47 protein-coding genes (1 of these 47 running past the window's edge) are annotated in these 56,702 nt (G+C 67.1%); 10 read left to right on the forward strand and 37 right to left on the reverse strand.

Going from position 1 to position 56,702, the window contains the following annotated elements:
* A complete protein-coding gene (locus ACYQ2W_RS07230; RefSeq protein WP_459864740.1) occupies positions 1–804 on the reverse strand; it encodes an ATP-binding protein in 804 nt (267 codons plus the stop codon).
* Positions 805–1,078: 274 nt separating this feature from the next.
* Here ACYQ2W_RS07230 and ACYQ2W_RS07235 point away from each other — a divergent pair, with 274 nt between their 5' ends.
* Positions 1,079–1,282: a putative motility protein gene (locus ACYQ2W_RS07235; RefSeq protein ID WP_459864742.1), complete on the forward strand. Its 204-nt coding sequence runs from the start codon at positions 1,079–1,081 to the stop codon at positions 1,280–1,282.
* Between the two features lie 177 nt (positions 1,283–1,459).
* Here ACYQ2W_RS07235 and ACYQ2W_RS07240 read toward each other — a convergent pair whose 3' ends face one another.
* Genes ACYQ2W_RS07240 through ACYQ2W_RS07250 form a run of 3 tightly spaced genes read right to left on the reverse strand, consistent with a single transcriptional unit; the run spans position 1,460 to position 3,376 of the window.
* Complete coding sequence (locus ACYQ2W_RS07240; protein WP_459864866.1) at positions 1,460–2,200, reverse strand: class I SAM-dependent methyltransferase; 741 nt, start codon at positions 2,198–2,200, stop codon at positions 1,460–1,462.
* A gap of 29 nt (positions 2,201–2,229) precedes the next feature.
* Positions 2,230–2,826 carry an SCO family protein gene (locus ACYQ2W_RS07245; RefSeq protein ID WP_459864745.1) on the reverse strand — a complete coding sequence of 199 codons (597 nt, stop codon included), beginning with the start codon at positions 2,824–2,826 and terminating at the stop codon, positions 2,230–2,232.
* A 10-nt stretch (positions 2,827–2,836) separates the two neighbouring features.
* A complete protein-coding gene (locus tag ACYQ2W_RS07250) occupies positions 2,837–3,376 on the reverse strand; it encodes a hypothetical protein (protein WP_459864747.1) in 540 nt (179 codons plus the stop codon).
* Between the two features lie 210 nt (positions 3,377–3,586).
* Here ACYQ2W_RS07250 and ACYQ2W_RS07255 point away from each other — a divergent pair, with 210 nt between their 5' ends.
* Positions 3,587–5,200 carry a response regulator gene (locus tag ACYQ2W_RS07255; RefSeq protein WP_459864750.1) on the forward strand — a complete coding sequence of 538 codons (1,614 nt, stop codon included), beginning with the start codon at positions 3,587–3,589 and terminating at the stop codon, positions 5,198–5,200.
* A gap of 158 nt (positions 5,201–5,358) precedes the next feature.
* On the opposite strand, the gene ACYQ2W_RS07260 is transcribed toward ACYQ2W_RS07255, so the two are convergent.
* Together ACYQ2W_RS07260 and ACYQ2W_RS07265 are read right to left on the reverse strand one after the other, a co-directional pair.
* Entirely contained in the window at positions 5,359–5,607 is a 249-nt protein-coding gene (locus tag ACYQ2W_RS07260) for a type II toxin-antitoxin system HicA family toxin (RefSeq protein WP_459864752.1), read from the reverse strand.
* Positions 5,604–5,813: a 2-oxoisovalerate dehydrogenase gene (locus ACYQ2W_RS07265; protein ID WP_459864754.1), complete on the reverse strand. Its 210-nt coding sequence runs from the start codon at positions 5,811–5,813 to the stop codon at positions 5,604–5,606. Before ACYQ2W_RS07265 ends, ACYQ2W_RS07260 begins: the two co-directional genes overlap by 4 nt.
* A 294-nt stretch (positions 5,814–6,107) precedes the next feature.
* On the opposite strand from ACYQ2W_RS07265, the gene ACYQ2W_RS07270 reads away from it, so the two are divergent.
* From ACYQ2W_RS07270 to ACYQ2W_RS07280, 3 genes are all read left to right on the forward strand, one after another.
* The gene (locus ACYQ2W_RS07270) at positions 6,108–8,207 is read left to right on the forward strand and encodes a TonB-dependent copper receptor (protein ID WP_459864756.1); all 2,100 of its coding nucleotides are present in this window, start codon (positions 6,108–6,110) and stop codon (positions 8,205–8,207) included.
* Positions 8,208–8,268: 61 nt separating this feature from the next.
* Positions 8,269–8,772: a copper chaperone PCu(A)C gene (locus ACYQ2W_RS07275; RefSeq protein WP_459864758.1), complete on the forward strand. Its 504-nt coding sequence runs from the start codon at positions 8,269–8,271 to the stop codon at positions 8,770–8,772.
* 430 nt (positions 8,773–9,202) lie between these two features.
* A complete protein-coding gene (locus ACYQ2W_RS07280; protein ID WP_459864761.1) occupies positions 9,203–15,280 on the forward strand; it encodes an ATP-binding protein in 6,078 nt (2,025 codons plus the stop codon).
* Positions 15,281–15,646: 366 nt separating this feature from the next.
* Here the strand turns inward: ACYQ2W_RS07280 and ACYQ2W_RS07285 are convergent, their stop codons facing one another.
* Positions 15,647–15,871, reverse strand: a complete 225-nt coding sequence (locus ACYQ2W_RS07285; RefSeq protein ID WP_459864763.1) for a DUF6471 domain-containing protein — start codon at positions 15,869–15,871, stop codon at positions 15,647–15,649.
* Positions 15,872–15,971: 100 nt separating this feature from the next.
* Between ACYQ2W_RS07285 and ACYQ2W_RS07290 the strand changes: the two genes are divergently transcribed.
* Positions 15,972–16,244 carry a hypothetical protein gene (locus tag ACYQ2W_RS07290; protein WP_459864765.1) on the forward strand — a complete coding sequence of 91 codons (273 nt, stop codon included), beginning with the start codon at positions 15,972–15,974 and terminating at the stop codon, positions 16,242–16,244.
* A gap of 156 nt (positions 16,245–16,400) precedes the next feature.
* Here the strand turns inward: ACYQ2W_RS07290 and ACYQ2W_RS07295 are convergent, their stop codons facing one another.
* From ACYQ2W_RS07295 to ACYQ2W_RS07360, 14 genes are all read right to left on the reverse strand, one after another.
* Positions 16,401–17,741 carry an MFS transporter gene (locus ACYQ2W_RS07295; protein ID WP_459864767.1) on the reverse strand — a complete coding sequence of 447 codons (1,341 nt, stop codon included), beginning with the start codon at positions 17,739–17,741 and terminating at the stop codon, positions 16,401–16,403.
* Positions 17,738–18,226 (reverse strand): hypothetical protein, encoded by a 489-nt coding sequence (locus ACYQ2W_RS07300; protein ID WP_459864769.1) that lies wholly within the window; start codon positions 18,224–18,226, stop codon positions 17,738–17,740. Before ACYQ2W_RS07300 ends, ACYQ2W_RS07295 begins: the two co-directional genes overlap by 4 nt.
* Positions 18,227–18,232: 6 nt before the next feature.
* Positions 18,233–18,730 carry a DNA-binding transcriptional response regulator gene (locus ACYQ2W_RS07305; RefSeq protein WP_459864772.1) on the reverse strand — a complete coding sequence of 166 codons (498 nt, stop codon included), beginning with the start codon at positions 18,728–18,730 and terminating at the stop codon, positions 18,233–18,235.
* Between the two features lie 40 nt (positions 18,731–18,770).
* Positions 18,771–20,750, reverse strand: coding sequence for a sensor histidine kinase (locus ACYQ2W_RS07310; protein ID WP_459864774.1), 1,980 nt, complete (start codon positions 20,748–20,750; stop codon positions 18,771–18,773).
* A gap of 12 nt (positions 20,751–20,762) precedes the next feature.
* Positions 20,763–21,686, reverse strand: coding sequence for a fatty acid desaturase family protein (locus ACYQ2W_RS07315; protein ID WP_459864776.1), 924 nt, complete (start codon positions 21,684–21,686; stop codon positions 20,763–20,765).
* Complete coding sequence (locus ACYQ2W_RS07320) at positions 21,676–24,291, reverse strand: hypothetical protein (protein WP_459864778.1); 2,616 nt, start codon at positions 24,289–24,291, stop codon at positions 21,676–21,678. Before ACYQ2W_RS07320 ends, ACYQ2W_RS07315 begins: the two co-directional genes overlap by 11 nt.
* Entirely contained in the window at positions 24,288–26,726 is a 2,439-nt protein-coding gene (locus ACYQ2W_RS07325; RefSeq protein WP_459864780.1) for a hypothetical protein, read from the reverse strand. Before ACYQ2W_RS07325 ends, ACYQ2W_RS07320 begins: the two co-directional genes overlap by 4 nt.
* Before the next feature lie 246 nt (positions 26,727–26,972).
* On the reverse strand, positions 26,973–27,386 hold the full coding sequence (locus ACYQ2W_RS07330; protein ID WP_459864782.1) for a type II toxin-antitoxin system VapC family toxin: 414 nt from the start codon (positions 27,384–27,386) through the stop codon (positions 26,973–26,975).
* Positions 27,374–27,637, reverse strand: a complete 264-nt coding sequence (locus tag ACYQ2W_RS07335; RefSeq protein ID WP_459864784.1) for a type II toxin-antitoxin system Phd/YefM family antitoxin — start codon at positions 27,635–27,637, stop codon at positions 27,374–27,376. The genes ACYQ2W_RS07330 and ACYQ2W_RS07335 overlap by 13 nt, the downstream gene beginning before the upstream one ends.
* Before the next feature lie 204 nt (positions 27,638–27,841).
* On the reverse strand, positions 27,842–28,255 hold the full coding sequence (locus tag ACYQ2W_RS07340; protein ID WP_459864787.1) for a type II toxin-antitoxin system VapC family toxin: 414 nt from the start codon (positions 28,253–28,255) through the stop codon (positions 27,842–27,844).
* Positions 28,255–28,509, reverse strand: a complete 255-nt coding sequence (locus ACYQ2W_RS07345) for a type II toxin-antitoxin system VapB family antitoxin (RefSeq protein WP_459864789.1) — start codon at positions 28,507–28,509, stop codon at positions 28,255–28,257. Before ACYQ2W_RS07345 ends, ACYQ2W_RS07340 begins: the two co-directional genes overlap by 1 nt.
* 177 nt (positions 28,510–28,686) lie before the next feature.
* Complete coding sequence (locus tag ACYQ2W_RS07350; RefSeq protein ID WP_459864791.1) at positions 28,687–29,067, reverse strand: MerR family transcriptional regulator; 381 nt, start codon at positions 29,065–29,067, stop codon at positions 28,687–28,689.
* 336 nt (positions 29,068–29,403) lie between these two features.
* Entirely contained in the window at positions 29,404–31,701 is a 2,298-nt protein-coding gene (locus ACYQ2W_RS07355; protein WP_459864793.1) for a di-heme-cytochrome C peroxidase, read from the reverse strand.
* Between the two features lie 266 nt (positions 31,702–31,967).
* Positions 31,968–33,347, reverse strand: a complete 1,380-nt coding sequence (locus ACYQ2W_RS07360; protein WP_459864795.1) for a ribulose-bisphosphate carboxylase — start codon at positions 33,345–33,347, stop codon at positions 31,968–31,970.
* A gap of 418 nt (positions 33,348–33,765) precedes the next feature.
* Here ACYQ2W_RS07360 and ACYQ2W_RS07365 point away from each other — a divergent pair, with 418 nt between their 5' ends.
* Positions 33,766–34,674 carry a LysR family transcriptional regulator gene (locus ACYQ2W_RS07365; protein WP_459864798.1) on the forward strand — a complete coding sequence of 303 codons (909 nt, stop codon included), beginning with the start codon at positions 33,766–33,768 and terminating at the stop codon, positions 34,672–34,674.
* A 263-nt stretch (positions 34,675–34,937) separates the two neighbouring features.
* On the opposite strand, the gene ACYQ2W_RS07370 is transcribed toward ACYQ2W_RS07365, so the two are convergent.
* The 8 genes from ACYQ2W_RS07370 to ACYQ2W_RS07405 form a co-directional block, all read right to left on the reverse strand.
* Entirely contained in the window at positions 34,938–35,876 is a 939-nt protein-coding gene (locus ACYQ2W_RS07370) for an AMIN domain-containing protein (RefSeq protein WP_459864800.1), read from the reverse strand.
* Between the two features lie 282 nt (positions 35,877–36,158).
* Positions 36,159–36,719: a YfiR family protein gene (locus ACYQ2W_RS07375; RefSeq protein ID WP_459864802.1), complete on the reverse strand. Its 561-nt coding sequence runs from the start codon at positions 36,717–36,719 to the stop codon at positions 36,159–36,161.
* Complete coding sequence (locus tag ACYQ2W_RS07380; protein WP_459864804.1) at positions 36,707–38,695, reverse strand: TonB-dependent receptor plug domain-containing protein; 1,989 nt, start codon at positions 38,693–38,695, stop codon at positions 36,707–36,709. The genes ACYQ2W_RS07375 and ACYQ2W_RS07380 overlap by 13 nt, the downstream gene beginning before the upstream one ends.
* Before the next feature lie 220 nt (positions 38,696–38,915).
* On the reverse strand, positions 38,916–41,186 hold the full coding sequence (locus tag ACYQ2W_RS07385; RefSeq protein ID WP_459864806.1) for a nitric oxide reductase activation protein NorD: 2,271 nt from the start codon (positions 41,184–41,186) through the stop codon (positions 38,916–38,918).
* A 119-nt stretch (positions 41,187–41,305) separates the two neighbouring features.
* On the reverse strand, positions 41,306–42,112 hold the full coding sequence (locus tag ACYQ2W_RS07390; RefSeq protein WP_459864808.1) for a CbbQ/NirQ/NorQ/GpvN family protein: 807 nt from the start codon (positions 42,110–42,112) through the stop codon (positions 41,306–41,308).
* 1,263 nt (positions 42,113–43,375) lie between these two features.
* Positions 43,376–44,263, reverse strand: a complete 888-nt coding sequence (locus ACYQ2W_RS07395; RefSeq protein ID WP_459864811.1) for a HEPN domain-containing protein — start codon at positions 44,261–44,263, stop codon at positions 43,376–43,378.
* Positions 44,264–44,303: 40 nt separating this feature from the next.
* Positions 44,304–44,642 carry a type II toxin-antitoxin system HicB family antitoxin gene (locus tag ACYQ2W_RS07400; protein WP_459864813.1) on the reverse strand — a complete coding sequence of 113 codons (339 nt, stop codon included), beginning with the start codon at positions 44,640–44,642 and terminating at the stop codon, positions 44,304–44,306.
* Positions 44,639–44,893, reverse strand: a complete 255-nt coding sequence (locus tag ACYQ2W_RS07405; protein ID WP_459864815.1) for a type II toxin-antitoxin system HicA family toxin — start codon at positions 44,891–44,893, stop codon at positions 44,639–44,641. Before ACYQ2W_RS07405 ends, ACYQ2W_RS07400 begins: the two co-directional genes overlap by 4 nt.
* A 731-nt stretch (positions 44,894–45,624) precedes the next feature.
* Here ACYQ2W_RS07405 and ACYQ2W_RS07410 point away from each other — a divergent pair.
* Positions 45,625–46,422: a M15 family metallopeptidase gene (locus ACYQ2W_RS07410; RefSeq protein WP_459864817.1), complete on the forward strand. Its 798-nt coding sequence runs from the start codon at positions 45,625–45,627 to the stop codon at positions 46,420–46,422.
* A gap of 328 nt (positions 46,423–46,750) precedes the next feature.
* Here the strand turns inward: ACYQ2W_RS07410 and ACYQ2W_RS07415 are convergent, their stop codons facing one another.
* The 5 genes from ACYQ2W_RS07415 to ACYQ2W_RS07435 all read right to left on the reverse strand — a co-directional run bounded on the left by ACYQ2W_RS07415 (position 46,751) and on the right by ACYQ2W_RS07435 (position 52,839).
* Complete coding sequence (locus tag ACYQ2W_RS07415) at positions 46,751–49,000, reverse strand: hybrid sensor histidine kinase/response regulator (RefSeq protein WP_459864819.1); 2,250 nt, start codon at positions 48,998–49,000, stop codon at positions 46,751–46,753.
* Positions 49,001–49,062: 62 nt separating this feature from the next.
* Positions 49,063–50,106, reverse strand: a complete 1,044-nt coding sequence (locus ACYQ2W_RS07420) for a hypothetical protein (protein ID WP_459864822.1) — start codon at positions 50,104–50,106, stop codon at positions 49,063–49,065.
* A gap of 33 nt (positions 50,107–50,139) precedes the next feature.
* A complete protein-coding gene (locus tag ACYQ2W_RS07425; RefSeq protein WP_459864825.1) occupies positions 50,140–50,730 on the reverse strand; it encodes a hypothetical protein in 591 nt (196 codons plus the stop codon).
* A gap of 385 nt (positions 50,731–51,115) precedes the next feature.
* Positions 51,116–51,877 carry an ABC transporter permease subunit gene (locus ACYQ2W_RS07430; RefSeq protein WP_459864827.1) on the reverse strand — a complete coding sequence of 254 codons (762 nt, stop codon included), beginning with the start codon at positions 51,875–51,877 and terminating at the stop codon, positions 51,116–51,118.
* Complete coding sequence (locus ACYQ2W_RS07435) at positions 51,874–52,839, reverse strand: ABC transporter ATP-binding protein (protein ID WP_459864830.1); 966 nt, start codon at positions 52,837–52,839, stop codon at positions 51,874–51,876. Before ACYQ2W_RS07435 ends, ACYQ2W_RS07430 begins: the two co-directional genes overlap by 4 nt.
* Positions 52,840–52,961: 122 nt before the next feature.
* On the opposite strand from ACYQ2W_RS07435, the gene ACYQ2W_RS07440 reads away from it, so the two are divergent.
* Both ACYQ2W_RS07440 and ACYQ2W_RS07445 read left to right on the forward strand, forming a co-directional pair.
* Complete coding sequence (locus tag ACYQ2W_RS07440; RefSeq protein WP_459864832.1) at positions 52,962–54,929, forward strand: hydantoinase/oxoprolinase family protein; 1,968 nt, start codon at positions 52,962–52,964, stop codon at positions 54,927–54,929.
* 7 nt (positions 54,930–54,936) lie between these two features.
* The gene (locus ACYQ2W_RS07445) at positions 54,937–55,407 is read left to right on the forward strand and encodes a hypothetical protein (RefSeq protein ID WP_459864835.1); all 471 of its coding nucleotides are present in this window, start codon (positions 54,937–54,939) and stop codon (positions 55,405–55,407) included.
* Positions 55,408–55,437: 30 nt separating this feature from the next.
* Here ACYQ2W_RS07445 and ACYQ2W_RS07450 read toward each other — a convergent pair whose 3' ends face one another.
* The 3 genes from ACYQ2W_RS07450 to ACYQ2W_RS07460 form a co-directional block, all read right to left on the reverse strand.
* A complete protein-coding gene (locus ACYQ2W_RS07450) occupies positions 55,438–55,743 on the reverse strand; it encodes a helix-turn-helix domain-containing protein (protein ID WP_459864838.1) in 306 nt (101 codons plus the stop codon).
* Entirely contained in the window at positions 55,740–56,006 is a 267-nt protein-coding gene (locus tag ACYQ2W_RS07455; RefSeq protein WP_459864840.1) for a type II toxin-antitoxin system RelE family toxin, read from the reverse strand. Before ACYQ2W_RS07455 ends, ACYQ2W_RS07450 begins: the two co-directional genes overlap by 4 nt.
* A gap of 151 nt (positions 56,007–56,157) precedes the next feature.
* Positions 56,158–56,702: the 3' portion of a YbhB/YbcL family Raf kinase inhibitor-like protein gene (locus ACYQ2W_RS07460; protein ID WP_459864843.1), read on the reverse strand. The gene runs 358 nt beyond the window's last position; the window shows 545 of its 903 coding nt (coding positions 359–903); its start codon lies beyond the right edge, outside the window — the gene reads right to left on this strand; the stop codon is at positions 56,158–56,160.

The raw sequence follows: 56,702 nt of genomic DNA on the forward strand, positions 1-56,702 counted from the left end.
TTAGGAAAGGGGACGGCTGGAGAAGTGGTTGAAGAACTGCTTGGCGGTGCGTCCGCTGCGGGCGCCGCCGCGTTCGTGGGCGAAGCGGATCGCCTCGGCGTGGAGTTCCGCCCGGTCGCCGTCGTAGCCGGCGAAGTAGCTGTCGACCATCGCCAGGTAGCCGGGCTGGTCGGCGGGGTGGAAGGAGAGCCACAGGCCGAAGCGGTCGGAGAGCGAGATCGACTCCTCGATGGCGTCGGCGTAGTGCAGCTCGCCGTCGACGATGTGGCTTGCGCGGTTGTCCTCCATGTACTCCGGCCGCAGGTGGCGGCGGTTGGAGGTGGCGTAGACCAGCACGTTGCGCGGCGGCCGTTCGATGGAGCCCTCCAGCACGCTCTTCAGCGATTTGTAGACCGGATCGCCGCTCTCGAAGGTGAGGTCGTCGCAGAAGATGACGAAGCGCTGGGACAGGTCGCGGATCTCGTCGACGATCTCCGGCAGGTAGATCAGGTCGTTCTTGTCCACCTCGATCAGCCGCAGACCGCGCCCGGCGTAGGCGTTGAGCAGCGCCTTGATCAGCGACGACTTGCCGGTGCCCCGCGAGCCCCACAACAGGGCGTTGTTGGCGGGGTACCCCTCCAGGAACCGTTCGGTGTTGCGCACCAGCGCCGCTTTTTGTCGCTCGACCCCGACCAGCGAGTCGAGGGTGATCGGGTCGATGTCGCCCACCGCGCGCAGCGCCTGGCGGTGGTGGCGCCAGATGGCGGCGACGGTGGTGTTCCAGTCGATGCTGGACGGCGCGAACGGCGGATCGTTGGGGGGCATGGGGAGCGATCTCCGAGGAGGCGGAAGGGGCCTGCGCGAGGGGGTGACGGTCACGTCGGTATCGTCCCGCTTTGCGGGCACGGGATCAAGGTCGCCCGCGGCAGGCGGGTGCCGGCTCACGACGGGTGGCGAAGCGCCTGACGAATTCGTTCCCACCCTGTGCTCCTTCGGGCTTTATCGGCGTGAAAAAAGATCGCTCAAGATCCCGGCGGGCTGGCCGATAAATGGCAATGAGGACGTGAATCCGTACGTTCAACGACCATTGGAGGGACCTATGGACACTTCCGGCATCGCCAGCGATTCGATGCTCGGCGCGCAGATGGTGAAGATGGCCCTGGACATCCAGGCTTCGAACGTGGCCCAACTGCTCGACGCGGTCCCCAAACCGCCGCAGGCAGGGGCGGTCGCCTCGCAGCCCGAGCCGGTGGCCCCGGATCCGAGTTCGCGACTGGGACAGAACATCGACGTGAGGGCGTAACCCCGGTGGAATCGCTGACGCGATTCCACTTTTTCGTTTTTCGAAAAAGGGCCGCGATGCGGCCCTTTTTTATTTGCGAAACGCGGCGCAGCCCACGATTGCCGGTGGCGGCCGCATTTTCTTCACAAATTTTGGTTTCGCGGTGAGCGCCGGGAGGAACCTCGGCGTCACCGCATGTCACGTCCCTTCGGGACCACCCGGGGCGAAACCGATGTGCAGCGCGGCGATGCCGAGGGTGAGGTTGCGGTAGGTCACCTCGCGCAGTCCCGCCGCTTCCATCACCCCCTTCAGCGTCTCCTGATCGGGAAAACGGCGGATCGACTCCACCAGATAGCGATACGCCCCCGGCTCGTTGGCCATCAGTGCGCCGAGGCGCGGGATCACCAGGTAGGAGTAGAGCCGGTAGAAGGGGCGGATCGGCGCCCACGGCCGGGAGAATTCCAGGCAGAGCAGCCGTCCGCCGGGCCTGAGCACCCGCACCGCCTCCTTCAGGGCCGTCTCCAGGTGGGTCATGTTGCGGATGCCGAAGGCGACGGTGAGGGTGTCCACCGAGGCGTCGGCCAGGGGTATCCGCTCCCCGACGCCCGCCACCAGGGCGACGTGGTTGAGCCCTTTGCGGCGGCCGGCCGCCATCATCTCCAGACCGGGGTCGATCAGCAGCACCGCGCGGTCGGCACCGGCCAGGGCGCGGGCCACGTCGCCGGTGCCGCCGGCCAGGTCGACCAGGGTCTGGCCGGTGGCGGCGGCCGCCTCGCGCACCAGCCGCCGTTTCCACAGGCGGTGGATGCCGAAGCTCATCAGGTCGTTCATCAGGTCGTAGCGCGGCGCCACCGCACGGAACACCCGCCGCACCAGCGCCTCCCGCTCGGCGGGCTCCACCGTCCGGTCACCGAACTGGCGGGCGTGGTCCTCGGACATCGCGTTCATTTGCGGACCCTCTTCTTTTTTCAGGGGTTCAGCGCGGCGCGGGCGGCGGCGGCGATCTTTTCGGGGGGAGTGCCGTAGGGGAGGGTCTCCACCCAGCGGCCGTCGGCGGTGATGACGTAGATGTTGGCGGTGTGGTCCACTTGATAGCCGCCGGCCGAGTGGTGGTCGACCACCCGGTAGGCCGCGCCGTAGCGCCCCACCGCCCGGTCCACCTCCTCCTTGCTGCCGGTGCGGCCGAGGATGGCGGGGTGGAAGTAGGCGGCGTACTTCTCCAGTGCCGGTGGCTGGTCCCGCGCCGGATCGACGCTGACGAACACGCCCTGCACCTGCGCCAGCTCCTCGGGGCTGAGCGACTTCAGCGCCCGCCCCATGTCGGAGAGCGAGGTGGGACAGATGTCGGGGCAGCCCATGTAGCCGAAGTAGAGCAGCACCACCTTGCCGCGCAGCGTGGCGAGGTCGAAACCGCCGACGGTGAAATCGCCGCCGGGGGGCGTCTCCACCGCGGGTGGGGTGAGCACGGTGTGCTCCGGTGGCTGCGGCTGCCAGAAGAGCAGCAGCCAGGCGAGCAGGGCGGCCAGGGCGAGCAGCGCGGCGACGGCGAGGTTTTTCGATTTCACGGCGTACTCCCTAACGGCTGGCGACGAAACGGAAGGGGGCGTCGATCAGCCCGTCGGCGGTGCGCATCAGCAGGCGGGCCTCCCACTCCATCGCGTCGAGGACGCAGACCGGCAGCAGGATACCACCCTCGAAGCGCCCTGCCGTCCCCTGCAGGGCGGTACGGTTGAAGCCCATGTTCATCTCCACCCCCTGGAAGTCCGCCTCCACCGCCTCCACCGCGCGCCCCTCCAGCACCGCGCTGAGGGTGAGTTGGCGCATCGGCTGGATCGGCGTCGGGGCGATCGCGAAGGTGACCCGCCCGCCGCCGGGGAGTGACGAGGTGCAGGGGCCGTGGTTGAGGTTGCAACCGGGGTCCAGCGGGGCGCTCGCGGCGACCGGCGGGTGGAGCAGCGGCCACGCCTTCCAGGCGGCGGTGCCGATCGTCGCGGCGGCGAGCAGGGCCACCGCGCTCCATAGGTGTTTGCTGTTCATCGGGCCGCCGGGGTGAGGGGGGAGCGGTTCATGGGGGCGGATCTCGGCCGGGGTGTTGCGGAATAGCCACGGGAGCATACCTCAGGCGGCGCAGCGGCGTGGCCCGGATTTCACAAAGCGGTTGTGGAATCCATTTCAACTCATTGATGACCAAGATCTAATGGGGGTGTTCACGGAGGCGGAGGGTGAAACGGTCATGATTTTCGTCGGGGGACCGTTTAGAATTTCCGCCCCCACTTCCCCAGCAGCCGGTCCCCGGACTGGAAGGCGCAAATACCCGGTGATGGAATGAGCCTCAACCTCAGCCTGAAAAAGATCCTCGTCGTCGACGACTTCCCCGAGATGCGCTCCGCCATGAAGCGGATGCTGCTGTCGCTCGGCGCGAAGGACGTGGATGCCGCCAAGAACGGCCGGGAGGCGCTCGCCCTGATCACCCGCAAGGCCTACGACCTGGTGCTCTGCGACTACAACCTGGGCGAAGGCAAGGACGGCCAGCAGGTGCTGGAGGAGGCCAAGCACAAGGAGCTGGTCGGTTTCTCCACGGTGTTCATCATGGTCACCGCCGAGAACGCCATGGACACCGTGATGGCGGTGGTGGAGTACGGCCCCGACGACTACCTGACCAAGCCGTTCGCCAAGGACGTCCTCGCCTCCCGCGTCGAGAAGGCGTTCAACAAGAAGATGGATCTCAACGAGATCGAATCGGCGATGGCCAAAAAGGACTATCGCCGGGCGCTCGAGCTGTGCGACGAGAAGATGGCCGGCAAGCCGCGCAACCTCGGCGAGCTGCTGCGCCTGAAGGGCGAGATCCTGATCAAGGTGGGGCGCTACCCGGAGGCGGAGAAGCTCTACGAGGGGGTGCTCGCGATCCGCAGCGTGCCGTGGGCCGAGCTCGGTCTGGGGCGGGCCAAGTTCCTCGCCACCAAGTACCTGGAGGCGCGCGACGTCCTCTCCGACCTGAGCAAGAAGAAGCGCGACTACGTGCAGGCCTACGACTGGCTGGCCAAGACCCAGGAGGAGGTGGGCGCCACCCGCGAGGCACAGGCCACCCTGGAGGCGGCGATCGAACTCTCGCCGAAGGCGATCCAGCGGCAGAAGGCGCTGGCCCAGGTGGCGATGAAGAACGAGGACTTCCAGGCCGCCGAGAAGGCCTTCCGCAAGACCGTCTTCCTCGGCAAGGAGTCGATCTACCGCGACCCCGCGGACTACGCCGGCCTGGCCAAGGTGCTGACCATCAACAAGTCCAGCGGCGAGGCGATGAAGGTGCTCAACAACGCCAAGCAGGAGTTTCAGAACGACCGCGCGGCGAATCTCCAGATCGCGCTCGCCGAGGGCGACGTGATGCGCCGCCTGGAGCGGGAGAAGGAGGCCAACGACGCCTACGGCCGGGCGATGGAGATCCACGAGACGGTGACCGAGGACCTCCCCTATCAGGTCTCGGTGGACGCCGCCAAGGCCGCCTTCCTGATCGGCGACAGCGACAAGGGCAGCGCCCTGATGCGCGACATCGTCCTCAACTACTCCGAGGACCCGCGGGCGATGGCGGCGGCCCAGCACGCCTTCGAGGAGGCGGGCCTGGGGGCCGACGGCAAGGACCTGATCACCGCGGTGAAGGGCGAGCTGGTGAAGCTCAACAACCAGGGGGTGCAACTGGTCAAGGAGGGCAAGCTGGAGGACGCCACCCGCTTCTTCCTCGACGCGGTCAAGGGCATGCCGAAGAACAAGACCGCCAACCTCAACGCCGCCCAGGTGATGCTGATGTCGATGCAGAAGAGCGGGCCCGACAACCGCTACCTTTATAAGGTGCGCGAGTGCCTCGACCGCGCCCGCGAGATCGACCCCAACGACAAGCAGCTGCAGAAGCTGAGCGACCTCTTCTTCCACCTCAGCGGCCAGCACTGACATTATTTTTCTAGCGAAAAATAATGCATTGGTTTTTTGGGGTGGACTGTGTCCGCGGTGATGTCGGGGTTTTCTACCGACGCTGATTTCGGGCATAGGGCGGGCCGCGCCCGCCGTGATGCTGAGGTTCACTGCCGACGACGGTGCCAGCCGAAAGGTCAGCCGTCCGTCAAACGTTCCAGCAGCTCTTCTTTCGTGATCGAAAGGTGCTGGGCAGCATCTCCCAGGATGTGGTTGAGGGTGCCCATTCTGAGCGGGTTGTGGAGTGGAATGGTGAGGTGATGTTGGCCATTGTCCGTCTCGCGGGTGAGGCGAACGTGGCTGCCGGTCTGTCGGGTGGGAGCATAGCCGAGCGGCGCAAGGCGCCGGATCAGATCGCGTCCGGTCCAGTCTCGCGGCAGCCTCATGCGGCAAGAATCTCCTCTCGCACGAAGTGCAGGCGAATCAGTTTCGGCCGCTGGGATTCGTCGAAGTGGCAGGCGACCGCATCCTTGACCATCTCCCTTAGCTCTTCCAGCGTGTCCGCTTCGGTGTAGATGCTTTGGCCGGCGGCATGGGCTTCGAACCCCCCTTCGGGAGATTCGTTCACCAGGAAGAGAATTTCGGTTTCCATCGAGGACTCCGGTGGCTGAAAGGCGGGTGAAATCCGTTTCATTCTAGCCTGATTCCTCGCTCGTTCCGCATATATCGCTTCGCGCTGACCCATTCCCGGCGACGGTGCCTGCGGAGAGGTCACGGCGCCCGCGGGGAGCCCTGCGAAGTGTGTCATATGGCTCGGTGGATCGGTGATTTGCCGTATCGGCTCTCCAGTAGTGACTGTATTTTATTGTTTTTATTAATTGTTTTTTCTGGCTCGCGAATTGCCTCCGCTGCCCGGTTTTCGGTGAGTGATTCTGAGGAGTCGGGAATGCAGCAGCAACGTGGTTGGGTGGTCGGTCTCGCCGGCCTGTTTTCGATGACCCTGGTGGCCCAGGCGGTGGCCGAGGAGACGGCGACCATCACCGTGGAGGCGGCGCCGCTGCCGCTGCTCGGCGGCAACCGGGTGATCCCCGCCGAGGGGCGCGGGGTGGCCGCCGACGGCGGTGAGCTGCTCCGCGAGGTGCCCGGCGTCTCGCTGATGCGCCTCGGCGGCAAGGGGCTCGATCCGGTGATTCGCGGCCAGCAGCAGAACCGCCTCAACATCCTGATCGACGGCGCCTACGTCTTCGGCGGCTGCCCCAACCGCATGGATCCCCCCGCCTCCTTCGCCAACATCGAGGCCTACGACCGGGTCACCGTGCTGAAGGGAGTGCAGACCCTGCAATACGGCGGCGGCGGACCCGGCGGCACCGTGCTGTTCGAGCGCGGCGTGCCCACCTTCACCGCCGACGACAGCGTCCAGGGCAAGGCGGCGGCCAGCTACGCCGCCAATGGCGGCCGCGGCTCGCTGTTCGGCGACCTGGCGGTGGGCGGCGAGCAGGGCTACCTGCGCTTCCAGGCGAGCAAGGCCACCTCCGACAACTACGAGGACGGCGACGGCAACGAGGTGCGCAGCGGCTACGACGAGCGGGGTGGCACGCTGGTCGCCGGCTGGACCCCCGACGCCGCCACCCGGCTGGAGCTGAGCCTGGAGGACACCAGCGCCGATGACGTGCTCTACGCCGGCAGTATGGACGCCCCGGTGGACGACAACCGCACGGTGCGCCTGAAGGGCCGGCGCGACCTCCAGGGGGGCGTTTTCCGCGGTGTCTCCGCCGAGCTCTACCGCACCCGCGTCGACCACGTCATGGACAACTATTCGTTGCGCACGGCGCCGACCATGATGGGGGCGCCGATGCTGATGGTGGTGGAGTCCGACTCGATCACCCGCGGCGCGCGGCTCAACCTGGAGGCCACCTTCGCCGGTGCCGACTGGCTGCTCGGCATCGATCGCATGGACAGCGAGCGCGACGCCACCCGCCGCTCCAACCGCACCATGAGCGGCGCGCTCGCCGCGCCCACGGTGGTCGATTCGGTGATGTGGCCCGGTAGCGAGATCGATCAGCTGGGGCTGTTCGGCGAGGGCGAGTGGCGCATCGATGAGGCTGCCGCGCTGAAGGCGGGGTTGCGCTACGACCGGGTCGACGCCTCCGCCTCGCGGGCCAACGAGATGCCCGCTATGGGGATGACCCGGATGAGCGCCAACGCCCTCTACCGGAGCTACTATGCCACCGCCGACGGCAACACCGACCACGACGAGAACAACTGGGGCGGCCTGCTGCGCTACGAGCGCGACTTTACCAATGGCACCTGGTTCGTCGGCTTCAGCCGCTCGGTGCGCACCGCGGACGTCACCGAGCGCTACCTCGCCGCCAACAGCGCCACCACCGCCCTGCGCTGGGTCGGCAATCCCAACCTCGACCCGGAGCGCCACCACCAGCTCGACCTCGGCGTCTCCGTCGGCGAGGGGCGCTGGAGTCTCGGAGGCGTGGTCTACACCGATTGGGTCGACGACTACATCCTGCGCGACCGCGCCCACGGCCAGAGCGGTATCCTGCTCGCCGACAACGCCACCATCTACCGCAACGTGGAAGCGCGCCTGTATGGCTTTGAGATGGACGGCCGGCTGCGCATCGACGACCACTGGAGCCTGTCGGGCAACCTCGCCTACGTGCGCGGCGAAAACGAGAGCGACAACCGTGACCTGGCGCAGATCCCGCCGCTGGAGCTGCGCGCCGCGCTGGACTACGTAGGGGGGCCGTGGAGCGCCGGTGTGGCGCTGCGCGCCGCCGACCAGCAGAGCCACGTCGACGACAACATGGCCACCGGCAGCGGCCTCGACGTCGGTCCCACCGACGGCTGGGCGGTGCTCGACCTGCATGGGCGCTACCGCATCACCAAGGCCGCCGCCGTCGAGTTCGGAGTCGACAACCTGTTCGACGAGACCTACGCTACCCACCTCAACCGCGCCAACGCCTTCGACCCCACGACGGTGCAGATCAACGAACCCGGCCGCAACGTCTGGGCGAAGGTCAGCTACCGGTGGTGAGGGACGCGGAAGGGATGGATGACCACAAACTCACTTGTCTCGCCCAACGGAGAACAAAACGATGATGAAGAGCCTGCTTTCCGCCGCCCGCCTGCTGGTGCCGCTCCCGCTGCTCGTTGCCGCCCTGACCGCCTCCGCCGGCGAGATCACCGTCGAGGACGCCTGGGTGCGCGCGGTGCCGCCCAGCTCGCGGATGTCGGCCGCCTACATGAAGCTGGAGAACCACGGGGCCACCGCCGACCGCCTGGTGGGCGCCTCCTCACCCATCGCCAAGGTGACCGAGACCCACAACGTCGCCCAGCATGACGGCATGATGCAGATGTTCAAGGTGGACGGCGTCGAGGTGCCCGCCGGCGGTTCGGTGGAGCTCAAGCCCGGCAGCTACCACGTGATGCTGATCGACCTCATCGAGCCGCCGGTGGAGGGGCGGGAGGTCGCCCTGACCCTGCGTTTCGAACACGCCGGCGAGATGACCCTCAATGTCCCGGTGAAGGCCGGCGAGATGAAGCCCATGGGCGGCATGGAGCACGGCCATGACATGGGCCACGAGGGCATGGGGCACTGATCGGAGGGGCGGCTCGCCACGAAGGGATTCGTGGCCGGGCCGAGGTCGTCGGATGGAGCGTTGCCGGCGGATCGCTCCCCGCTTCGATGACCGGTGATCTGTACTTTGAAAGTGCGCGGGAATGCGGGGATGCGCGTAGGGTGTGCCGAGGTTCGAGGCGCACCATTTTCCGGCCGGTGCGCCTCCTGTCATCGGCACACCCTACCCGGCTTCACGCCCTTCATGGTGATAGAACCGGCGAACGGACGCGCCATCGGCCAACCGAAACGGTTCTCCATTCCGATACGCAGACCGCGCTCGTGGCGCACCCTTGGACGATTTCCCGCCCTGCCGTTCCCCTCGCCTCGCGGATGGTTTAGATTGACGGGTTCTGCGCCGGGCCGGTGCCGGTGGCGTCGATACAAGACCAACTGCCAGGGATGCAATCGGGGTGTTCTCTTTTTTCGCGGTCGGCGTTTTCCGGCGCCTCTTTGCGGCGCGGCTGGTGGGCCCGCGCGGCCTGTTCCTGCTGTTGCCCCTGTTGTCGCCATGGCCGGCCGGCGCCGCCGAGGAACTTCCCTTCGGCCGTCTCGGCCTGAGTGAAGGGCTCTCCCAGAGCACCGTCCTCGGCATCGCCCAGGACGCCCGCGGCTTTCTCTGGTTCGCCACCCGCGATGGCCTCAATCGCTATGACGGCTACCGCTTCACCGTCCATCGCCACCAGGAGCGCGCCCCCGACTCGATCTCCGCCAACTTCGTCTGGGCCCTTCACCGCGACCGCCACGGCCGCCTGTGGGCCGGTACCCAGGGTGGCGGCCTCAATCGTTACGACGCCGCAAGCGGTGGCTTCCACACCTACCGCCACGATCCCGCCGACCCCGCCTCCCTCGCCTCCGGCGTGGTGGTCTCCCTGGCCGAGGACCGCACCGGCCGCCTGTGGGTCGGGACCGACGGCGGCGGCCTCGACCGACTCGACTCCCCCGGCGCCCCCTTCGTCCACTACCGCCATGACCCCGCCGACCCCTCCAGCCTCGGCGGCAGCCAGGTGTGGGCGATCCACGAGGACCGCGCCGGCCGCCTGTGGGTCGGCACCGCCGACGGTGGCCTCGACCTCCTCGACCCGGAGGGACCGGCCGGCTTCGTCCACTACCGCCACGACCCGGCCGCCCCCGACTCGCTGGCCGGCGACGCGGTCTGGTCGGTGGCGCAGGACAACGCCGGCAGGCTGTGGGTGGGCACCTTCGGTGGCGGCCTCGACCGTCTGGAAGAGGGGGCCGGCGGCGTCCGTTTCGTCCACCACCGCCACGACCCCGCCGACCCCCACAGCCTCGCCGACGACTTCGTCTGGACGGTGAAGGAGGACCGCCGCGGGTGGTTGTGGGTCGGCACCAACAACGGCCTCAGCCGCTACGACGCCCGCCTCGGGCGCTTCGACAACTTCCTCACCGGGCGCCAGATCAAGAGCCTGTTCGAGGACGCCGCGGGCAACCTGTGGGTCGGCACTTTCTTCGAGGGGCTCTACCGGCTCGACCGCTACGGCGAGAAGTTCGAACGCTACCGCCACGACCCGGCCAGCGACGACACCCTCGGCAACGACGTGGTCTACGGCATCCACGAGGATCGCGAGGGGCGGCTGTGGGTCGCCACCAACGGCGGCGGACTGGACCGCATGGACCTGGAGCAGGGGAAGGTCGACCACTATCGCCACGATCCCGCCGATCCCCGCAGCCTCTCCAGCGACGCCCTGCTGTCGCTCGCCGTCGGCCGCGACGGCACGGTGTGGGCCGGCGCCTACACCGGCGGGCTCAATCGCCTCGACCCCGCCACCGGTCGGGTCACCCGCTACCTCCACCGGCCGGGGCGCGACGACGGACTCGGCGACAACACCGTCTTCTCGATCCTCGAGGACCGCGACGGCAAGATCTGGATCGGCACCTGGAAGGGGGGACTCGACCGCCTCGACCCGGCCAGCGGCCACGTCGACCACTTCCGTCACGATCCCGCCAATCCCGTCAGCCTCGCCGGCGACTTCGTCCAGAGCCTCTACCAGGACCGCGACGGGCTCCTCTGGGTGGGCACCGCCGGCGAGGGGGTCGACCGCTTCGACCCGGCCACCGGCGGGTTCGTCCACTATCCCCCGGACGCCGCCGACCCCACCGCCCTGCACGGCGGCCACGTCTACGCCATCGCTCAGGACGCGAGCGGCGACCTGTGGGTGGGCACCGGCAGCGGTGGACTCAACCGGCTCGACCCGTTGAGCGGCCGCGTGAGCCACATCACCGAGGCCCACGGCCTGCCCAGCGCCACCGTGCTGGGGATCGTCGACGACGGTGGCGGCCATCTTTGGCTGAGCACCAAGAACGGCCTGGCGCGGCTGGAGATCGCCAGCGGGCGGGTGCACGCCTTCGACGCCGCCGACGGGGTGCAGTCGCGGGAGTTCATCGGCGGGGCCGCCCACCGCGGTCGCGACGGCACCCTCTACTTCGGCGGGGTGGCCGGCCTCAACCGGTTCCGCCCGGAGGCGATCGAGGAGAACCCGTTCCGCCCGCCGGTGGTGCTGACCAGTTTCAAGATCTTCAACCGGGAGGCCGCCCTCGGCCGCGACGTCGCCACCGTCGATGCGCTCACCCTCGGCCCCGGCGACCAGGTGATCTCCTTCGAGTTCGCCGCCCTCAACTTCACCCACCCGGAGAAAAACCGCTACCGCTATCGCATGGAGGGGATCGATCCCCAATGGATCGACGCCGGCAGCCGCCGCTTCGTCATGTACAACAACCTGTCGCCCGGCCGCTACCGCTTCCGGGTGGAGGCCTCCAACAACGACGGGGTGTGGAACGAGGAGGGACTGTCGGTGGCGATCCGGGTCCTGCCGCCGTGGTGGGCCGCCTGGTGGGCGTGGCTGCTCTATGGCGCCGCCGCGCTCGCCCTGGTGGTCGGCTATGTTCGCTGGAAGACCCGCGCCCAGGCCGTCGAGATGAATCGTCAGCGGCGCGAGCTGGAGCGCGAGCGCTCGGTGGCCGAGCGGTTGCGCCGGGTCGACCGGCTGAAGGACGAGTTCCTCGCCAACACCTCCCACGAGCTGCGCACCCCGCTCAACGGCATCATCGGCATCGCCGAATCGCTGCTCGCCGGGGCCGGCGGCCCGCTGAGCGCAGCGCAGCGCGGGGACCTGGCGATGATCCGCACCAGCGGCCGCCGCCTGGAGGCGCTGGTTGGCGACCTGCTCGACTTCGCCAAACTGAAGAACGACGGACTCACCCTGCGCATCCGGCCGGTGGAGCCCCACGCCGCGGTGGAGCTGGTGGCGGGGCTTACCCGGCCGCTGCTCGCGGGCAAGGGGGTGGCGCTGGAGAACCGGGTGGAGGAGGGGTTGCCGCTGATCGCCGCCGACGAGAACCGCCTGCTGCAGATCCTCCACAACCTGGTGGGCAACGCGGTCAAGTTCACCGAGCGGGGGCATGTCCGGCTCACCGCCTGGCGATGCCAGGGCGGCGTGGCGATCGCGGTGAGCGACACCGGCATCGGCATCCCGCGGGAGCGGCTGGGGGCGATCTTCCACACCTTCGAACAGGCCGACGGCTCCATCGAGCGGCGTTTCGGCGGCAGCGGTCTGGGACTGGCGATCACCCGCCGGCTGGTGGAGCTGCACGGCGGCACCATCGAGGTGGAGTCCACCCCGGGGGAGGGGAGCACCTTCACCGTCACCCTGCCGCTGGCCGGGGCGGCGGGCGTCCCTGCGCTGGCCCCGGAGGCGACGGCGCCGCCGAACGGCGGGAACGAGCCGCCGCCGTTGCCGGAGGAGGTGGCCGCGGCGCCCCCCTCCGCCGAGACCCTGGCGGCGGCCCGCGACCTGCGCGGGGCGCGGGTGCTGGTGGTGGACGACGACCCGGTCAACCTGCGGGTGGTGCACAACCACCTGCAACTGGCCGGGATGGAGGTGACGGGCGCCGCCTCCGGCCAGGCCTGCCTCGACCGGCTCGCCGACGAGCGCCCCGACCTGCTGCTGCTCGACGTGATGATGCCGCGGATGAGCGGCTACGAGACCGCCCGCCGGGTGCGCCAGCACCACGTCGCCGACGACCTGCCGATCCTCTTCCTCTCGGCGCGCGACCAGGTGGACGACCTGATGGAGGGATTCGCGGCGGGCGGCAACGACTACCTGGCCAAGCCGATCGCCCGCGGCGAGCTGCTCACCCGGCTCGCCTTCCAGCTCCGCTCGGCGCGCACCCGCCGCCGGCTGCGCGAGGCCGAGGAGAAGTACCGCGCGCTATTCGACGCCGCCGCCGAGGGGATCTTCCAGCTCGCCCCCGACGGGCAGGTGGTGAGCGCCAACCGGGCGCTGGCGGAAATCCTCGGTTACTCCTCCCCGGTGCGGCTGATCGGCGAGTTGGGGCCGCTGCCGGAGCGGCTGTTCGAGCCGGAGCGGCGCGAGGAGCTGATGCGCCGGTTGCGCCGCGGGGTGCGGGTGGGCGGCGAGGCCGGCGAGCTGCGCCGTCCCGACGGCACCACCCGCTGGGTGCTCTTCTCCGCCCGCGCGGTGCGCGACGAGGAGGGCGAGATCCGCCACTACGACGGCGTGCTGGCCGACGTCACCGACCTCAAGGCGCGCGAGGCGGCGGAGCGCGAACGGGCCGCCGCCGAGCTCTCCAGCCGCTCCAAGAGCGAATTCCTCGCCGCCATGAGCCACGAGATCCGCACCCCGATGAACGGCGTGATGGGGTTCACCGAACTGCTCCTGAAGAGCGGCCTCAACGACCAGCAGCGCGACTACGTGGAAACCATCAGCCGCTCCTCGGCCAACCTGCTGGCGATCATCAACGACATCCTCGACTTCTCCAAGCTGGAGGCGGGGCAGATGGCCATCGACGAGGTCCCCTTCGACCTTCAGGAGGTGGTCGACGAGGTGATGGCGCTGCTTGCCCCCGCCGCCGTGGAAAAGGGGCTGGAGCTGGGTGCGGTGGTCGATCCCGCGGTGCCGGAGCGGCTGCTCGGCGACCCGCTGCGCATCCGCCAGGTGCTGATCAACCTGGTGGGCAACGCGGTGAAGTTCACCGAGCGGGGCGGGGTCTGGCTGCGCGCCGCCCCGGCGGAATACGAGGGGCGCTCCGTCCGTCTGCGGCTGGCGGTGGAAGACAGTGGCGTCGGCATCCCCGAGGCGGTGCGGGGTCGGCTGTTCCGGCCCTTCTCCCAGGCCGACGCCTCGGTCACCCGCCAGTACGGCGGCACCGGCCTGGGACTGGCGATCTGCCGCGGCCTGGTAGAGGGGATGGGCGGCACCATCGAAGTGGAGAGCGAGCCGGGACGTGGCGCCACCTTCCGTTTCACCGTCGGCTGCCGCCGCGACCCCATCCCGCCCCGCCCCGACCCGCTGCTCGCCCACCGCCGGGTGGTGGTGTGGGAGGAGCGGGCGGTCCTGCGCGAAGGGACGGTGGCGGCCCTGCGCCGCTGGGGGGTGGCCGCCGAGGGGTGCGCCGACGCCGCGCAGTGGGCGGACGCGGCGGCGGGCACCGAGCTGCTGCTGCGCGGCCTTCCCGAGGGCGAGGAGGAGGCGGTCGCCGGCGCGCTGCTGGAGCGCCTCGGCGGGAGCCCGCCGGTGGGGCTGCTGGCCGCCACCTTCGATCGTGCCGTGCTCGAGCGGATGGCCGCCGACGGCGCCCGTTTCGCCCTGCCCAAGCCGACCCGCTTCGCCGAACTGCGCCGCGAGCTGCGCGCCCTGTGGGGCGCGCCAGCGGAGCTCGCCGCCGCCGAGCCGGCGGAGGACGGATCGATGCGCGGGCTGCGCATCCTGGTGGTGGACGACAACGACGTCAACCGGCTGCTTGCCGGCACCCTGTTGCGCCGTCGCGGGGTGGCGGTGGTGGAGGCCGAGAGCGGCGAGGCGGCGGTGCGCGCGGTGGTCGAGCAGCCGCGCTTCGACGCCGTGCTGATGGACATCCAGATGCCCGGCATGAGCGGCCTGGAGGCGACCGAAGAGATCCGCAAGCGGCAGACCGCCGGCAGCCCCACCCCGGTGATCGCGCTCACCGCCCACGCCATGCCCCACGAGCGCGAACAGTTCCTCGCCGCCGGCATGGAGGACTTCCTCTCCAAGCCGCTGCGCGAGGCGGAGCTGTGGGCGGTGCTCGCCCAGTGGGTGGCGATGCCGGAAGGGGCGCCGGCCCCGGCCGCCGCCCCACCGGCGGGGCGCCGGAGCGACAAGCCGGGAGGGCTGCCCCCCTACGACCGGAAGCGTGCCCTGGAGATCACCGGCGGCAACTCGCAGTTGGCCGAGCGGCTGCTGGGGATGTTCCGCGACGGCCTTCCCGAGGGGCGCGAGCGGGTCCTCACCGCGCGGGTCGCCGGCGACCGCGAAGGGCTCGCCCGCGCCGTGCACAAGTTGCGCGGTGCCGCCGCCAACAGCGGCGCCCCGGCGATCGAGGAGGTGTGCGCCGAACTGGAGGTGGTGCTCAAGGGCGAAGGGGGCAGCGACCGCGAGGACGAACTGGTCACCGCCCTACTGAAGGAGATCGAACGCTTCCCCGCCCCTTGAGTGCTCCCCCAAACTCTCGTTACCACGTTCCGCGTGGTCTCGTTACCACGCTCCGCGTGGTAACGCCCTCTTCGACGCTCCGCGTCTTGCCGAACGAAGGCATTGACCCGCAGGTTGTCCGCTGCCGAGCAGGACGCAGAGCGTCCAAGGCGATGGATTACGACGCAGAGCGTCGTAACCAGAGCCCCCTGGTTCCCGCGCCGGTGGATCGACCGCTCTCCGCTACAAGGGCCTCCCTCCCGATAGGCGCGTAAATTGCGCCTGAGCACACCCGCTCCGCCCGGTACCCATTTCCAATCAGAGGACACCCCACGAACTCGCTCGTGGGGTGGAGGCTCCCGGTGGAGATAAGGCCGAAGCACGGACTCAACGCCCGAGCCGCACCGTATCGACCCCCAGCGCCTTCATGCACTGAAGGAAAAAGAAGAACGGAAAGGCGCCCCGGTTGATCTTGTTGGCGACTGACTGATAGGTCTCCGTCACGCCGATCTCCGCCAGCCGCCTGACCAGCTCCTTGTAATCCACGCCCGAGCGCGCCAGTTCCGCCTTGATGAGCTGGACGGCCTCTTTCTTCCACTCTTCTTCAGTCATATCTGAAAAATATTTTTCGTTTATGGGTTGCTTGTTGGTCGAATAAGCGATAGATTTTGCACATATGAAAAATTCATCGCTGTCATGACGAGGAGGAGCCGTGCCGACCAAGGAGCATACCACGCACCCCATCAGCCGGCTCTCCATCGACGGGATCAACCCGTTGGTGGACCCGGACGACCCGGTGGAGACCATGGGCCGGGTCGCTGCCGTTCTTACCATGCTCCACGACGCCCTGGAGGAGCAGGATTTGGAAGGCCCCCTCCCACCCGGTTACCTCCTCACCCTCCAATGCGCCACCGCCGCCCTCGAACTCCCGTTGGATATCGGCCGAGATGATGGCACCCTTCCCCAACTGGAGACCATCCCGTAGGTTGTTGTTACTGAGGCAACGGGAACGAAAGCGGCGTGAGGGAAGGTTTCACATCTTCCCGAGCGCGAAATCCCACCCGGATGTGACCTACCTTGATGCGGTGGGAAATGAGCGTTAAGGGGGCATTCCCTGGTTCTATCGCATCCGATGTGTCTTTCAGTGAACGGGTGGGTCGATCACGTCTGCGGTGCGGATACGCCGACGTAATGCCAGTTGCCGGGCATGGTCGATGTCGAAGTTCCAGATCAGTCCCATAGCCGCAAGCTTGAAGAGGATCGGGCCGGCGCCGTAGAGCAGGCTGACGGCGAGCAGCCCCTGTTCGCTGCTCTCGCCGCCGGGTTGGAACCCCGCCAGGTCCAGCAGCGGCAGGGCGAAGCCCACCGGCGCGGCCAGTGCCAGCTTGGTGGCCACTCCCCAGATGGAGAAGTAGACCGCGGTCTTCTGGTTGCCGGTGCGGGCGGTGTCGTAGTCCACCACGTCGGCGAGCATGGCGTTGGGGAAGATGGCGTCCGCCGAAAAGCCGATGCCGCCGCCGATGCAGAGCAGCAGGTAGGGCCAGAAGTCTCCCTCGCCGAGGAAGGGGATGCCGGCGAAGCAGAGGCTCCCCCAGGCGAGCGACCAGGCCCAGGTGCGGTGCTTGCCGAAGCGGTAGCTGATGCGCACCCAGGCGAAGGCGGCCAACCCTGCGGCGAGAAAGAGCGCCGAGAGGAAGATCCCCACGTCGCCCTTCAACTTCAGCACGTTCTCGATGAAGAAGACCACGGTGACCGCCGAGAGGGCGTCGCCGGTGCCGTTGATGAAGTAGGCGGCGAGCAGCCGGCGGAAGGGGCGGTTGCGCAGACAGAGGAGGAAGGTCTTGCGCATGGAGAGGTCGGCGTGGCGCTTGATCAGCCGCGGCTCCGGCACCAGCGCCACCGCCGCCGTGGAGAGCACGGGAAAGGCGATCACCAGCACCAGGGCCAGCAGCGCCAGCGCCCGGCCGGTGTCGCCGGGGGCGAGCAGCGGCATCCCGGCGGCGAGCACCGTACCGCCCACGGTGAACACCTCCATCGCCCCACGGATGCGGGAGCGCTCGTGGTAGTCGGGGGAGAGCTCCGCCCCCCACGACTGATAGGGGATCTGCATCATGGTCCAGCCCAGATAGAACAGGACCGACCAGCCGAGCAGATAGAGCGGCCCCACCCCCGCCGGCGGCTGGAACACCTGCCACAGCGAAAAGGCGGTCACCGGCATCGCCAGATAGAACCACGACTTGCGGTGGGTGCCGAGCAGTGCTACCCGATCGGAGAGCATCCCCATCAGGGGGTCGGTGACCACGTCCAGCACCCGCCCGGCCAGTAGCAGCCCGCCCACCAGGGAGAGCCCCAACCCCATCTGGGCGGTGTAGTAGTTGGGGAGAAAGAGGGTGAAGGGGAGGCTCGCCACCGCCATGGGCAGGCCCACGGCGGCGAAGGCGAGGAGTTGGGGGAGGGTGAGGCGCCAGGGGGAGGGGGTCATGCGGCAAGGATTTCCCGCTCGACCTTGGCTCGTAGCTCGTAAGGGCTGGTTTCGGAATAGTTATTGGCCAGTGTCACTATTAAATGGTGAAGTGGTTCGGTTATTGCCAAAGAGGCGACGGAAGGCTCGAACCACTTGGGGTCACTGACATTTCCGTGCGCCACACGGTCGGCGACATCACGACCCAAGGGGGTCAGGACGTATTCGGGTTTGTCCATAAGTCGTTCGGCCAATTTTTCTGCAATTACGTCTTCCCATGCCTGTTTCGATAGCTCGTTCTTTAACCCGGGAAAAGGCCTGGGTTTCGGAATTTCGAGTGAACTAAGTAATTCGGAATGGTGTCGTCTCGCATGATAAACGATCAGATTGAGGCAGTTGTGGATCGTGGATAGATCAATCGGCTGTCCCACCTTTTCTAGTTTGCGGCAAACAAGCAGCAACAACGCCTGTCTCGGGGTAACTGGCTCTTTTGGTGTTTGACCCATGGTCCTTCAGCCCTCTAACTCCAGGTTGTAACTTTCCACGGCGCGTTCGAAGTCGCGAACCGCTTTACGGTAGGTATCGTGGATATTTGTTTGAAAACTCTTTGCTTTTCCCATGTAGCCGTCGGCCCGCTCCAAACCGGCGTAATAGCCTTTGTCTTCCTCTGTGCCCGCGAAAGCGGTGACCATGATCACGCGGGTGAGTGGGCAGATACGCTGTTTGATGTAGGGGATCAATGTGATCCCCTCGGCTCCGTCGATGTCGTTGGGCCACTTCTTGGGATTGAAGTCACCGAGCCGTTGGTCGATGAAAGCGACCGCGATAAGGGATCCAAGCTGCGCGCGCGTTCCCTCCAGGAGACGAAAGCCTTCCAAAATTCTTAGAGCCTCGTCGCGGTTGGATGCGAGGTGGATCTTGGCATCCGGGAACTCCGCAAGGGCGTGGTCGTAGCCAGCGCGTACAGACTCCTCGTCGTCCACTACCAGGATTTGATATTTTTCCGTCATTGCTTTTTTCTCCAAAAGTCGGACATCAGTTCGATGTCCTCTATCTACGTTCGTAGCGCCCAAATGGGCGCAGGGCGAGTTGAACCTCGCTCCCCTCTCCTTCGGTGCTGTTCACCTTTACGCCTCCGCCCATCTCCTTGGCGAACCGAACGGCGAGGGCGGTACCGACGCCGGTCCCGCCTGGTTTCGGACTCACCTGAGGTTGGCCGAAGCGCCGCAACTGCTCGCCGTTCATTCCTCGCCCCTCATCGCGGATGGTGATTGTGGGCCGGGAGGCCCTTGTCGAGCGTCCGTCCACGATTACAGCGATATTGTTTTCCTTTCCGGGTAGCGTCGATTCCACCGCGTTGTCGAGGAGCACGCGCAACACGCTCTTCAGCAATTTGGGATCCGCCAGAACTTGGGGCCTTTTGACTGCATGAGTGGTGAGCTTTACAGCACCCCCTGCCACGGAGGGATGGTTTTGATACTGTTCGATCAACTCTTCGACGAAGGGGGCGAGTTCCAGGCGTTCCAACTGCACATTGGCGAAGGTGCCCCGATTTCTGATCTCCTGGGTGTAGGCGATGGCCTGAGCAAGGCCGTTTCTTGCCGAGGGGAGTAGTTTCAGCAGGCTGGCGCGCAGCCGTTCCAGTCGTTCATCACCTTCTATGGAGGAGCTGAGGATGGTCTCCAGGGTAGCGTCGTTGACCAGGGTTTGCACCGGTACCAGGGGGTTGAAAATCTCGTGGGCGACGCCGCTTAGGAACTTGTCGTCAACGGCATGGTCGCGCAACTTGGTGGCACTTTGGGAAGCGACTCTCAGGTCTACTGCCGCCATGTAGTTACACCCCAGTACATAGAAGAGAAAGGAGATATAAAAGAGGGGCGGGAGGTAACGGTCGAAATAGTAAAAGCTGCTGAGAAAGAGAAGCAGGGCAAGTCCGATCCAAAGACTCACGGCGATGGTGGCGTATTCCGTCGCTACGGGAACGAAACGTCCGAGGCCTCCAGTAAGCACACTGATGTTGCCGCCAAGTGGGAGCGAGCGCTTTAGGCGAGGGAGAAGGAAGAAGTGGGAGAGAATGGCTGCTACGACACAAGTGAAGACCCCAACAGCCAATAGCGTTTTCTGCTCTGCAAACTGGGCAATGGTTAACTGCATAAATGGGGGAAAAGCGAACAGCGCCATCATCGACATGAAAAAGGAGAAACCCACCAGCCCGTACCCTTCGCGGAAAACCCGGCGAATTCGTTCGATGAAGAGGCGTACGCAGACCGCAAAGGTAGCTAAGGCGGCGAAGACGAAAAGGGCGTAGGTTTTCCTGGCAATGTGGGCATCGGGTTCCACTGCGGCCATGCCGACGCGGTGGCTCTCCAGGAGAAAAACAATCAGTTCATAGGCTACGCCAAGCGTAAACAGGACGGCACAGAGGAGCAGGAACCGAACCAGCCAGACGCAGTCGTCATAAAGATTTCGGGGGTTTTCCATCGCCTTGAGGCGAACCAAGTACTCTTCGAATCGCAAGAATTTCCACAGAGAGAGCATTGGTCCCTGCTGGTCCTTGGGCTGGAGGGGGTACAAGTAGCTGACGGTCACCAGCACCATGGCGGGTAGCGACCAGACCCCGACCAGATAGGCGAGGTAGTAGAGGAGGTTGGCGGTGAAGGGGCCTGCTGCCCATTGAAGGCCATAGCCGAGGTTCTGTTCCAGGATGTCGCTGGCGGAGAGGAGCAGGATGAAGCTGCCGAAGAGCAGTTGGCTGACGCTGGTACCACGATAGAAGTCGCGGCGCATGGAGAAGAGGACCCGGTCGACGATGGAGTGGATGTAGAACTGCCCGACGGCCACAGCGATACCGAGGGCAGCCATGAAGAGGCCGACGTACGGGACCACTGCTCGGGTGGCGATCATCGGCAGGCAAATCATCAGCGTCAGAATGGTACCGAACAGCCAACCCAGTTGGGTGTGCTCGGTCCCGGTAATGGCCTTCCAACCGTCATTGCCGTTCTGTTCCATGTTCGGATCGTCGTTGGTCACGGCAGGGCTCCTCTAGACCAGCCGGGGGCGGGGGGTTACGTGCTCCCAATAGGCGTGGAGCAGGGCATAGAGGCCGGAGTAGTTGTAGCTCCGGGTGAGTCGGCGTACCTGGGGGTGGCGTTGGACGAGATCGATATGAAGCTCCGGCAATCGGCTCCAGTGAAGCTTGGGCACGTTGTGGTGGGCCAAATGATAGCCGGCGTTCCAGCACCACCAGTTGTAGCTCGGGTTGATGCAGCTGAAACAGTATTCGTAGTTTTTTCTTGGATTCGCGCAGACGTGAAACAGGTAGTCGATGTAGCGGGAGAAAAAGTGGGCCAGGAAATGGGGAAGGACAACAAAGGCGAGGCAGAGCCGCCAGTCGATCCAGGCGAGCGCCACCACCACCAGCCATACCGCCGTTGCCTCCAGGAAGATGTAGCGGTAGTAGCGGGCGCGGAATCCCCCCTTCATCCAGCGCTCCAGGGAGACACCGAGGATGCCGAACCACTGGGTCGGGGTGGTCTTGGCGCTGAAACGCATGGCGTTGGTCAGGGAGTATTCGCGCAGCAGCGGTTCGTCCTCCTCCACGAAGGGGATCCAGTGGTTGGGCAGGTTGCGCCGTTTGTGGGTGACGTGGTGGCCATGGTTGTGGGTGAGGCGCCAGGTGCCGGCGGTCATGCCGGTGACCAGGCCGAGGGCGTAGTCGAAGAGTCGGTTGAGCGGACGGTAGCCGCTCATGGGGTTGTGGCAGTGGTTGTGGAGGATGTAGTTGTTGCGGCTCACCGCAAACCAGAAGAGGAACCAGTAGAGGAGGTAAACCCCGCCGGGGATCGGGGGTTCGACGAGCGCCTGGGCGAGGAACGGCAGCAGCATCAGCGCGGGGCCCAGCAGGGCGAGCGCCGCCGCTCCGCGGTCTTCGCGGTGGGTCAGCAGTCGGGGTTCGTTACGCGACATGGAGGGACTCTCCTAAAGGGTCATTTACGGTGTGAGTGGATTGAAAGACGGCGTGGCCGCGCGCCTTGAGGCGGCGCAGCCAGGCCTCGATTCGCTCGGGGTCCTTGCAGTGGCGGTTTGCCGCCACCTGGAGCAGGTGGAATTCGTTGGCCAGGGTGGTGGTGAAGAGGCCGGGGTCGTCGCTAGCGATGCAGCAGGCGAGGGGGCCGTTGCGCAGGCCGTATCGATTGTGGCGGCCGCCGGGGGCCAGGTCGGCGGCGGCGACCGGGGACCAGCGGTAGAGCGGCAGCTCGTGGTACCCCTCCAGGGGGGCGACGTGGAGGTTGGAGGTGGGGCAGACCTCCACCACGATCCCCTTTTGGGTGCAGCGCTCGATGAGCAGGTCCTGGACCGCCCGCCACAGGTCGAGCCAACCCGTGGTCTCGCCCTCGCCGGCCGGTGAGCGGTAGTCGATGCGCTCCACCTGGCGTTCGTTGCGGCGGAGGATGGGGCAGCGGTGGTAGCGCTCCAGCAGGTCGGTGACCGACCGCTCCTCCGGTCCACGGCGGCAGCGCCGATGACGCTGGCGGGGGGCGGTGGGGAGGGGGGAGCGGTGGCGCAGCTCCCAAGCGCGGTGGAGCCGCTCCGGCGACTCCATGGCGCCGTAGAGCCGTTCGCTCAAGCGCGCGATCTCCCGCTCCAGCAGCGGTAGCCGGCCGGCGGTGCCGTCGATGCCCGCGGCGGCCAGGGTGCGGGTCGCGTCCCAGAGCCAGACGCAGTTGTCCAGGTGCTCGCCCGCCGGGAGGGTGATCTCGGGCCCCGCCCGCTCCAGCCAGCGTTCGGGCTCGATCCCCATGGCCAGTCCGTGGCCGATGCGGTCCCCCTCGCCCATGGCGTAGTAGCGCAGGCACTCGTCGATGCGGCGCATCCCGGTGACCAGATGGGCGAAGTCCTCGCCGGCGTGGATGGTGAGGCGCAGGCGGGGGTGGCGCGGCGCCTCCTCCTTGCGCCGGAGGGGGCGGCGCAGCCGGCGGATTACCGGGGCGAAGACTTCCGGCGGGGTGCTGTTCTCGTCGCCCGCCACGTCCAGCGCCGTCACCCGCGCGGCGAGGTCGATGCGCACTGGCGGCGCGGGCGGGGCGTGGAGGCGGCGGGCGTCGGCGGCGCCTCGCGATTCCGGCCATGTCAGTCGCGCCGCGTGGTAACGCTTGGCGCGAGGGTCAACGATCAGTGCCTCGATCGCGCGGGCCTCCTGCTCCAGCTTGAGCCGCAGCCGGCGGTGGCGCACCGGCATCGGCGCCCCGTCGGCGCGGCGCAGCCACGGCCCCTCGTCTCGATCCGGGGTGCGCTTGAAGTGAATCGCGAAGTGGTACTGGGGGGAGGGGGCGCCGCCGCGGAGGGCGAGGGTGTCGAGGATGGCCCGATCCAGGTAGCGGACGAGGCCGGTGAAGCGCGGCAGCGACGCCTCGTTGGCGGTGATGCGCCCCTCCAAGTGGCTCACCCCGCTGCCGAAGCTGTTGATCGCCAGGTCACGGAAACGGTCGTGGCGTCGCCGATTGAGCAGGTCCGGCTTGCGCAGGGGGCTGCGGAAAAAATCGGTGAAGTGGGCCAGTCCCCGCCCCTCCGACATCACCATGTAGGCGCGCAGCAGGTTGAGCAGCAGGAGCTGGATGCGGGCGAGGCGGACGATCGCGGGGTGTTCGGCCCACTCCGCCAGGAGGTGGTGGTGGAGGGTGTAGTAGGTGAGCAGCGACCAATCGAACTGGCCCGCCTCGGCGTAGCCGTGGAATATTGCCAGCAGCGACGCGGCCCGCTGGTCGGGGCGGGGAAGTTGGATCGGGTGGCGGAGCAGATTGCGCACCAGCGGGAGGGTGGCGTGGTAGTCGAGTGCCGCCGCCAGGGCCGGGGTGGGGGTCGGGCGACTGGAAATCGCGTTCGCCAGGGCGTGATGGACCAGGCCCAGCGAGGCGAGCATCCGCTCCACGGTGATATGACCGCTGCCCACCAGCGGAAAGTCGGCGAGGGTGGGCAGCCCCTCGGCCAGTTGCGCCAGCCAACGCCGCCCCCCCGGGCGGCGGCGGGCGAGCAGGGAGACCAGGAACAGGCTCGGCTGGAAGATGCCCGCCAGATGGGTGTGGTTGTCCGCCAGCCCCCCCTCGCCGGCGGCGAGGTCGGCACCGAAGGCGCGGCTCCGTTCGACCATGGCGCGCAGCCCCGTGTTGCTCAACGTCCCCCGATGGTAGTAGCGGCCGAGGAAGGCGGCGACGACGCAGAAGGGATCGACCTTGCGACTCCACGCCATCAATGCCTCCCGCTGGTCGTCGCGGGGGAAGATGCGGTCGCCGTCGATGGCGTAGTAGTCGTCGAAGAGGCGCAACAGGGCCGGGTGGGTGACCTCGCGGTGGGGGGACGAGAAGAGGGTGTCGAAGGCGGCTTCCACCTCGTTGCGGCGATGGCGGCGGCCCTCGCCGAGGGCGGCCAGGGAGTCGAGGAGGAGTTGGCGCTCCCGCAACCGACGGCGCGCCGGGGCCTCCTCCGTCAGCGGCTTATCCAGCAGGTGGTGGAGCAGGCCGTCACTGCGCACCGTGAGGAGCGCCGGCCAGTCGCTCAGCAGGACCGGGATCACTGTGTAGTGTCCTCCACTAACCGCAGTGTTTCCCAAGGGACCTGAAGTTCCTCGGCTAGCTTCTCTACCACGGGAACGGGATTGCCTCCAGAACAGAGTTGGCGCAGCGATGCGTGGACCGGCGAGAGAGGATCGGCGACTTGCGAGAGGATCGCGTGGCGGTTTCTCGGGGAGGCGAAATAGCCACGCTCACGACCGTTATCAATGATGTGTTGCAGTTTACTGGAGAGCACGTCCTGGTTCTGATAGGTCTCACCGTCTTTCCCGTGAGCGCGGATGTTGTCGCTAAGGTTTTCGAGGAGGCGCAGGAATCTGCCGAGATCGTTTACGTTGTCGATGACGAGTCCCGAGCGGGCGGCGATTCCCCCCAGTAGTTGGCGGATGGGGCCGTCGCTCTCCGGCTGGAGGAGGGCGTGAAGCGGGGGAGTGGGGAGCTCGCTGCTGCTCCAGCGAGGGACGATCCGGATTTGTTCCACGGTACCCTCCACGACGGCGACGGCATCGCGCAGTCCGCGGTCCATGTGGGCGAGGTAGTCCGCCAGCCGGCCGGTCTGGATGGAGGTCGGTGATGGGCGCAGGAACCCCTCCGTGATGGGGCGCAGGCGGGCGTGGTTGAAGAGGAGCCGCTCCATGTGGGGATGGGTCGATCGCCATTGGGTGATCTCCTCGGCCAACTGGTCGATGGCCGCGTCCAGGGCCTGAGAGAGTTCCGCGCGTTCGGATAGGGCTTCCATCTCCTGAGAGAAGGCCCACCCCTGGTAACCGCCTTGATAAAAGGTCTCGATGAAATCGATCTCGCGCTCGTCGTCGGTAGCGTACCCCGTCAGTTGGCGTAGCCCCTCCCTACCAGGATCGGATTCGAGGGCCCGCCCGACGAATCGCAATATGCGCACAGGTGAGAGGTAGCTGAGGTGGTCGCTGGGATTGGTGCTTGCCACGCAGAACAGGAGCTTGAGAAGGGTAGACTCGGCGACCTCTTCGACATCCGCTCCGGTCGGTATGATCTCCGGGATATAGAGTTCGGAGGGGAGTTCGCTAGGTCGGTGGGGCGCCTGATCCGCGAGGGCGTTGTGGAACGCGGCGGAGTTGGAAAATTTGCCCTTCTCCCGGTCGACGCAGGCGCGATCGCGGGCGATGTAGTAGCGGATGTCGTTGGTGGCGGGTGGCTCGTCGTTGTCGCGGAACCAGCGTTCGCCCCATTGACGGATGTGGGAGGTCTCCAAGAAGCGGACGTACACCGTCCCGTAATCGTCGTCGCCCGCATCGCCGGCGATCAGATCGCCGATGAAGCCGATGGCGTCGCGGCACTCTTCGAGCAGGTAGAAGAGATCGCGGGTGGTGCGGTAGCAAAGGCCGATGTCGAGGGTTCGGGGACGGGCGACGCCGTTCAGGACCAGTCCGCGAACCGCGGTGACGAACTCTTTGTAAGCGATTTCTCGCGCCGGTTTGTCCGGGCGGTGATCGGCGATGAGCCGAACCTCCTTGTCACCGAGGATGTCGTTGATGGTCCTCAGTTGGATTCGCTTGGGGTGGGGGAAGATCTTGTCGATGTAGGCGGCGGCGAAGTTGTCTTCGGGTTTGAGCTCGCGGGGGTCGTCCTTTTTCTTCGGGGCGTACCCCTCCGCGAAGTGGCGATGGGCGATCCGGTGATAGACCCGTTCGACGCCGGTGACGACGGGCACCACATACGGCGAGACGAGGTGTTTGCGCAGGACCTCCAGCACTTCGTAGCCGTGTTTCGGGTCCATATCGATGTCGTCGATGGGCAGGATCAGCGCCTTGCGGTTGAAGATCCGGCTCGCGTAGTGGAAGAAGAGGTTGAGGTGGGCCTCCAAGCCCATCCCCTCCTGCTTCAGGGCGATCATCGACGAGCCGCGCCCGCTCTTCTGGTCGGCCAGCGCCTCCAGGGCGTCCATGGCGTCTTGGCAGGCGTTGAAGTAGGGGTCGAGCAGGTCGTCCTGGGGCTGGGGACGGCCGGGGTGAGGGGCGAGGCCGGTCTCCAGTGCATTGAGCCGGGGCCGCACGGCGTTCATGACGTGGGCGAGGATGGTCGAGACGAAGTGGTCGGTGTCGTCGATCAGGGTCGGGTCGATGGGGTCGAGCACCTGGAACTTGCCCGCGAGATCGGGGTCTCGCTGTCTCAGGTAGAGCGGAAGGTTGAGCAGAAAGGTGGTCTTGCCCGCCCCTCTCTCCCCCTCGACGAAGAGGATCTGGTGGGTGCGCGACGGCAGATGCGGGTGGCCCAGCGTGTCCGCGTGGGGCGTGGATGCCCCTTCGATCCCGCGGGCGATCTCGCGCAGGATATCGACCGCCTGCTCGTAACCCTCCTCTTGCAGCAGCGTTTCGACATCGCTGAAACCGCGGGTGGTGAAGGCTTCGGAGAGTTTGATCTTGATGGGGTTAGTGGGGGTTCCGATTCGGGGCAGCGGGCTCAATGGACGTCCTTGTGTTCTTATTGTTCAGATATTTCTTATAGATCCAGCGGAGATTGGAGATTCTCCACGGGGCATACCGGATGTCAACAAGAATGTTGTCTAAAGTTGTTGATGTGAAAAAATAAAACAAACGATCGTTTGGCGCGTGGGTGATCGAGCCGCTTGCGCCCAGCAGGAGTTGTGCACGGTAACTCCGCTGTTGAGAGGAAATGTCGTTTTCGGGGCTGGTGGTGCCCGCGGAAAGGTCTATGACGATGCGGGCAATATGTGCAGCTTCAGGCCGGGGATGTCGGCGAAGTCCTTGTGGTTGTGGGTCATCAGCGTCAGGCCGTGTTGCAGCGCCTGGCTGGCCAGCCACAGGTCCTGGATGCGGAAGTGGCGGCCGCGACCGGTGGCGAGTCGGGCGGAGAGTTCGCCGAACAGCATCCCTGTGGTAGTGTCGATCGGCAGTGTGGGCTTGGCGGTGACGCGCTCGACGCCGGCGATGCGGCGGAGGCGGATGTCGGGATCGGTCGCGCGGTCGGCGCCGAATTTCAGTTCGGCGATGGTGACCGGGGAGACGTAGACCGGTTGGTCCCCGGTGATCTTCGCCACGTCCTGGGGGTGAAGGCGGCCCCGTTCCACTTCGATCCAGACGCTGGTATCGATCAGGTATCCCACGGATCGCGCACCCCGTCGCCGACCGTTTCGTCGTTGCGCGCATCGTCGCCCCAATGGGCGGCGGCTTCTTCTCCGACGATGCCGTAGAGATCACCCAGCGCCTCCAGCGCGGTCATCTCCTGTGTACCGGGGAAGATGCGCGCTACCGGTCGCTTGTTGCGCATGACGGTGACGCTCTCGTGACGAAACTCCACCTGGTCCAGGATGTGGCGGAGTTTGCGGGCCATTTCGGTGGCGGTGATGGTGATCATGTGAGGGCCTCTACACGCTCGGGGAGTGCCTATTGTAGCGGTGTGGAACGTGCTTGGGTGTGCGGGTGGGTTACGGTGCGGAGCATCGTAGCCAGCGCATCGATTGGTCAGTGGTGCAGCCAAAGCGCTTGCGCCCGTAGAGCCGACCGGTGGCCTTGGTGCGCGACGCGGGGCTGTGCTTACGGGGTCTTTGGCAAGGCGCGTTCAATGGGCGGCATCGTCGGTGTGCCATGCGACCGCCTGCACGTCGGTGTGCGGGAAGTCGTCACCCTTGAAGAGCAGCGGTTCTCCGCTGTGGCGGCTCAGGGCGTAGGCGCAGCAGTCGCCGAGGTTGAGTCGGGCGGGGTGGCGTCCCTTGCCGTAGCGTCGCCAGGCGATGCGCGCCAGTTCCGCCTGCTCGTCGTTCATGGCGATCACTTCGATCCCGGCGCGATGGATCAGCAGGTCCAGTTGCCGGGCGCCCTCCTCGCCCTTCTTGGCCTCGATGACGATACCCGCTTCGAGCAGGGAGAGGGCACCGAGCAGGCGTTTCGGGGCTGCGGCGATGGTGCGGGCCAGTGGCGCGGCGTCCGGCTCGTGGAGCAGGATGGCGATCAGCGCCGAGGTATCGATCACCATCAGTCGGGTACCCCGTGTTCGTCGTAGCCGAGGATCTCGTCGGCGCTGCGCTCGTCCAGATCGGGCAGCTCGCCGCACCGCTCGGAGATCTCCATGATCGCCTCGAAGGTGTCGGGCTGGCGCTTGCGGCCGCGCAACCGGGTCAGTTCCGCCTCCAGGGCGTGGATGATTGCCTGGGTGATGCTTTCCCCGCTCTCGGCGGCCACGGCACGCGCCAGCCGTTCCGCTTCGGCATTCTTGATGCTGAGCCCCATGGCCGCTCCTCGTCGTGATTGAATCTATAAAGAAATATAGATTATAGAATTTGGGGGCGATGTCCAGTGGCGTGACATCTGAGGCAGGGATGGATGCCGGGGGCGGGGCATCTGGGAAAAGTGGGGGCACGCAAGAATCGGTGCCGGTGGTGAGGCCGGCGGCGGCCGCGGGCCGCCCTATGGGGAGGCGAGGCGGCGGATTTCGGCGATGCGCTCTTCGTCGAGGCCGAGGGAGGCGAGGAATTGGTGGTGGGCTGCAGGGGCGTCCCGTTCGAAGGCCTGGTGCCAGCGGTGGCGGCCGGCTTCGTCGATGCCGGCCTCCTCCAGCATCCTCACCCATTGGTCGACGCCGACCGTGCCGTTGCGCTCGGCAGGATGATTTCCGCCCAGCAGTCCGAGCACCAGCCGCCGTTGGGCGTGGAGTTGGGCGATCTCCCGGTTGAGGGCGATCAATCGCTGTTCCAGGGCCTGCTCGACGCTGCCGCGGTGGTCGAAGGTCTCGGGGCCCAGTTCGCGGCGGGCGAAGCGGTGTAGAAAGGTGGTGTCGTCGAGCTGCATGGTTCCTCCTGAATCTTGGGTTGGCAGGAGGAGGATGGGGGGTGTAGTGGTTGACGGGTCAACTCGCCAAGCGATCTGCGTTCGCCCGGTGAACCTACCCCTGGTTACCACGCTCCGCGTGGTGACCTCGGCCTGTCCGTCGGCGCGGCGCCTCTGTTGGGCGTTCAGCGTCGGCCTCGCGTCGGGACGCGGAGCGTTCCAAGGTGGCGGGTTGCGACGCGGAGCGTCGCAACCAGAAAGGGAGGGGGCGAACCGCAAAAAAAGGCCCCGCGAAAACGGGGCCTTTTCTCATCTGCGTGGGAGGCGGCATGCGCCGCATCCCGCGGGCGTTGCCGATTACAGGGTCTTCAGATATTCGATCAACTGATAGCGCTCTTCGTCGCTGAGGCTGCGTCCGATGATCCCGTTGCCGAGAGGCGCCTTGCCGTCGCCCTTGAACTCGTGGCCGGCGTTGGAGTTGCCGAGCATCGGCTTCCCGTCGGTGTCGTTGACGGTGAACAGGCTATATCCCTCCTTCTGCATGGCGGCCTGCCCGGCCGGGTCGTTCTCGTAGCTCTTGTAGCCCACCTTGACCGGGTCGAACTCGGTCATGCCGGTGATGAACCGCGTGGCGCGCCGGTCGGCGGGCAGCAGCATCTCATACAGGTTGGCCACCGAACCGTTGTGCAGGTAGGGGCCGGTGGCCCACACCCCGTCCAGCGGTCGCGCCCGGTAGGTGGGTTCCAGCAGCACCACGTTGGGGCGGTAGCCGTCCAGTCGGGCGATGGTTGCCGGATCGGTGATGCCGTTGTCCCGGTACCAGCGGTTGGCGGTGACTTCGGTGGTGTACTTGAGGCCGTCGGCCATGCTGATGGTCTCACCCACCTTGGGCGTGCCGTTGGCGTCGGTGGTGGGGATTCCGCGCGGGATGCCGGAGTCGGGGGCCCAGGTCATGTTGTCGAAGTTGGGGTAGCGCAGGGCGAAGTTGAGTACCTCCTGGGGGTCGGTGCCGATCTCCTGGATGTTGAGCTTCTTCACCCGCAGGAACTGGCGCTGGAATTCGGGTGCCACGCCCTCGTCGGCGCTGGCCGGCTCCCAGTACGCCGGGTTGAGGTTGCCGTGGCCGTCCACCTCGCCGATGGCGGGGTCGTCGAGCGGCGGCAGGTGGCAGCCCTGGCACAGCGACTGATACAGCTGCTTGCCCGCCGCGGCCTTGGTCCGGTCGATGGACGGCAGCAGTCCCTTGGCGACGCCCTCCTCCCAACTGGGGGGCTGGAGGCCGGGCAGGGCCTTGTTCTCCTTGACGTACTGCCACGGATCGGAGGTCGGCTCCTTGGTGATGTCCCACGGGATCTCGCCCTCCATCAGCAGCGTCTCGAAGCGGTAGAGCTCGTCCACCAGGGCGGTCGACTGGTAGAGCAGCGCGGGGTCGGCGGTGGTCAGGTTGACCGCCGCCTTGACCCCCAGCGCCTCGCCGACGTTGCGGATCATCGGGCTGCGCACGACGCCGGGGTATTCGGCCCAGGCGAGCCACGGCACCGTCCACACCATCGGGTAGCTCACCGGCGCGGTGGTCTGGTACATGTTGCTCTTCGGGCCGATGTCCACGCCGAACACCTGGTTGCCGATGTTGTCGAGGGCGTCGAGGCGGGAGAAGCCGGCGGGGGTGGAGGGCTCGCCGGAGGCGCTCATGGCGTTGCTCACGGCGTAGCCGGCCAGTTCCACGTAGAGCTTGAACCACTCGCGGTCGCTCGGCTTGTGGCCGTAGACGGCGGTGGCGAAGCGGTTGAAGCGGTCGAAGTTCCAGGAGCGGTCGGGCAGCAGCGTCTGGGCCAGCGCCACCACGAACTTGGCGCCGAACAGGTCGAGGCTGACCTGGGACGGTGCGCCATCCATGTAGACGGTCTTGCCGCCCGCCTCCAGCTTACCGGCGTGGCACAGCGCGCAGCCCATGCCGAGCACCGTCTGGGGGGCGGCGTTGGGGTGGTTGGGGTCGATGTAGCCGGTCTGCCTGGTCAGGCCGGCGGGCAGGCCGTCGGGGTTGTACTTGGACTTGGGCAGCGTCAGCATGCCGAAGCGGGCGAGGTATTCGGGGGAGGCGAAGCGCTCGCCGGGGGCGGTGGCCTTGGCGGCCGTGCGGCGGGCGGAGAGCAGTTGCTTGAGGGCGACGTCGGCCTCGGAGAGGACCGAGGGGGCTTGCCAGGGCGCCGGCACCTCCAGGGCGAGGAACCAGTCGTAGGGCATGAAGTAGGTGCCCTGGGGGGTGCGCCGGTACCACTCCTGCTGTTCCGGGGTGAAGTTCTGCAGATATTCCCACTGCGCGACCGGCTTCATCGGCGGGAGGGGCTCGGTGGCGGCGGTCTTGAAGGTCTGGTAGGCGCCGGCCAGTTCCTTGACGATCTTGATGATCTTGGTCCAGTCGACCGCCGCGGTGGTGGCCGTGGCCGCCTCGATCCGGGCGAAGCGGTCGATGTCCTGCTCGGCATCGCCGATCCCCGCCTTCAGCCCTTCCAGGCTGACCAGGGGCGATACCGCGACGCCGTAGATGCCGTGGGTGGCGGGGGCGCCGCCGCTGCTTCCCCCCATTTCCGTGCCGTTGGCCGCCGTTGCCAGCAGTGCCGCAACGATTCCTGCCGTCAGTGTCCTGCGTTTCATGCAGATCCCTCCGCTCGATTGGTTGTTGTGTTTATGCGGTCGGACGCGGGATCACGGCGCATACCGGGCGGGTACCCGGTGGTGGCGGAATCCCGAACCCCTGTCCGGCCGGAAGTGCGCCGGGCCGCCACGGGATGGGCGGTCTATGCGCGGAGCCAGTCTTGTGGACGAGGTCCGTGTTTGTCAATCGGAAACGAAAAAAGCCCCGCGTGAGCGGGGCTTTTTCCATTCCTCATCCATGAGGAGTGCGGCGATAGCCGGATTCCTTACTTGTGCACGCCCAACTTCTCGCGCCAGCCGGGGAAGATCTTGTCGGCGTCGCCGGGGAACGACTCGAAGGCGCGGGCGAACTCCTTGTGCTCCTTGGCGTACTCGATCGGGTCGGCACCCTCCTTCCAGCACTGGTAGGCCTGACGCAGGGAGAGCGCACCGGCGGCCGGGGAGTCGATGTGGCCGTAGGAGCCGCCGCCGGCGGTGTTGATCACGTTGCCGTGGCCGAGGTTCTCGAAGAAGCCGGGCAGGCGCAGCGCGTTCATGCCGCCGGAGATGATCGGGGTGGTGGGCTTCATGCCGTACCACTTCTGGTAGTAGGCCGGGCCCTGGCACTCGTCACGCTCGATCATGTAGGCGATCACCTTGTCGTCGGCGGAGCCTTCCATCTTGCCGTAACCCATGGTGCCGACGTGGATGCCGGAGGCACCCTGCAGACGGCTCATCTTGGCCAGTACGAAGGCGGTGTAGCCGCGCTTGGCGCTGGGCGAGGTGACGGCACCGTGGCCGGCGCGGTGGTAGTGCAGGTACTGGTTGGGGAACCAGCGACGGGCGGTGGTCACCATGCCGGGGCCGCCGACGTAACCGTCGACCAGGAAGGCCACCTTGTCGGCGTCGGGGCCGAAGGTCTCCAGGGCGTACTCGCCGCGGGCGATCATCTCGTCGTGGTCGTCGGCGGTGATGTTCATGGAGAAGAGCTTCGCCTCACCGGTCTCGTCCTGGGCGCGGCGCAGGGCGTCGCGGACCAGCGGCAGCACTTCCTTGATCGGGCAGAAGACCTGGTTGCCCTGAGGCTCGTCGTTCTTGATGAAGTCGCCACCGAGCCAGAACTGGTAGGCGGCGTTGGCGAAGGGCTCGGGACGCAGGCCCAGCTTGGGCTTGATGATGGTGCCGGCGATGTAGCCGCCGTTCTCGACCGGACGGCCGAGGATGCGCCACAGGTCGGAGATGTCCTTGGCCGGGCCGTCGAACAGCTGGATCATGCGCTCGGGCATGTAGAAGTCGTACATCTTGGCGTGGGCGCAGTCGCCCATGCCCTGGTTGTTGCCGATGGTCAGGGTGAGGAAGGAGACCATCATGGCGCGACCGTCGGTGACGTTGCGGTCGAACAGCTCGATCGGATACGCGATGCGCATCTCTTCGGTGGCCTCGTCGATCATGTAGACCAGCGCATCGACGCCCTTGGTGAAATCGTCGGTGGTGCAGACTTCGACGTTGGTGCCGGTGGAGGACTCGGCGGCGAAGTGGGCGGCCACTTCCAGGAAGCCGTGGCCCTCGGCGGGCTTCATCTTGTAGGCGCACAGGACGTGCTTGCCACCGGCGATCAGGTCCTCTTCCTTCAGGGAGAGGTCAGCGTAGCGTGCGGATTGATCCATGGTTCTCAGTGCCTCACTGGTCGGACAAAAAAGTGCGGGACCCGGTCGCCTCTTTGGGCTTCGCGCCTCGCGCCTAAAACTAACCTGCATTTCTCACCACCCTCCTACTGCGGCCGCCGATCCTCCCGCTGTGACGGGGCGTGCTCCCTCCGGGCTCCTCAACATAGTGCCGACTATGCCTTCGTCGCCCTCCGGTCCGCTCTCGGCATCCCTGCCTTCGCGGCATAAGGCCAATCCCTGGCCAAATCCGCACGCCCCGTCACAGCGGGGTCTCGGCGCCCTCGCTACGGAGGGTGGTGAGAAATGCAGGTTAAGGTCGGGCAATCCTAGCGGGGTTTGTTCATAATTGATAAGCAAAGTTTTTGATCGTTTCGATAATGTCTGGCTTATGTTTTCCTGATGATCCCGGAGGTTCCCGATGAATCTGACCCTGCGCCAGCTGCGGGTGTTCGAGGCGGTGGCGACCCAGCTCAGCTACACCCGCGCCGCCGAGCAGCTGCACCTCTCCCAGCCGGCGGTGTCGATGCAGGTGAAGCAGCTGGAGGAGATGATCGGCCTGCCGCTCCTCGACAAGGTGGGCAAGAAGGTGTTCCTGACCCAGGCGGGGGAGGAGCTGCACCACTACGCCCACGCGGTGTTCGACCAGTTGGAGGAGGCGGAGGAGGTGCTGGAGTCGCTGAAGGGGCTGAAGACCGGGCGGCTCGACATCGCGGTGGCCTCCACCGTCAACTACTTCGCGCCGCGCCTTTTGTCGGCGTTCAAGCAGCGCTATCCGGGAGTGACGTTGACCCTGGAGGTGACCAACCGGCGCACCCTGATCCGCCGGCTGGAGAATAACGAGCGCGACCTGGTGCTGATGGGGGCGCCGCCGACGGGGCTCGACCTGGAGGCGGAACCGTTCATGGAGAACCAGCTGGTGGTGATCGCGCAGCCCGACCACCCGCTGGCCGAGGAGCGGGAGATCCCGTTCGCGCGGCTGGGTGACGAATGTTTCGTCATGCGCGAGCCGGGTTCGGGCACGCGGGCGGCGATGGAGCGCCACTTCGCCGACCACGGAGTGGAGATCCGCATCAATATGGAGATGACCCGCGGCGAGGCGATCAAGCAGGCGGTGCGTGCCGGGATGGGGCTGGGGGTGGTCTCGACCCACACCATCGAGTTGGAACTGGAGACCCGCCGGCTGGTGGTGCTCGACGTGGAGGAGTTCCCGATCGAGCGGCAGTGGTACATCGTCTACCGCCGCGGCAAGCGGCTCTCGCCGGCGGCGCTCGCCTTCCACGACTTCGTGCTGGAGGAGGCCCACGACCTGGCGGGGCAGCGGTTCTGAGGTTCAGGCCTCACCACGAAGCGGGTTGGTGGCTTGGAACGGCGGGTTCCGGTCGTGCGGCGGGGCGCTTCGGCGGGGGCAGATTCGTTCGGCGGTTTGTCTTGGCACGAAGGGAAAGAAGGGGCAGTGATTTGCGCCGATACCCAGTGGCTACGCGTGACGCCCGATTATCTCGGAGATCGACGGCCGGGTGGGGTGTGCCGACGATAGGAGGCGCACCGGTTTCTACCGAGTGGTGCGCATCGTCTCTCGGCCAACCGCCACTACTGCCACTGTTTCTGGTAACCGAAGTGGAGTTCATCGGAGCGCAGCAGCATGCGCAGGTCGCCGACGTCGGTCTCGTGTTCCCAGGAGAGGGCGGGGTGGAGCAGGGAGACGCCCATTTCGCTGTCACCGAACTGGGTCCGGTAGCCGATGTCGGTGCGTCGCTTGCCGTCGCTGGTGCGCTTGAGGAAGCGCTGGACGCCGAGGGTGCCGTGGGTGTCGTCGCCCTTCGGTCGTGGTCGCTCCACGTCGAGTGGCACCGAGTCGGGGTCGCTGGTGTCGAAGTTCGCCGGTGGCGGCGACGGGGCGTCGTTGGGATAGGTGTTGTTGGTTACCGTGGCCATCTCGTCGATCAGTGCCCCGCAGTCTTCGATGCCCTCCACCACCTCCATGCATTTGAGGTCGCGGACCGTGGTGGTGGGCGGTGGCGCCGTTTCGCGGGGGGGTTCGGGTGCCGCCTCGAGCGGTATCGGCGCGGCCGTCGCCACCCCGGCCGAGCGCTCCTCTTCCACGGGCGGCGCCACCGCGGGCAGCTCCCGCGCCACGAAGCGGCCGGCGGGGCTGCGGGCGAGGGTGACCCGCACCACTTCCGGTTCCCCTTGCAGGGAGCCCACCGCATAGGTGACCGGGGCGTCGAGGTCAATCACCAGGCGCAGCCCGCCGTCGGGGCGCCGGCCGTAGCGGATGGCGCGTACCACGCCTCCCTCCAGGGTCTGGGGGGCGACCCCATCTCCGCGGCGGGAGGCGGCGACGTCGATCACCAGGCGGTCGGGCCCGGCGAGGGTGAAGTGGTGCTGGGTGACCGGCCCGTCGAAACGGAAGCTGAAGAGGTAGCCGCGACCGTCGCTCATCGCGTGGGTCCGTTGCAGGGTCGCCGCCCCGGCCGGTAGGGCGAGGACGAGGAGCAGGCCGGCGAGAATGGGCAGGTGGCGTCGCACGGTGTTCCGTTCCGATCGGGGTCGCGGGAGGGTGAGGATAGCAGAAAGCGGCGCGCACGGGGCCGGATCGGGTGCGCCGCCGCATGGGGGCGTGTTCCTGTGACCGATGGCACCTCGAGGAAGGGGCGGCGCAGGTCCCTAACGAAGGGAGTTCCGATCACCTCCGCGCGTGCGGCGCGCCCTATGGGGCGGCCCGCGGCCGCCGCGCCGAACGAAGGCACTTCTCGAAAGGTATGGCGCAGGCCGTTGACGGGGCGATTTCCGGTCACCGCCACGAAGAGGTCACTGCTGGCAGCGGCCTTCGCCGAGAGTGATCGCCAACTCCAGCGCCTGCGCGCTGATCGTGAGGTGGTGGCGGCAGAGGCCGTCGAGGTTGACCACGAAGCGCAGGCGGTTGCCGCGGCGGACCAGGCCGAGGGTGCCGCCGCGCTCGGCGAAGCGCGGCAGGTCGCCGGCGATCAGGGCGCCGGCGAGCGCCGGGTGGTCGAGTAACCGCTCCAGACGGTCCGTTTCGGAGGCGCCGATGAAGACCACCGCGCAGCGGGTCGCCTGCTCCGCCTTCTCCAAGTGGCGGACGGCGTAGGGGGTGTCGTCGCCCCACCGCTCGGCACTCAGCCGCGCCACCTCGCCGAGCACCTCGCCGAAGGGGTCGTCGCCGATCAGGCAAAGGCTCCGTTCACGTCCTTGGTCGGCCCATTGGGTGAAGCGGGCGACGTTGAGCAGCAGGACGGCCTTGAGCGCCGGTTCGTCGGCGCGCAGCGAGGCCGCCGTGGCCGTTTCGGCACCGAGGGTGGTCAGCGCCAGCCCGGCGAGGGTGGCGAGGATGGCGCCTAGAAGTGCCACGTCGCCCGGGCGAACAGGGTGCGCGGGATCTGGCCGGAGATCGCCTGGAGGGTGCTGAACTCCTGATGGCTGCCGTCGAAGAGGTTCTGCGCGGTGAGGCTCAGCTCCAGCCCCTTGCGCGGACGCCAGCCGAGGCGCAGGTCGGCGCGCAGCGGGTCGTCGAGGGCGTCCGAACCGTCGCCGTCGGGCTCGTCGACGAAGTAGAGGGAGCCGTCCAGTTCCAGGTTCGGCGCGAGATCGAGGTAGGAGCGCAGGCTCACCAGATGGGCCGGTGCCTGGTCGATGGCACGGAAGGCTCCCACTGGCAGGGCGCTCGCCACCGGCTGGTCAATGGCGGTCTGGTGGTAGGCGTAGGCGAGGTTGAGCCGCCAGCGGGGGGTGACCTGCCAGCCGGCGCTCACCTCGATGCCGGCATCGTGGCCGTCGAGGTCGTTGGTGCCGACGTAGCGCAGCGGATCGGTCGCGCTGGGGACGAAGGTGTAGAGGCTGCGGTGGTCGTTGTAGTAGGCGGCCAGGTCGAGGGTCAGCGCCTCGGAGAGGGTGCGGCGGACGCCCGCCTCCCAGCTGACGGTGACGTCGGAGCTGGCCTCGGGGGAGCCAGCGATGGTCAGCGGCGCCAGCCGGAAGGGGAAGAGCTGGAGCAGGACCAGCGGGTGGGCGACCACGTCGGAGTGGGAGCGCGAGGGGGTGCGCACGGCGCGGGTGACCGCCCCCCACAGGGTGGTCTCCTCGCTGGGGCTCCAGGCGAGCCGGGCGCTCGGCTGGTACTCGAAGCCGGTGCGGTCGTTGTGCTCGAACTTGGAGCCGAGCGTCAGGCGCAGGGTCGGGGCGAGGGTGATCTCGTCCTGGAGGAAGGCGTTGAAGAGGTCGCCGTCGCTGGCGTGGGGGAGGATGTCGATGATGTAGCTCCCCTCGACTTCATCCTCCACCCGCCGGTAGCCGACGCCCCAGCTCAGTTGGTGGTCGAGGTGGGGGCGGAAGTGGTGCTGGAAGTCCAGGTCGAAGGTGTCGATGGAGTAGTTGCCGCCCGATTGCTCCCGCCGGTCGTGTTGGAGATAGCCCTGGAGGCTCCAGCGCCCCCGCTCGCCGAGGTCGCGGTCCCAGTGGGCGAGCAGGTGGTAGCGCTCGAAGCGGTCGCTGTCGGGGATGACGAAGGAGCCGAAGCGGTCGGGGGCGGTGGCGCGCTGGTACTGGTCGTTGCGGCCGCGGCCCACTTCCCCCTCCAGGCGCAGGCGGTTGTCGGGGTCGAGATCCCAGTCGAGGCGGGCGCCGAAGTGGCCGTCGTGTTCGCCGTTGCGGGGCTCGCGCCCGTCGTAGTCGACCGGCCCGTCCCCTTCCAGGAGCTTGCCGTGGACCCGCCACCAGGCGCCATTGGCCAGTTGCCCGCCGTGGCGCAGGGTGACCGCGGCGGCGCCGGGGTCGCGCAGCTCCAATTGGGCCAGATCCCCCTGGGTGGCGGCGGCGGAGCGGGTGATGATGTTGATCACCCCGTTGATCGAGTTGGCCCCCCACAGGGTGCCGCCGGGGCCGCGCACCACCTCGATGCGCTCGATGTTGTCCAGCGGCAGGTCGAGGGTGTCCCAGTTGACCCCGCCGAACAGCGGGTTGTAGACGCTGCGCCCGTCGACCAGCACGTGTACCCGGTTGGCCCAGATGCCGTTGAAGCCGCGCAGGCTCACCGCCCAGGTGTTGCCGTCCACCCGGGCGACGTGGGCGCCGGGGACGCTGCGCAGCAGGTCGGGGATGTTGTCGGCGCCGGAGCGGCGGATCTCCTCGGCGGTGATCACGGTGACCGCGGCGGCGGCGCGCTTGAGCGGCTGCTCCTGGCGGGTGACGGTGGTCACCTCCACCTCCAGCAGTTCGCGCAGGCTGAGGCCGACCACCTGGCTCAGGTCGAGGGGGGTGGCCGTGGCGGAGGTCGCGGCGGTGAGCAGGAGCGCCGTGGGGAGGGCGCGGGAGAGCGGGACGTGGGGCATGGCGGCGGCCCGGAAGGTTACGGGTAACCCTTAGTCTACCACCGGATTTCGGCCGTCGAACCTGCGGTTGGTAGCGGTTGCAGTCCACGGGAAAGGCGTAGACGGGGCGCTCGGACGGGGTGCCCTTCGTCGGTTTGGAGCGGTGCGCTTGTTTGACACGGCGCGCCCTATAGGGCGGGCTGCGCCTGCCATGGCCTTTCCGTCGGCACCGTCGTGCGGGTTATCGGGTCAACGCCATGAACAGCTGCGGCAGCCGTTCCGGCAGCCGCTCGACCCGGTCGATCACCGTGTACTGGTTGCCGAAGATGTCCTTCACGTAGTCGTCGGCACCCGGTTTCACTTTGGCGTCGAGGTTGATGCAGTAGGTATAGATCCCCTCGCCGTCCAGTTCGCGCACCGCCTTGCGGCTGTCCTCGATCAGCAGCCGCTCGTCCTTCACGTCGATGTCCGAGGGCTCGCCGTCGGTGAGCACCAGCAGCAGCTTCTTGTCCGCCTGACGGGCGCCGAGGTAGTGGCCGGCGTGGCGCAGCGCCGCGCCCATGCGGGTCGACCAGCCCGCCTCCAATGCCGCCAGGCGCCCCTTCACCTCGTCGTTCCACGGCTCGCGGTAGCCCTTGATGTGCTGGTAGCGCACCTCGTGGCGGGTGTTGGAGGAGAAGCCGGCGATGGCGAACTCGTCGCCCAGCTTGTCCACCGCCCAGCCGAGCAGCGCCACCGCCTCCTGGGAGAGTTCGAGGATGGTCTGCTCGCAGCCGGCGGGGATCTGGTCCACCGACTCGGAGAGGTCCAGCAGCAGCATCACCGCGATGTCGCGCCCGTCGTTGCGGTGGCTCATGTTGATCCGCGGATCGGGGTTGTGGCCGCTCTTGAAGTCGATCAGCGAGCGGATCGCCACGTCGAGGTCCAGCTCGCTGCCCTCCTCCTGGTAACGCACGCGCACGTAGTGCTGCGGCTTGAGCAGGTCGAGGAGCTGCTTCAAGCGCTTGGCCAGCGCCTCGTGCTTGGAGAGCAGGGCGTCGATCCGCCCGCCGTCGCCGCCGGGGTGGAGGCTCTCGTAGAGGCTCACCCAGTCGGGGCGGTAGGTGTTGGTGTGGTAATCCCACTCCGGGTAGTGGCGCGGCGGCAGGCCGTCGAACTCGTTCTCGTTTTGCTGGTTGCGCCGCTTCTCCTCGAACATCTCCTCCTCGTCGCCCTCCTCGATGAAGCGCCACATGTGGCGGTTGTCGTCGCGATAGCCCACCTCGGTGTCGGAGAAGTAGACGTTGGCGGCGAGATCGGCCTGGCGGCGGGTGCGGGCGATGTAGGCGATGGCCAGTTCGGCCACCTCGGCGGTGCCGGCGGCGGGGTCGGCGGTGACCTCGTCGAAGCGCCCCAGGAACTCCAGCAGGTCGGGGTTGGCGTAGCCGTGCTCCGGGTTGAGCGCGGCGTAGGAGAACATCGCCAGCCGGTGGCGGATGCAGGACTCTTTCTCCGGGTCGCAGTCGTGCTCGCCCGGCTTCGGGTGCAGGGCCAGGAACAGCCGGCGCAGGCCGGGGTACTCGGCGATCGCCCGGCGGTCGATGCGCGCGTCCTCGAAGACCTCGATGGCGACCCGCTGGAACGGGCTGTAGTTGTCGGCGACGATCGCCGTGGTCCAGCGCATGTGGGCGGCGAAGTGGGCGAGCAGCGCACGATAGCGGTCGATGCCGGGGACGCCGTTGTGGTCGTCGTAGACGTCGGGCAGGCGGATGCCGTAGGCATCGAAATAGGGCATCGGCTTGCGTAGCTGGTCCCACCCCTCGGAATAGGGGACCAGGTGCTCCTTGATCTCCCACAGCGCCTTCAGATAGAGCTCCAGCGCCCGCTCGTGGTCGGCGAACAGCGTGCCGTGGCGCTCGCGCTGGAGGATCGCGCGGCTGTCGGCCGATTGCAGCTGGAAGTAGTCGCGCTGGCGGTCGGGGTGGTCGCCGTAGTAGCGCACGCCGTAGTCGACCCAGTTGCGCAGCCCCTCGATGGAGAGCTGGCCGAGCAGATAGGGGGCCTTCTCCAGGAAGTCGGGCAGGCCCGGACTGGGGTAGGTGGCGCCCTGGTTGCTGTGTACCGAGGAGCTGGTGCGGTTGGCCAGCCCCATGGTGATGTCGATGTAGTGCTCCACCTGCTGCCAACTGCCGAGGCGGCGCGCCGCCTCGCCGAGGGTCTGCAGGAAGGGCGGGATGGCGTTGCCGTTGGGCGAGCGGGAGAGGCGCCAGACGGTACGCGAGATCAGCTCCAGGGTGTCCTCGCCGAGGCGCTTGGCCACCGACGGCATCTCCTCCAGATAGGCCAGCACCGGCTCCACGCCGCGGCCGATCATGCAGATCAGCGCCGCGCCGTCGAGGTAGTCCTTCACCCCTTGCGGGGAGAGGACGGCCACCGCCTCGCCGATGCAGTCGGCGAAGACGTTGTCGATCTCCTTGAACCCGCAGCCGAACTGGTCACGGAAGAACTGGACCTGCTCCTCGCTCAAACTCATGAAACGCTCCTGGAAGGGTCGGAAGAAGAGTTGTCCGCAAATGAACGCAAATAAACGCGAATAAAGAAGAACTCTTTCATTCGCGTTTATTTGCGTTCATTTGCGGAAAAATTCTTCTCTTAAGCGAAGACGGTGTCGATGGCGTGGTCGAGGGTGGCGCGGATGTCGGCATCATCCGTGATCGGGCGCACCAGGGCCATGCGGCAGGCGGCGCGGGGCTCGACGCCGCGGTTGATCAGCTGGGCGGCGTAGACCAGCAGCCGGGTGGAGATCCCCTCGTCGAGGCCGTGGCCCTTCAGGTTGCGCGCGGCGTGGCCCACCTTCACCAGCTTGCCCGCCCGCTCGGCGTCGAGGCCGGTCTCCTTGGCGACGATGCCGGTCTCCACCGAGTCCGGGGCGTAGTCGAAGTCGAGCGCGGCGAAGCGCTGCTTGGTCGACTGCTTGAGGTCCTTCATCAGGCTCTGGTAGCCGGGGTTGTAGGAGATCACCAGCTGGAAGTCGGCGTGGGCGTTGACCAGCTCGCCCTTCTTGTCCAGCGGCAGCTGACGGCGGTGATCGGTGAGCGGATGGATCACCACGGTGGTGTCCTGGCGCGCCTCGACCACCTCGTCGAGGTAGCAGATGGCGCCGATGCGCGCCGCGATGGTCAGCGGGCCATCGACCCAGCGGGTCCCGTCGGCATCGAGCAGGTAACGGCCGACCAAGTCGGAGGCGGTCATGTCCTCGTTGCACGCCACGGTGATCAGCGGCCGGCCCAGCTTCCAGGCCATGTGCTCGACGAAGCGCGACTTGCCGCAGCCGGTGGGCCCCTTGATCATCACCGGCAGCCGCTCGGCGTAGGCCGCCTCGTAGAGCGCGACCTCATCGCCCTGGGCCTTATAGAAGGGCTCGGCGGTGACCTTGTACTGCTCGATGTCGATGCTCATGGCTGCTCCGTGGTTGGCTCGATGGGAAATAGCTGACCAGGGTAGAGGGGGATTTGCATAAGGTACAGTCAGAGTTTTTGATGCAATCGATAATCTATCGATTATCGATAAGGGGGGTTCTTGAGGTGGTGGTCCGATCGGCGTTCAAAAGCCGCTCCACGCGGGGGTTGGCACGCATCTCTCCGCTCATACCGCACTGCCGGCCCGACAACCGAAGACGATCCCCGGAGCCATCCCCTCTGGTTACGACGCTCCGCGTCGTAACCGGCCACCTTGGACGCTCCGCGTCCTGCCGTGCGGCACGGAGCACGGGCGGGAACCTCGTGCCACCGTTTGGCACGACGCAGAGCGTCGAAGAAGGGGCGTTGCCACGCAGAGCGTGGCAACGAGGGGAATAAAGGGGGTTCTTGAGGTGGTGGTCCGATCGGGTTTCAAAAGCCGCTCCACGCGGGGGTTGGCACGCATCTCTCCGCTCATACCGCACTGCCGGCCCGACAACCGAAGACGATCCCCGGAGCCATCCCCTCTGGTTACGACGCTCCGCATCGTAACCGGCCACCTTGGACGCTCCGCGTCCTGCCGTGCGGCACGGAGCACGGGCGGGAACCTCGTGCCACCGTTTGGCACGACGCGGAGCGTCGAAGAAGGGGCGTTGCCACGCAGAGCGTGGCAGCGAGGGGAATAAAGGGGGTTCTTGAGGTGGAGGTCCGATCGGCGCTCAAAAGCCGCTCCACGCGAGGGGTGGGCACGCATCTCTCCGCTCATACCATGCTGCCGGCCCGACGACCGAAGACGATCCCCGGAGCCATCCCCTCTGGTTACGGCGCTCCGCGTCGTAACCGGCCACCTTGGACGCTCCGCGTCCTGCCGTGCGGCACGGAGCACGGGCGGGAACCTCGTGCCACCGCTTGGCACGACGCGGAGCGTCGAAGAAGGGGCGTTGCCACGCAGAGCGTGGCAACGAGGGGAGAGTTTATTCGAATGGAAATGTCGCTTATCCAATCCACGCTGGAATTGAGGATCTGTCGGTATATGATTTGACGAATCATTATATGAAAAGTGATGATGGCGCTATGAGTAAATTTTTGAAGTCCTTCTTCAAGTTGGAGCCGCTTGATTGTGTATTCATTGATGGGGGCGGGGTCGCTTGTCATGTGGCTTCTTATTTGTAATGGGGTAATTGTCGTTTCCAAGTAATAGATGGAAATATTGTCGTTTTTCTTTCCATGGGCTTAGTTCTTCTTCCGTCAGCGATTGAGTTCCCTATACTGCCCAGTAGCTTTCAATTTTCTCCCAACAGCAAGTTCCAGTCAGGTTTTTTAGCTGTTTCACCCGCCCCACCAGCCAGTTCAGCTCCTCTTCGGTGATGTGGTAGTGCTCCGAGTAGCGAGCGTCGATGTAGGCCTTTTTCAGGAGCTGGAAGCGGCGGCGGTGGAGTTTGCTGTCGTGGGGGAAGATTTCGGCAAAGGTCTCGTTTTCGCGGATCGCCAGGGCGTTGAGCTGGACGAGGTCGTGGGTGTAGGGCTTGTAGTTGGTGAGTACCAGCAGCAGGCAGGCGTAGAAATGCTCGGTCGCTTGATGGAGCAGGAATGCGGCCTTGTTTAGGTAACCCTTCTGAATGGTGAATTCGGCGACCTCGACGAATTCACTGGCACTGGTGAACCAGTGCGCGAAGTCCCGCTCCGCGATCTCCTTGTATTCGGCCGGGGTGAGGTTGCCGGCCTTGGCCAGTTCCCGCGGGTCCGATTCGTAGAGCACGATCCCTTCCCGGCGGATGTCGGTGAAGAAGTACTGGCCGCGGGCAAGCGCGTCGTTCACTTCGGCGAGGGTGTGGACGATGAGGGTGAGGGGCGGGCGGACGCGCAGGCGGATGCGCTCTTCGGCGGTGTTCCAGAGTTTGAGGTCCTCCACCAGGGCCTGCTGATTGACGATCACCAGGATGTCGTAGTCGCTGACGTAGCCGGTGGCCGGCTTGTCGACCCATCGGCCGGTGGCGTGGCTGCCGAAAAGGATGATCTTCTGGATCTTGCCCTGCTTCTTCTTGCCGCCGGAGAAGGCAGTCACCTGTTCGAACTGGTCGCGCAGTACGGCGACGATGTGTTCCAGGTCGCGCTGCTTGGCGGCGGGCAGGTGGCAGAGGTCGTGGTTCATCGGGGCGGGCGGAGGTGTGGGTCGTCCGCGTTTCGTCGGGTTACTTGCCGACCGCGTCGGCGAAGATCTCGGCCGCCCACTGGTCCGGGCTCTTCCCTGCCGCCCGCGCCGCGGCCAGCACTGCGCCGTGCATCTCCGGGTCGACGTGCAGCGTCAGGTCGCCGCTGAGTGGCTGTTCCGCGGCGCGGCCGGTCTTCGCGCAGTCCTCGAGGTAGAAGTCGATGGCGCGGTGGAAGTCTCCGGTCAGTTCCTTGACCGTCTCTCCCTCGAAGGTGATGCGGTCGATCAGGCCCAGTACCTTGCCCCAGAAAAGGCCGTCCCGGGAGTCGAATTCGACGCTGGCGACGTAGCCGCGGTAGCTCAAGGTGTTCGGTGTCATGGGGTGATCTCCAGGTCGGTCAGCCAAGCCCTTATCTCTTCCACTTGGTAGCGCTTCGCCTCTTTCCACGGGTGGGGGCGGTGGGCGTGTTTGACGGAGTGCCCCAGTTGAAGGGCTACGCGGGAGCCGGAGCCTTCCCGGACCTCTCCGCCGAGCGCCAGGACCAGCGCTTCGATATCTGAAAACTTCACCGAACCGGAGGTGGCTTTGGTGAAGAGGGCTTCGAGCGTTTTGCGGTGTCGGGTGCTCATCCAAACGGTGGGTCTTGGATCGCTGTTTGGTATTGCATCGGGGGTACGGCGTGGTTGAGGGCCGCCGGTTGTGGTGTCGGTGGGTGGCGGGGGAACGCCTGAAGTGTATCTTTCCCGGTGTTTGGCGGGCAACTGGAGGCGTCGGTCTACTCGGCGTTGCGGGACGTTCCGGGGTTCGGTGACGGGTGCGAGCCATTGAAGAGCAGCGTGTCTCCGTTGATGCTCCCCTTTGCGTGGATGTGGGACGATGCTGGTGGACGATTTCATCGGGTTCCGGTGCGCAGGGTCGTAACCGCCCGCTTGGGTGCACTGCCTCCTGGTCGGGGTGGGAAGCACGCAAGGAGACACCCACCCGTGAGGTGCGGCGTGGGGCCTCTCGATGGGAGGTCGGCGGGAATCGATGGATGTTTGTGGCGACAAAATGTGACAACTGATAACGTATGTTTATTATTGATGGCGCCGGTCGCGGGAGGCGGCGTGCGCCGACTCCCCGGAAGGGGGCGGTGAGCATTGCATTTCAGGTAAAAAACAGGTTGCATCGGTAGTGAAGGGGAAAACTCCACGAATCGTGAAACTTTTCCTTTCCATTTGAACTTCCTACGGTTTTTCGAGACAAACGATAAGTCGACAAGTCATAATCCGGTCGGTTTCCCGCGGCTGCCACGGAATTTGGATAAGGGGTCGGGCGCCGTGGGAGGGGACAAAAAAAGGAAAGCAAGGAGTCCACATTCATGTCCATTCAGATCTTGCGCCGTGGGAGCCGCGGCCAGGAGGTGGTGCGCTGGCAGCAGTTTCTGGTCGGGCAGGGTTTCCTGCGCGGGGTGGCCGACGGGTGCTTCGGTGAGCTGACCGACAAGGCGACCCGTGCGTTCCAGCACTCCCGCGGGGTGGCGGGCGACGGCATCGTGGGGCCGCGGACCCTGGCGTCAGCGCTGATCGTGGGGTTCGATCCGGGGTTCGAGGACCCGCTGGACGAGGCGGAGAATCCGCTGCTGGCGGGGCGTTCGCCGCTGGAGCCGCTGAGCGATGCCGGACGGCGGGCGCTGTTCGGGGAGTACGAATTCGAAGCGGCGGGCTCGCCGCAGAACCCGGAGCGGGTCAAGGTGATCGGCGACTGGGAGCGGCGCAACATCAAGACGGTGGTGATCCCGCAGTTGCGCGGGGTGCCGGTGTTCGGTCGCTATAGCAGTGGGCGGATGCGCTTCCATCGCGCCGGCGAGACGCAGTTGAAGGGGCTGTGGTCGGCCTGGGAGAGGGAGGGCTTGTTGGAGAACGTGCTCAGTTACGACGGCGCCCACAACCCGCGTTTCCTGCGCGGCAGCCGGGATACCCTGAGTACCCACGCCTTCGGCATCGCCTTCGACATCAATGCCCGCTGGAATCGCCTCGGCGCGTTGCCGGCGAAGGCCGGGGAGACGGGGTCGGTGCGGGAGTTGGTGGGCTTGGCCAACGAGTACGGCTTCTTCTGGGGCGGGCACTTCCGGGAGCGGCCGGATGCGATGCACTTCGAGTTGGCGAAGTTGTTGTAGCCGCGGGATATCCAAAGATTGAAGGCCGGGCGTTGAGGCGTTTCCGGCCTTTTTTGTGTCCGCTCCGATCGGTCTGGTTACGACGCTCCGCGTCGTAACCGGTGCTCCTCGGACGCTCTGCGTCCTGGTTTGAGTTGGCGGGCTTCGCTTGGCGGCGGCGCCGACGCGGAGCGTCCAGAGGATGGGCGGGTGCCGGCGTGGATGCCGGGGTTACCACGCGGAGCGTGGTAACCAGGGGTGGGCTTGGTCGGGGGTTGGCAGGGAGTTTGGACTCATCCACTTTTTCCTGTCACCTGTCACCTGTCACCTGTCACCTGTCACCTGTCACCTACCCCAAATACCTCCCGATCGCCTCCAGCAGCGCCTCTTTGCGGATCGGCTTGGTGAGGTGTTCGTCGCAGCCGGCCTCGCGGCTGCGTTCGGCATCCTGCGGCATGGCGTGGGCGGTGAGGGCGAGGATCGGGGTACGGGCGCGCTGCGTCCCGGTTTCCCAGCGGCGGATCGCGGCGGTAGCTTGGTAGCCGTCCATCACCGGCATCTGCAGGTCCATCAGCACCAGGTCGAAGGGGGTCGTGCGGATTGCCTCCACCGCCTCCTCGCCGTTGCCGACCACGGTGAGCGCGTAGGGGCTCTTCTCCAGGTAGGAGCGGACCAGCAGGGCGTTGTCCTCCAGATCCTCGGCGAGCAGGATGTGGGCCTCGCGTGCCGGCGGCGCGGAGCGGGTGGTGCCCGAAGCGCCGGCGATCTCTTCGGGGGCCGCCAGCGGGAGGGTGACGGTGACGCGGGTGCCGCGTCCCTCTTCGCTTTCCAGCTCGACATGGCCGCCGAACAGGCGGGTGAGTCGCTGGACGATGGTCAGGCCGAGGCCGGTGCCGCCGTAGCCGCGGGTGATCGAGGAGTCGGCCTGGGTGAAGGGGGCGAAGATCTCCCGCTGTTTTTCGGCGGGGATGCCGATGCCGGTGTCGCGGATGGTGAAGCGCACCCGGGGTGGGGTGTCGGCCGTGGGGGCGACGTCGATCGAGACCTCCCCTTCGGGGGTGAACTTCACCGCGTTGCCGAGCAGGTTGGCGAGGATCTGGTTGAGGCGGGCGGGATCGCCGACGAGGGTGGCCGGAAGTGCCGGGTCGAGGTGGCAGGTGAGTCTCAAGCGCTCGTTCGGCTGGCCGATGGCGACCACCTTGAGGGTGCTCTCCACCAGCTCCCGAGGATCGAAGGGGAGCCGCTCCAGGGTGAGCAGGCCGGCCTCGATGCGGGAGAGGTCGAGGATGTCGTTGATCAGGCCGAGCAGGCTGTCGCCGGCCTGTTGCGAGACCTCCAGGTACACCCGTTGCAGCGGGTCGAGTTCGGTCTCGGCGAGCAGGTCGGCCATGCCGATGATGGCGTTCATCGGCGTGCGGATCTCGTGGCTCATCACCGCCAGGAAGTCACTCTTGGCGCGGTTGGCCGCCTCGGCGCTCTCCTTCGCCTCGCGCAGGGCCTGCTCGCGGGCCTTGCGTTCGGTGATGTCGAAGAAGCTGACCACCGCCCCTTCCCGGCGGCCGTTGCGATACATCGGGAAGGAACGCATCTCCACCGGCAGGGGGGTGCCGTCGGCGCGCCACAACAGCTCCTCCTCCGAGGTGTGGGGCTCGCCGCTGGCGATCACCCGTTCGGTGGGGCAGTCGCTGCGCGGGTAGGGGGTGCCATCCTCGCGGGTGTGGTGGATCTGCTGGTGGATGGGACGGCCGAGCAGCGCCTGCGGGTCGTCGTAGCCGAGCAGCCGGGCGCAGGCGGCGTTGGCGATGATGCAGCGCCCCGCGGGATCGACGCCGTAGATCCCCTCGCCGGTGGAGTCGAGGAGCAGCCGGACCCGCTCCTCGCTCTCGCGCAGCCCGCGGGAGAGGGGGGTGGTGATGCGCAGGAAGAGCAGGGTGCCGGCCAGGGTGAGGAGGAGGGCGATGGCGAAGCCGGTGGCGGCGGCCTGGAGGTACGGCCGGCGGATGGCGGCCAGCGTCTGTTGGGCGATGATCGCCATCTTCAGGTCGTGGACCGGCTCGTAGGCGGCGAGAGTGGCGACTCCGCGTTGATCCTTCCGGACCAGGGTGCCGGAGAGGCCGGCGAGCGCGCGGCGGGCCGCCTCGGCATCGGGGTGGTCGACCGGGAGTGGCGGGGGGCGGTGGTCCCGTTGCGGGGTGTGGTCGAAGACGAAGACGATCTGCTCCCCCTGGCGCACCGCGAGGAGCAGCTCCGCGCTGATGCCGGCGCCCCGGTCGCCGAGCCGATGGGCCTCGCTCAGCCGGTCGAGGAGGGTCTGGCGGACGCGGCGCTCGCGCTCCCCGGGGGGCAGATCGGCGTGGCGCTGGCGCTCGTAGAGGGCCGTCGCCTCGATCAGCCGTGCCTGGCTGCGGACCACGTCCTGAAGCCGCGCCTCGTGCTCGCCGAAGGCGGCGTGGTAGAGCAGCAGCAGGGTGCTGGCGCCGACCGCGGCGGCGACCGTTGCAAGGATCGCGATCAGCGCCAGGGTCGGGCGCCGCGGCGGCAGGCTAGGGAGGGCGTCGATCAACGGCGGGGAGGTGTGGTGGATTTGATGATGCTCCATCATTCATCTTGCTGTCTCGCATTGCAAGGATTCGTCCGTGCTCCGGGGTCGGAGGGCGGGGGTCAGGGGGCGAGCGAGGCGTCGGCGAGCAGGGTGGTGACCGGCGCTTCGCTCAATTGATCGAAGTCGTGGTGGTTGAAGGTGAGCATGCCGCCACTCATTTCGTACCACGAGAGGCCGGCGCCCCAGGGGGGGATCGGGCATTCGCCCTGGGGTTTACGCGGCAGACAGAGGAGCCTTCCGGGCAGGTAGATCAGGTTGTAGGTGATGCCGCGCCGGTGCAGGCGGGCGATGTACTCCCAGGCGGTGGTGGCGCTGTCGAAGGCCTCGCAGCGGGCGGGGTAGGGCTCGCCTCCACCGTTGTGGCGCCAGCGGGAATGGGCCACCGGCAGGGGCTCGGCGCGGGCGAAGAGCTGGAAGTGGAGGTGGTTGACCGAGGCGTGGGCACCGAGGGCGTTGTAGCCGAAACCGACCCCGTCGAGCCGCTCGCCGAGGGCGGCGGTGAGTTGCCAGATGTAGTGGTGGTGCGCCTCTTCCAGGAACTGGGGGTGGCCGGCGGGGCCCTCGGGCACGAGCAGGCCGTGGAGGTCGACGAAGGGGTATTTGTTGTAGAGCAGCGCCACCGGGCGCCCCTCCAGTTCGCCGCGCCAGAAGCACTCCTTCTCCAGGAACGGCTTGTTGAAGTGGAAACCGTCGGGGTTGAAGGGCTGGCGTAGCGTGGCCACCGCGGTGCCGCTCGCGCGCGGCGGGCGGAACGAGCGGAGGTGGTTGTACTGCACCTCCCACGGTCCCACCGCGCGGGTCTCGGTCTTCCTCAGCCGGTCGAAGCCGACGGCGATCATCTTCAGCATCACCATCAGGTCGTCGTCGGTGTCGCGCAGCGGGTGGCCCTCGGCCAATGCCTCGCGGTAGTGACGCTCCAGCTCGCCGAAGCGGTGGCGCAGGCGCTCCTCCAGGGTGGCGTAGACCTCGGCGTCGAAGGTGGCGTTGGCGGCGACCAGGATGAACGGGCCGAGGCCGTCGTGGTCGAGCAGCCGGCCGAGCCCCTCCTCGAAGGCGCGGCGCAGGTCGGCGGTGGAGTGGAAGGGGAGGGCGGTATCGGTCATCGGGCGTTCCGGGCGGGTGCGAAGGGGGCGACATTATAACGGCCCGCGTCGGGCGCGTTCGCGCTGCTCCGGGGCTCTTTGGCGGTAGCCCTCCACGTCGCCGTAGTCGATGAACTCCAGGTAGCGGGAGTGGGGATCGCGGGTACGCCGGGCGTGCTTGATCGGGCACCAGTACTGTTCGGTGCGCGCGCCGATCTCGCGGGCGTAGGCAAAGAGGCCGTTGGCGTAGCTGCAGTAGAGGCAGTTCACCTTCTCGATCAGGTTGAGGTAGCCGAGCGAGCCGCGGTCGACGACGACGAAGTCGTCGCGGGGCACCAGCGGGATGCGGTAGAGGCGGAAGCAGACCTGCTGGTAGAGGGTGATCGCCAGGTCGAACAGCAGTAGCGGGCCGATCAGCCCGTAGATGAACGGTGCGGAGAGGACGTTGCGCAGCTCCGCCTCGCCGAGGAAGCGCGGCAGGGTCTGTCTGAGGGTGCGGTGGTACTGGAGCACCCGCGCCTCGAAGCGCACCTTGCCCTGCTCCAGGCGGACGTGGAAGGCCTTGCGCCGTTGGTTGAGCTCCCGTTCCAGCTCCTCCTGGAGCTGGGCGAATTGCTGCATCAGTTCTTCGACTTTGCCGTTCATGATCGCCTCCGCGTGATGATGACCTCTTCTACCGCAAATCGGCGGTGGATGCGATGCGGGCGGCTCGTCGCGGCGGGGCGATTCTGCTGTAATGGGGCGATGAGCGAGAACGACATGCGCTGGACGCCGGCGGAGGAGCTGGACCGGCCCGACGAGAGCGGCGACTTGGTCGCCCGGTTGTTGGGAGAGCGCCCCTGACGCCCTTTACCTGTAGGAGCGGCCCTTAGGCCGCGATGGTCGGGAAGAATCGCGGCCTAAGGGCCGCTCCTACAGATGACGGCGAGGTAAAACACCCCACACCGTAGAGGCCGGTACGCCTCGTCCCCCGGCACACCCTACCGGGCCGGATGCCCCGCGAAGCAATGCTGAAAAGGCGCCAGCCTTTTCAGTGCTGGAGGCGGTAGCTGTCGAGGCGGCGGATGCTCAGCGCCAGGAAGGTGAGGATGAAGAGCAGGTAGTAGGCGAGGTCCGCGCTGCTGATCAACCCCTTCAGCAGCCCCTCCTGGTGGCGCAGCAGCGAGAGGTAGTTGAACAGCCCGCTGGCCCGGTCCTCCTCGCCGGCGCCGCCCGCCCAGTCGATGATCCACAGCAGCAGCAGCAGGCCGAAGGTGCTCACCGCGGCGACCACCGGCTGGTCGGTGAGGGTCGAGATGAACAGCCCCGCGGCGGCGAAGGCGGCGAGCAGCAGGCCGAGTGCGATCACCCCGGAGGCGAGCTTGCCCAGGTCCAGCTCGCCGCCGGCGAGCAGCGACAGCGGCATCAGCGCGATCATCACCAGCATCACCGCGAGGAAGGCGAGCAGCCCGAGGTACTTGCCGAGGATGATCTCGCTCATCGACAGCGGCGCCGAGAAGAGCAGGCTGAGGGTGCCGCTGCGGCTCTCCTCGCTCACCGTGCGCATGGTCAGCATCGGCACCACCAGCAGCAGGATGATCGCCGCGTTGTTGAACAGCGGCGCGACCACGATGTCGGTGATCCCCGGCGCCCCCTCCAGGCCGACCAGCTGCGGCTGCACCTGGGTGACGAAGAACTCCACCTGGGCGAGGAAGATGTAGGCCATGATGAACTGCACCACGGCGAGGATCGCCCACGCCAGGGGGGAGAGGAACAGCGCGCGCAGTTCGCGCTGGGCGATGGTGAGGATCATCGGGTGGCCTCCGCGGGGTGGCCGTTTTCGGGGTGGGGGCGCTCGCCGCAGGTCAGGTTGACGAAGATCTGCTCCAGGGTGGCCCGTTCGGGGGTCAGCTCGGTGAGGCCCCAGCCCCTTTCCGCGGCGGTTTCGGCGAGCCGCGCCGCGGGGCTGTGGCCGGGGGCGAAGCGGATGTGGAAGCGCCCCTCGCCGGCCGGCTCCACCCCGCCGACGTCGTCGATGCCGCTCAGCTCGTCGAGCGCCGGTGGCCGTTGCAGGTCGATCAATAGTGAGGTGGCCTCCAGCCGGTGGTCGAGCCCCTCGATGGAGTCGCTGTAGACCAGCTCGCCGCGGTGGATGATCTGCACCCGCGAGCAGGCCGCCTGCACCTCGGGGAGGATGTGGGTGGAGAGGATCACCCCGTGGTCGCGGCCCAGCTCGCGGATCAGCTCGCGGATCTCGCGGATCTGGATCGGGTCGAGGCCGACGGTGGGCTCGTCGAGGATCACCACCGCCGGGGTATGGATGATCGCCTGGGCGATGCCCACCCGCTGCTGGTAGCCCTTGGAGAGGTTGCCGATCAGCCGCCGGCCCACCTCGGTGAGGCCGCAGCGCTCCTTGGCCCGCTCCACCGCCCCCTTGATCCGCGCACCGGGGATGCGGTTGAGCCGCGCGCAGTAGCCGAGGTATTCGTCCACCGTCTGTTCACGGTAGAGCGGCGGCTGCTCCGGCAGATAGCCGAGCGAGGCCTTGGCCCGCTTCGGCTCGTCGAGCAGATCCACCCCGTCGATCTCCACCCGTCCTGCGCTCGGCGCGAGGTTGCCGGAGAGGATGCGCATGGTGGTGGTCTTGCCGGCGCCGTTGGGGCCGAGGAAACCGAGCACCTCGCCCTTGTGCAGCTCGAAGCTGACGTTGCGCAACGCCATGGTCTCGCCGAAGTGGCGGTAGAGGTGCTCCACCCGGATCAACACGTCGCTCATGGTCCGCTACGTCCTAAATTATTGGATAGACAGAGCACAGGTCCATCTCCTGCTAAAATTCGCGGCCACAAATGATAGCCCAGAAATGGGTCCTGGCTGTTTCCGCCCGGTGAAAATCGAGAATGAACAAAAAAAACCTCCACCTCGGTGTCGACACCGGCGGCACCTTCACCGATTTCGTCCTTTTCGACGGCCATACCCTGCGGGTCCACAAGGTGCTCTCCACCCCGGCGGCGCCGGAGGAGGCGATCCTCCAGGGGGTCGACGAGCTGGGGGGCGTGGGCGAGGGGCGGGTGGTCCACGGCTCCACCGTCGCCACCAACGCCGTCCTCGAAGGGAAGGGGGTGCGCACCGCCTACGTCACCTGCTACGGCCTCGGCGACCTGCTCACCATCGGCCGCCAGGCGCGGCGCGCGCTCTACGACCTGCAACCGCCGCCGGTGGCGCCGCCGGTGCCGGCGGAGCTCTGCCTGGAGACCGGCGGGCGCTGCGACCCCGACGGCGAGCTGGTCGACCCGCTGCCCTTCGACGAGCTGGAGCGGCTGCGCGCCGAACTGGAGCGCCTCCAGCCGCGCGCGGTGGCGATCAACCTGCTCTTCTCCTATGTGGAAGAGCACTGGGAGCGGACCATCGAGTCGATGATGCCGGAGGGGCTCTTCGTCTCCCGCGCCTCCGACATCCTCGCCGAGTACGGCGAGTACGAGCGCGGCATCGCCACCTGGCTCAACAGCTACGTCGGCCCCCTGGTGGAGGGCTATCTGCAACGGCTGGAGGTGGGGCTGGCGGGGGCGCCGCTGGCGGTGATGCAGTCCTCCGGCGGCACCATCGACGCCGCCCAGGCGGGCCGGCGGGCGGTCAACATGCTCCTCTCCGGCCCTGCCGGCGGCCTGATGGGGGCGCGCTTCGTCGGCCGGGCCGCGGGGTGTGAGCGCTTGCTCACCTTCGACATGGGGGGCACCTCCACCGACGTCGCGCTGATCGACGGCGAGGTGCGGCTGACCGGCGAGGGGCGCATCGCCGGCTACCCGGTGGCGGTGCCGATGGTGGAGATGCACACCATCGGCGCCGGCGGCGGCTCGCTCGCCGCGGTGGACGCCGGCGGCCTGCTCCAGGTGGGGCCGGAGTCGGCCGGCGCCGCCCCCGGTCCCGCCTGCTACGGCCGCGGCGGCGAGCGGCCCACCGTCACCGACGCCAATCTGGTGCTCGGCCGGCTGCGCCCCGAGGCCTTCCTCGGCGGGCGCATGGCGCTGGATGCGCTGGCGGCGCGGGCGGCGCTGGCGCGCATCGCCGAGCCCCTCGGCCTCACCGTCGAGGAGGCCGCCGAGGGGGTCCTGCGCATCGCCAACGAGCACATGGCCCGCGCGCTGCGGGTGATCTCGGTGGAGCGCGGCATCGATCCCCGCGGCTTCACCCTCACCTCCTTCGGCGGTGCCGGCGGTCTCCACGTCTGCGCCCTGGCCGAGGCGCTGGGGATGGCGCGGGCCCTGGTGCCGGTGCACGCCGGGGTGCTCTCGGCGCTGGGCATGCTCGCCGCCCCCAAGGCGCGCCGCCTCTCCCGTTCGGTCACCGCGCTGCTCGCCGACCTCTCCGCCGAGCAGGTGCGCAACCACTTCGACGAGATGATCCTGCAGGGCGAGCAGGAGATGCTCGCCGAGGGGGTCCCCTTCGAGGCGGTCACCGTGGAGCGCGGCGCCGATCTGCGCTACCACGGCCAGTCGTTCACCCTCAACCTGCCGTGGGAAGGGGCGGCGGCCACCGCCCAGGCGTTCCACCGCGCCCACGAGGCGCGTTACGGCCATCGCCTGGAGGCCCCGGTGGAACTGGTCAACCTGCGCATCGGCCTGCGCGGCCCGACCCCTGGGCTGGCGCTGGCGCCCATCGCCGCGGCGGGCGACGGCCGCCCCGCCGGCGAGGCCCGCCTCCACGGCATCGACCGTTCGGCGCCGGTGTTCGTTCGCGAGCGGCTGCACGCCGGCCAGCGGATCGAGGGGCCGGCGCTGATCACCGAGGCGGTCTCCACCACCTACCTCGCTCCCGGCTGGTGCTGCCGGGTGGACGACGTCGGCAACCTGCTGCTTTCCCGCGGGTGATACCGTGATGCGACGCGTCCTCTTCGCTCTGCTGCTGTTGCCGCCGCTGGTGGTGGCCGATGACTTCCCGCCCTTCTTCGTGGTCGGCGACTACCGGCTGATCGGCCAGCGGCCCGATTCGTCGGAGACCTACGCGGGGCGGGTGGAGATCGCGGAAAGGAAAGGCGGCGGGTTGACCGGCCGCCGCTCGGTCGGCGGCGAGTCGGTGGTCATGGAGGTGGCGCTGGAGCGGGCGCTGGCGGGGGAGGCGCAGGTGCTGCGTATGCGCTTCACCGAGGAGGGGGTGGCTTATGAAGCGACCTGCCTGCTGCAGTCGGACCTGGACAACTACGCGCGGATCAGCTGCTACCGCTATCGCCGCGACGGCGCCACCCGGCGGCCGGGGCTGGAGGCGCTGTTCATCGAGACCGATGGCGACTTCGAAACCGCGCGGGAGCGGGGGCTGTTGATGGACAGGATGGAAAAGCTGAAATACTGATCCAGGTGGCGTCGGAGCTGCGGAGGCGGGTCAGCGCCGGCCGGCCTTCAGCGCCTCCTCTACCCGAGCCATCAGGCGGCCGGTCACCTTGTGGCTGCGGCGTTCGATTTTCGAGATATATCCCTGACTCACACCGAGGCGGTCGGCCAGCTCCTCCTGGCGGATGCCCGCCTCGATCCTCATCGCCTTGACCGGGTTTTCCACATAGCTGCCGACCTGGAAGGGGATCAACTCGTTCTCGTCGTCGGGTTTCCCGGTGAGTCGCAGGTACTCTTCATAGGGGATGACGGCAAACGCGGGCTGGCCGTCGTCGTAGATGATTTGGGGCTTGCTCATCGGTAGATCTCCCGGCGGTGGCCGACGCGCATTACTTCGATGATGTGGATCTCATCATCACGGTTGAACTTCACCCGATAAGCGCCGATGCGCAGGCGGAATCGGGCGTCCGGGTCATTGGTCAGCGGCTTGATGTCGAGCGACGGGTCGCTCGGGTCATGACCGAGCATGGCGATCTCCTCGACCACCTTTTCACGCATGACGGCGGGGAGCTTTTTCAGCTGTTTGTCAGCGCGTCGGGTGATGAGGACTTGGTAGCTCACTGGGTAATATTATTACCTGTATTACTCGGGAGTAAATGGGGGGCGATCAATAGGGCGGGCCGTGCCCGCCGCGGCATTGAATCCCGGTCCGCCGGTGATGCCGACGGAGAGGCCGCGGCGGGCACGGCCCGCCCTTGAGGAGAGAGCCGTTCTAGTCGCGGCCGTAGAGGGCGAAGGTCCACGCCTCCTGGAGCACGTGGCCGCTGCTGGCGGCGGTGAAATCGGCGAAGGTGAAGCCGTCGTTGAGGCCGAGCATGGTGTCGAGGGCGTAGACCTTGAAGACGTAGGTGTGGTTGCCGCCGCCGCTGGGCGGGCAGGGGCCGCGGTAGCCGGTGGTGCCGAAGGTGTTGACGCCGTTGACCCCGCCGTCGGGGGCGCTGGCCCCGTTGCCGGCACCGCCGGCGAGGGTGTGGGAGTAGCTGGCGTCGACCGGGATGTCGGCGACCAGCCAGTGGTCGAAGGTGTCGAAGCCGCTGTCGCCGGCGTTGACGTCGTAAACGTAGACGGCGAAGGAGGCGGTGCCGTCCGGGGCGGAGGTCCAGGAGAGCGCGGGCGACTGGTCGGCGCCGTCGCAGGTGTACTCGGTGGGCATCGTCACCGTGGCACCGGTCTGGTCGTCGGAGGCCGGCAGCACCCCGGCGAGCAGGCGCAGGGCGGTGGTGTCATACAGGTGGTTGAGGACGAAGACGCCGCCCT

The sequence above is a fragment of the Endothiovibrio diazotrophicus genome, from assembly GCF_054657215.1.

Excerpts from the sequence above, each read along its gene's own strand:
- ACYQ2W_RS07230 (WP_459864740.1), bottom strand. The coding sequence starts at position 804 with ATGCCCCCCAACGATCCGCCGTTCGCGCCGTCCAGCATCGACTGGAAC.
- ACYQ2W_RS07235 (WP_459864742.1), top strand. The coding sequence starts at position 1,079 with ATGGACACTTCCGGCATCGCCAGCGATTCGATGCTCGGCGCGCAGATG.
- ACYQ2W_RS07240 (WP_459864866.1), bottom strand. The coding sequence starts at position 2,200 with ATGTCCGAGGACCACGCCCGCCAGTTCGGTGACCGGACGGTGGAGCCC.
- ACYQ2W_RS07250 (WP_459864747.1), bottom strand. The coding sequence starts at position 3,376 with ATGCTCCCGTGGCTATTCCGCAACACCCCGGCCGAGATCCGCCCCCAT.
- ACYQ2W_RS07255 (WP_459864750.1), top strand. The coding sequence starts at position 3,587 with ATGAGCCTCAACCTCAGCCTGAAAAAGATCCTCGTCGTCGACGACTTC.
- ACYQ2W_RS07260 (WP_459864752.1), bottom strand. The coding sequence starts at position 5,607 with ATGAGGCTGCCGCGAGACTGGACCGGACGCGATCTGATCCGGCGCCTT.
- ACYQ2W_RS07265 (WP_459864754.1), bottom strand. The coding sequence starts at position 5,813 with ATGGAAACCGAAATTCTCTTCCTGGTGAACGAATCTCCCGAAGGGGGG.
- ACYQ2W_RS07270 (WP_459864756.1), top strand. The coding sequence starts at position 6,108 with ATGCAGCAGCAACGTGGTTGGGTGGTCGGTCTCGCCGGCCTGTTTTCG.
- ACYQ2W_RS07275 (WP_459864758.1), top strand. The coding sequence starts at position 8,269 with ATGATGAAGAGCCTGCTTTCCGCCGCCCGCCTGCTGGTGCCGCTCCCG.
- ACYQ2W_RS07285 (WP_459864763.1), bottom strand. The coding sequence starts at position 15,871 with ATGACTGAAGAAGAGTGGAAGAAAGAGGCCGTCCAGCTCATCAAGGCG.
- ACYQ2W_RS07295 (WP_459864767.1), bottom strand. The coding sequence starts at position 17,741 with ATGACCCCCTCCCCCTGGCGCCTCACCCTCCCCCAACTCCTCGCCTTC.
- ACYQ2W_RS07300 (WP_459864769.1), bottom strand. The coding sequence starts at position 18,226 with ATGGGTCAAACACCAAAAGAGCCAGTTACCCCGAGACAGGCGTTGTTG.
- ACYQ2W_RS07305 (WP_459864772.1), bottom strand. The coding sequence starts at position 18,730 with ATGACGGAAAAATATCAAATCCTGGTAGTGGACGACGAGGAGTCTGTA.
- ACYQ2W_RS07315 (WP_459864776.1), bottom strand. The coding sequence starts at position 21,686 with ATGTCGCGTAACGAACCCCGACTGCTGACCCACCGCGAAGACCGCGGA.
- ACYQ2W_RS07335 (WP_459864784.1), bottom strand. The coding sequence starts at position 27,637 with ATGATCACCATCACCGCCACCGAAATGGCCCGCAAACTCCGCCACATC.
- ACYQ2W_RS07340 (WP_459864787.1), bottom strand. The coding sequence starts at position 28,255 with ATGGTGATCGATACCTCGGCGCTGATCGCCATCCTGCTCCACGAGCCG.
- ACYQ2W_RS07345 (WP_459864789.1), bottom strand. The coding sequence starts at position 28,509 with ATGGGGCTCAGCATCAAGAATGCCGAAGCGGAACGGCTGGCGCGTGCC.
- ACYQ2W_RS07350 (WP_459864791.1), bottom strand. The coding sequence starts at position 29,067 with ATGCAGCTCGACGACACCACCTTTCTACACCGCTTCGCCCGCCGCGAA.
- ACYQ2W_RS07355 (WP_459864793.1), bottom strand. The coding sequence starts at position 31,701 with ATGAAACGCAGGACACTGACGGCAGGAATCGTTGCGGCACTGCTGGCA.
- ACYQ2W_RS07360 (WP_459864795.1), bottom strand. The coding sequence starts at position 33,347 with ATGGATCAATCCGCACGCTACGCTGACCTCTCCCTGAAGGAAGAGGAC.
- ACYQ2W_RS07365 (WP_459864798.1), top strand. The coding sequence starts at position 33,766 with ATGAATCTGACCCTGCGCCAGCTGCGGGTGTTCGAGGCGGTGGCGACC.
- ACYQ2W_RS07380 (WP_459864804.1), bottom strand. The coding sequence starts at position 38,695 with ATGCCCCACGTCCCGCTCTCCCGCGCCCTCCCCACGGCGCTCCTGCTC.
- ACYQ2W_RS07385 (WP_459864806.1), bottom strand. The coding sequence starts at position 41,186 with ATGAGTTTGAGCGAGGAGCAGGTCCAGTTCTTCCGTGACCAGTTCGGC.
- ACYQ2W_RS07390 (WP_459864808.1), bottom strand. The coding sequence starts at position 42,112 with ATGAGCATCGACATCGAGCAGTACAAGGTCACCGCCGAGCCCTTCTAT.
- ACYQ2W_RS07395 (WP_459864811.1), bottom strand. The coding sequence starts at position 44,263 with ATGAACCACGACCTCTGCCACCTGCCCGCCGCCAAGCAGCGCGACCTG.
- ACYQ2W_RS07400 (WP_459864813.1), bottom strand. The coding sequence starts at position 44,642 with ATGACACCGAACACCTTGAGCTACCGCGGCTACGTCGCCAGCGTCGAA.
- ACYQ2W_RS07405 (WP_459864815.1), bottom strand. The coding sequence starts at position 44,893 with ATGAGCACCCGACACCGCAAAACGCTCGAAGCCCTCTTCACCAAAGCC.
- ACYQ2W_RS07410 (WP_459864817.1), top strand. The coding sequence starts at position 45,625 with ATGTCCATTCAGATCTTGCGCCGTGGGAGCCGCGGCCAGGAGGTGGTG.
- ACYQ2W_RS07415 (WP_459864819.1), bottom strand. The coding sequence starts at position 49,000 with ATGGAGCATCATCAAATCCACCACACCTCCCCGCCGTTGATCGACGCC.
- ACYQ2W_RS07420 (WP_459864822.1), bottom strand. The coding sequence starts at position 50,106 with ATGACCGATACCGCCCTCCCCTTCCACTCCACCGCCGACCTGCGCCGC.
- ACYQ2W_RS07425 (WP_459864825.1), bottom strand. The coding sequence starts at position 50,730 with ATGAACGGCAAAGTCGAAGAACTGATGCAGCAATTCGCCCAGCTCCAG.
- ACYQ2W_RS07430 (WP_459864827.1), bottom strand. The coding sequence starts at position 51,877 with ATGATCCTCACCATCGCCCAGCGCGAACTGCGCGCGCTGTTCCTCTCC.
- ACYQ2W_RS07435 (WP_459864830.1), bottom strand. The coding sequence starts at position 52,839 with ATGAGCGACGTGTTGATCCGGGTGGAGCACCTCTACCGCCACTTCGGC.
- ACYQ2W_RS07440 (WP_459864832.1), top strand. The coding sequence starts at position 52,962 with ATGAACAAAAAAAACCTCCACCTCGGTGTCGACACCGGCGGCACCTTC.
- ACYQ2W_RS07445 (WP_459864835.1), top strand. The coding sequence starts at position 54,937 with ATGCGACGCGTCCTCTTCGCTCTGCTGCTGTTGCCGCCGCTGGTGGTG.
- ACYQ2W_RS07450 (WP_459864838.1), bottom strand. The coding sequence starts at position 55,743 with ATGAGCAAGCCCCAAATCATCTACGACGACGGCCAGCCCGCGTTTGCC.